At 35.1% G+C, this 57,671-nt stretch carries 47 protein-coding genes and 1 riboswitch (2 of these 48 cut by a window edge); of the genes, 22 read left to right on the top strand and 25 right to left on the bottom strand.

Translation table 11 applies throughout. The features are described 5' to 3' along the window. On the bottom strand, positions 1–563 hold the 5' portion of the coding sequence (locus F1003_RS08345) for a homocysteine S-methyltransferase family protein (RefSeq protein ID WP_155088860.1). Its footprint begins 451 nt before the window's first position; 563 of the gene's 1,014 nt are visible here — the first part of the coding sequence; it begins with the start codon at positions 561–563; the stop codon falls past the left edge of the window. Between the two features lie 103 nt (positions 564–666). Further along, positions 667–791, bottom strand: a riboswitch (SAM riboswitch). 135 nt (positions 792–926) lie between these two features. On the opposite strand from F1003_RS08345, the gene F1003_RS08340 reads away from it, so the two are divergent. The 3 genes from F1003_RS08340 to F1003_RS08330 all read left to right on the top strand — a co-directional run bounded on the left by F1003_RS08340 (position 927) and on the right by F1003_RS08330 (position 3,629). Beyond that, entirely contained in the window at positions 927–1,514 is a 588-nt protein-coding gene (locus tag F1003_RS08340) for a HupE/UreJ family protein (protein ID WP_155088858.1), read from the top strand. Positions 1,515–1,590: 76 nt separating this feature from the next. Next, on the top strand, positions 1,591–2,022 hold the full coding sequence (locus F1003_RS08335) for a deoxycytidylate deaminase (protein WP_155088857.1): 432 nt from the start codon (positions 1,591–1,593) through the stop codon (positions 2,020–2,022). Further along, entirely contained in the window at positions 2,022–3,629 is a 1,608-nt protein-coding gene (locus F1003_RS08330) for a S41 family peptidase (RefSeq protein ID WP_155088855.1), read from the top strand. The genes F1003_RS08335 and F1003_RS08330 overlap by 1 nt, the downstream gene beginning before the upstream one ends. Here F1003_RS08330 and F1003_RS08325 read toward each other — a convergent pair. From F1003_RS08325 to F1003_RS08315, 3 genes are read right to left on the bottom strand one after another with little or no spacing between them, the layout of a single operon-like run. Next, complete coding sequence (locus tag F1003_RS08325) at positions 3,619–4,230, bottom strand: FAD-dependent oxidoreductase (protein ID WP_155088853.1); 612 nt, start codon at positions 4,228–4,230, stop codon at positions 3,619–3,621. The two genes, F1003_RS08330 and F1003_RS08325, sit on opposite strands and share 11 nt — an antisense overlap. Next, a complete protein-coding gene (locus tag F1003_RS08320) occupies positions 4,227–4,430 on the bottom strand; it encodes a hypothetical protein (protein WP_155088852.1) in 204 nt (67 codons plus the stop codon). The genes F1003_RS08325 and F1003_RS08320 overlap by 4 nt, the downstream gene beginning before the upstream one ends. Before the next feature lie 10 nt (positions 4,431–4,440). After that, positions 4,441–5,022 (bottom strand): MarC family protein, encoded by a 582-nt coding sequence (locus F1003_RS08315; RefSeq protein ID WP_155088850.1) that lies wholly within the window; start codon positions 5,020–5,022, stop codon positions 4,441–4,443. 90 nt (positions 5,023–5,112) lie between these two features. On the opposite strand from F1003_RS08315, the gene F1003_RS08310 reads away from it, so the two are divergent. Further along, complete coding sequence (locus F1003_RS08310; RefSeq protein WP_155088848.1) at positions 5,113–5,685, top strand: DUF3109 family protein; 573 nt, start codon at positions 5,113–5,115, stop codon at positions 5,683–5,685. A 3-nt stretch (positions 5,686–5,688) separates the two neighbouring features. Here F1003_RS08310 and F1003_RS08305 read toward each other — a convergent pair whose 3' ends face one another. Beyond that, positions 5,689–7,617, bottom strand: a complete 1,929-nt coding sequence (locus F1003_RS08305; RefSeq protein ID WP_235898300.1) for a tetratricopeptide repeat-containing sensor histidine kinase — start codon at positions 7,615–7,617, stop codon at positions 5,689–5,691. An 18-nt stretch (positions 7,618–7,635) separates the two neighbouring features. Next, complete coding sequence (locus F1003_RS08300; protein WP_155088846.1) at positions 7,636–8,370, bottom strand: LytR/AlgR family response regulator transcription factor; 735 nt, start codon at positions 8,368–8,370, stop codon at positions 7,636–7,638. Between the two features lie 839 nt (positions 8,371–9,209). Between F1003_RS08300 and F1003_RS08295 the strand changes: the two genes are divergently transcribed. Continuing rightward, on the top strand, positions 9,210–10,499 hold the full coding sequence (locus F1003_RS08295) for a ribonucleotide-diphosphate reductase subunit beta (protein ID WP_155088844.1): 1,290 nt from the start codon (positions 9,210–9,212) through the stop codon (positions 10,497–10,499). A gap of 6 nt (positions 10,500–10,505) precedes the next feature. Next, positions 10,506–12,305, top strand: a complete 1,800-nt coding sequence (locus F1003_RS08290) for a ribonucleoside-diphosphate reductase subunit alpha (RefSeq protein WP_155088842.1) — start codon at positions 10,506–10,508, stop codon at positions 12,303–12,305. 181 nt (positions 12,306–12,486) lie between these two features. Here F1003_RS08290 and F1003_RS08285 read toward each other — a convergent pair whose 3' ends face one another. Next, entirely contained in the window at positions 12,487–13,209 is a 723-nt protein-coding gene (locus F1003_RS08285; RefSeq protein ID WP_155088840.1) for a DUF6503 family protein, read from the bottom strand. A gap of 90 nt (positions 13,210–13,299) precedes the next feature. Here F1003_RS08285 and F1003_RS08280 point away from each other — a divergent pair, with 90 nt between their 5' ends. Both F1003_RS08280 and F1003_RS08275 read left to right on the top strand, forming a co-directional pair. Next, positions 13,300–13,794 carry a hypothetical protein gene (locus F1003_RS08280; protein ID WP_155088839.1) on the top strand — a complete coding sequence of 165 codons (495 nt, stop codon included), beginning with the start codon at positions 13,300–13,302 and terminating at the stop codon, positions 13,792–13,794. A 17-nt stretch (positions 13,795–13,811) separates the two neighbouring features. After that, on the top strand, positions 13,812–14,570 hold the full coding sequence (locus tag F1003_RS08275) for a CPBP family intramembrane glutamic endopeptidase (RefSeq protein ID WP_155088837.1): 759 nt from the start codon (positions 13,812–13,814) through the stop codon (positions 14,568–14,570). Positions 14,571–14,651: 81 nt separating this feature from the next. On the opposite strand, the gene F1003_RS08270 is transcribed toward F1003_RS08275, so the two are convergent. Further along, the gene (locus tag F1003_RS08270; protein ID WP_155088836.1) at positions 14,652–15,503 is read right to left on the bottom strand and encodes an OmpA/MotB family protein; all 852 of its coding nucleotides are present in this window, start codon (positions 15,501–15,503) and stop codon (positions 14,652–14,654) included. A gap of 197 nt (positions 15,504–15,700) precedes the next feature. On the opposite strand from F1003_RS08270, the gene chrA reads away from it, so the two are divergent. Then, positions 15,701–16,828, top strand: a complete 1,128-nt coding sequence (chrA, locus tag F1003_RS08265; RefSeq protein ID WP_155088834.1) for a chromate efflux transporter — start codon at positions 15,701–15,703, stop codon at positions 16,826–16,828. A 54-nt stretch (positions 16,829–16,882) separates the two neighbouring features. Here chrA and F1003_RS08260 read toward each other — a convergent pair whose 3' ends face one another. Beyond that, positions 16,883–19,186: an inorganic phosphate transporter gene (locus tag F1003_RS08260; protein ID WP_155088832.1), complete on the bottom strand. Its 2,304-nt coding sequence runs from the start codon at positions 19,184–19,186 to the stop codon at positions 16,883–16,885. Between the two features lie 79 nt (positions 19,187–19,265). Continuing rightward, positions 19,266–20,471, bottom strand: a complete 1,206-nt coding sequence (locus F1003_RS08255; RefSeq protein WP_155088831.1) for a porin — start codon at positions 20,469–20,471, stop codon at positions 19,266–19,268. A gap of 401 nt (positions 20,472–20,872) precedes the next feature. Between F1003_RS08255 and F1003_RS08250 the strand changes: the two genes are divergently transcribed. Then, on the top strand, positions 20,873–21,232 hold the full coding sequence (locus F1003_RS08250) for a toxin-antitoxin system YwqK family antitoxin (RefSeq protein ID WP_155088829.1): 360 nt from the start codon (positions 20,873–20,875) through the stop codon (positions 21,230–21,232). 87 nt (positions 21,233–21,319) lie between these two features. Here F1003_RS08250 and F1003_RS08245 read toward each other — a convergent pair whose 3' ends face one another. After that, positions 21,320–24,154: a TonB-dependent receptor gene (locus F1003_RS08245; protein ID WP_155088827.1), complete on the bottom strand. Its 2,835-nt coding sequence runs from the start codon at positions 24,152–24,154 to the stop codon at positions 21,320–21,322. Between the two features lie 66 nt (positions 24,155–24,220). Next, on the bottom strand, positions 24,221–25,492 hold the full coding sequence (locus F1003_RS08240; protein WP_155088825.1) for a beta-helix domain-containing protein: 1,272 nt from the start codon (positions 25,490–25,492) through the stop codon (positions 24,221–24,223). Between the two features lie 250 nt (positions 25,493–25,742). Between F1003_RS08240 and F1003_RS08235 the strand changes: the two genes are divergently transcribed. Further along, a complete protein-coding gene (locus F1003_RS08235) occupies positions 25,743–27,083 on the top strand; it encodes a deoxyguanosinetriphosphate triphosphohydrolase (RefSeq protein WP_155088823.1) in 1,341 nt (446 codons plus the stop codon). An 85-nt stretch (positions 27,084–27,168) separates the two neighbouring features. Continuing rightward, complete coding sequence (locus F1003_RS08230; RefSeq protein WP_155088821.1) at positions 27,169–27,339, top strand: hypothetical protein; 171 nt, start codon at positions 27,169–27,171, stop codon at positions 27,337–27,339. Here the strand turns inward: F1003_RS08230 and F1003_RS08225 are convergent. Next, positions 27,313–29,088: a 1-deoxy-D-xylulose-5-phosphate synthase gene (locus tag F1003_RS08225; protein WP_162306948.1), complete on the bottom strand. Its 1,776-nt coding sequence runs from the start codon at positions 29,086–29,088 to the stop codon at positions 27,313–27,315. The two genes, F1003_RS08230 and F1003_RS08225, sit on opposite strands and share 27 nt — an antisense overlap. 242 nt (positions 29,089–29,330) lie before the next feature. Between F1003_RS08225 and F1003_RS08220 the strand changes: the two genes are divergently transcribed. Further along, positions 29,331–31,958 carry a T9SS-dependent M36 family metallopeptidase gene (locus F1003_RS08220; protein ID WP_155088817.1) on the top strand — a complete coding sequence of 876 codons (2,628 nt, stop codon included), beginning with the start codon at positions 29,331–29,333 and terminating at the stop codon, positions 31,956–31,958. 14 nt (positions 31,959–31,972) lie between these two features. Beyond that, positions 31,973–32,422 (top strand): nucleoside deaminase, encoded by a 450-nt coding sequence (locus F1003_RS08215; protein WP_155088816.1) that lies wholly within the window; start codon positions 31,973–31,975, stop codon positions 32,420–32,422. Between the two features lie 59 nt (positions 32,423–32,481). Here the strand turns inward: F1003_RS08215 and F1003_RS08210 are convergent, their stop codons facing one another. The 4 genes from F1003_RS08210 to aspS all read right to left on the bottom strand — a co-directional run bounded on the left by F1003_RS08210 (position 32,482) and on the right by aspS (position 36,689). Continuing rightward, positions 32,482–32,673 (bottom strand): cold-shock protein, encoded by a 192-nt coding sequence (locus tag F1003_RS08210; RefSeq protein ID WP_155088814.1) that lies wholly within the window; start codon positions 32,671–32,673, stop codon positions 32,482–32,484. Between the two features lie 179 nt (positions 32,674–32,852). Then, positions 32,853–33,098, bottom strand: a complete 246-nt coding sequence (locus F1003_RS08205) for a hypothetical protein (protein ID WP_155088812.1) — start codon at positions 33,096–33,098, stop codon at positions 32,853–32,855. A gap of 10 nt (positions 33,099–33,108) precedes the next feature. Continuing rightward, a complete protein-coding gene (locus F1003_RS08200) occupies positions 33,109–34,890 on the bottom strand; it encodes a chloride channel protein (protein ID WP_155088810.1) in 1,782 nt (593 codons plus the stop codon). A gap of 44 nt (positions 34,891–34,934) precedes the next feature. Continuing rightward, a complete protein-coding gene (gene aspS / locus F1003_RS08195) occupies positions 34,935–36,689 on the bottom strand; it encodes an aspartate--tRNA ligase (protein ID WP_155088808.1) in 1,755 nt (584 codons plus the stop codon). 206 nt (positions 36,690–36,895) lie between these two features. On the opposite strand from aspS, the gene F1003_RS08190 reads away from it, so the two are divergent. Both F1003_RS08190 and F1003_RS08185 read left to right on the top strand, forming a co-directional pair. Beyond that, entirely contained in the window at positions 36,896–39,856 is a 2,961-nt protein-coding gene (locus tag F1003_RS08190) for a SusC/RagA family TonB-linked outer membrane protein (RefSeq protein WP_155088806.1), read from the top strand. Positions 39,857–39,866: 10 nt separating this feature from the next. Then, positions 39,867–41,180 carry a RagB/SusD family nutrient uptake outer membrane protein gene (locus tag F1003_RS08185; RefSeq protein WP_235898299.1) on the top strand — a complete coding sequence of 438 codons (1,314 nt, stop codon included), beginning with the start codon at positions 39,867–39,869 and terminating at the stop codon, positions 41,178–41,180. Positions 41,181–41,241: 61 nt separating this feature from the next. Here F1003_RS08185 and F1003_RS08180 read toward each other — a convergent pair whose 3' ends face one another. Genes F1003_RS08180 through F1003_RS08165 form a run of 4 tightly spaced genes read right to left on the bottom strand, consistent with a single transcriptional unit; the run spans position 41,242 to position 47,922 of the window. Beyond that, a complete protein-coding gene (locus F1003_RS08180; protein WP_155088805.1) occupies positions 41,242–44,775 on the bottom strand; it encodes an efflux RND transporter permease subunit in 3,534 nt (1,177 codons plus the stop codon). Further along, complete coding sequence (locus tag F1003_RS08175; protein ID WP_155088804.1) at positions 44,765–45,955, bottom strand: efflux RND transporter periplasmic adaptor subunit; 1,191 nt, start codon at positions 45,953–45,955, stop codon at positions 44,765–44,767. The genes F1003_RS08180 and F1003_RS08175 overlap by 11 nt, the downstream gene beginning before the upstream one ends. Positions 45,956–45,967: 12 nt before the next feature. Further along, positions 45,968–47,311 carry a TolC family protein gene (locus tag F1003_RS08170; RefSeq protein WP_235898298.1) on the bottom strand — a complete coding sequence of 448 codons (1,344 nt, stop codon included), beginning with the start codon at positions 47,309–47,311 and terminating at the stop codon, positions 45,968–45,970. A 5-nt stretch (positions 47,312–47,316) separates the two neighbouring features. Then, positions 47,317–47,922: a TetR/AcrR family transcriptional regulator gene (locus tag F1003_RS08165; protein WP_155088802.1), complete on the bottom strand. Its 606-nt coding sequence runs from the start codon at positions 47,920–47,922 to the stop codon at positions 47,317–47,319. A 119-nt stretch (positions 47,923–48,041) separates the two neighbouring features. Between F1003_RS08165 and F1003_RS08160 the strand changes: the two genes are divergently transcribed. Beyond that, positions 48,042–49,016 carry a polyprenyl synthetase family protein gene (locus tag F1003_RS08160; RefSeq protein WP_155088800.1) on the top strand — a complete coding sequence of 325 codons (975 nt, stop codon included), beginning with the start codon at positions 48,042–48,044 and terminating at the stop codon, positions 49,014–49,016. After that, positions 49,016–49,372 (top strand): hypothetical protein, encoded by a 357-nt coding sequence (locus F1003_RS08155; protein WP_155088799.1) that lies wholly within the window; start codon positions 49,016–49,018, stop codon positions 49,370–49,372. The genes F1003_RS08160 and F1003_RS08155 overlap by 1 nt, the downstream gene beginning before the upstream one ends. A gap of 27 nt (positions 49,373–49,399) precedes the next feature. Here the strand turns inward: F1003_RS08155 and F1003_RS08150 are convergent, their stop codons facing one another. Both F1003_RS08150 and F1003_RS08145 read right to left on the bottom strand, forming a co-directional pair. Further along, the gene (locus tag F1003_RS08150; protein ID WP_155088797.1) at positions 49,400–49,810 is read right to left on the bottom strand and encodes a hypothetical protein; all 411 of its coding nucleotides are present in this window, start codon (positions 49,808–49,810) and stop codon (positions 49,400–49,402) included. 55 nt (positions 49,811–49,865) lie between these two features. Continuing rightward, positions 49,866–50,408 carry an alpha-ketoglutarate decarboxylase gene (locus tag F1003_RS08145; RefSeq protein WP_155088795.1) on the bottom strand — a complete coding sequence of 181 codons (543 nt, stop codon included), beginning with the start codon at positions 50,406–50,408 and terminating at the stop codon, positions 49,866–49,868. A gap of 113 nt (positions 50,409–50,521) precedes the next feature. Between F1003_RS08145 and F1003_RS08140 the strand changes: the two genes are divergently transcribed. Together F1003_RS08140 and odhB are read left to right on the top strand one after the other, a co-directional pair. Next, positions 50,522–53,287: a 2-oxoglutarate dehydrogenase E1 component gene (locus F1003_RS08140; protein ID WP_155088793.1), complete on the top strand. Its 2,766-nt coding sequence runs from the start codon at positions 50,522–50,524 to the stop codon at positions 53,285–53,287. Between the two features lie 33 nt (positions 53,288–53,320). Further along, on the top strand, positions 53,321–54,577 hold the full coding sequence (gene odhB / locus F1003_RS08135; RefSeq protein ID WP_155088792.1) for a 2-oxoglutarate dehydrogenase complex dihydrolipoyllysine-residue succinyltransferase: 1,257 nt from the start codon (positions 53,321–53,323) through the stop codon (positions 54,575–54,577). A 496-nt stretch (positions 54,578–55,073) separates the two neighbouring features. On the opposite strand, the gene F1003_RS08130 is transcribed toward odhB, so the two are convergent. Next, a complete protein-coding gene (locus tag F1003_RS08130) occupies positions 55,074–55,700 on the bottom strand; it encodes a response regulator (protein ID WP_155088790.1) in 627 nt (208 codons plus the stop codon). A 33-nt stretch (positions 55,701–55,733) separates the two neighbouring features. After that, entirely contained in the window at positions 55,734–56,201 is a 468-nt protein-coding gene (locus F1003_RS08125; protein WP_155088788.1) for a retropepsin-like aspartic protease, read from the bottom strand. A 60-nt stretch (positions 56,202–56,261) separates the two neighbouring features. Here F1003_RS08125 and F1003_RS08120 point away from each other — a divergent pair, with 60 nt between their 5' ends. Together F1003_RS08120 and F1003_RS08115 are read left to right on the top strand one after the other, a co-directional pair. Further along, positions 56,262–57,029 (top strand): TatD family hydrolase, encoded by a 768-nt coding sequence (locus F1003_RS08120; protein WP_155088786.1) that lies wholly within the window; start codon positions 56,262–56,264, stop codon positions 57,027–57,029. A gap of 3 nt (positions 57,030–57,032) precedes the next feature. After that, positions 57,033–57,671, top strand: the 5' portion of a protein-coding gene (locus F1003_RS08115; RefSeq protein WP_155088784.1) for an asparaginase. Its footprint extends 387 nt past the window's final position; only the first 639 of its 1,026 coding nucleotides appear in the window; it begins with the start codon at positions 57,033–57,035; its stop codon lies beyond the right edge, outside the window.

The following is a 57,671-nucleotide window of genomic DNA, read 5'->3' as shown; positions in this document are numbered from 1 at the left end:
TTAAGCGTATCAAAAATGGTTTCAACTAAAAGGATATCAACACCACCATCAATTAAGGCTTCAACTTGTTGTTTGTAGGCAATTCGTAATTCGTTAAAAGTAATCGCTCTGTACTCTGGTCGGTTAACGTCTGGTGATAAGCTTGCTGTTTTATTGGTTGGGCCGATACTACCTGCTACAAAACGTGGTTTTTCTGGGTTAGCTTTAGTGAATTTCTCTGCAACTTGTTTCGCAATTTTGGCGGATTCAAAATTGAGCTCGTACACCAAATCTTCCATATCGTAATCTGCCATAGCGATTGTTGTGCCTGAAAATGTATTGGTTTCAACGATGTCTGCACCAGCTTCAAAGTATTTAGCATGTACTTCTGCTATGGCTTTTGGTTGTGTTATGGATAACAAATCGTTGTTGCCTTTTAGTGGCGAAGGGTAATCCTTAAAACGTTCGCCTCTAAAATCTTTTTCAGAGAAATTATACTGCTGAAGCATGGTTCCCATGGCTCCATCGAGGATTAATATTCGTTTTAACAATTCGATTTCTACTTTACTATTGCGTTTGGTCATAGTTGTTTTTTTGGTAAAACCAAAAGTCAATTGCACCGTAAAGGTGTGCTTAATAGAAAAATGTTATAAGAAAATAGGGAATTACAGATGTGTAATTTCGTTTGGGTTATCTATCCGAATTTGCGAGAAATGATTCGCTATAAACAGTAGAATTTAGCACCTTCTTAATAAGTTTAAGGGTTGCTAAGGTTTCATAGGGTCTAATCCCTCCACCTTTCTTGATAACATCTCAGTAAGTTAATTGAACTTTGTGTACACAATATTCTGAAAGAAATTATCAATAAGCAAATTTTATTCACTTTATTTTAACTAGAGGATATTGCATTTTAATCGTAACTTTGGCTTATCCCAAATGAATTAATTATGTTAGAAAACTTCTGGTTTAATGTTAAAATAGGCATTAACCATATTTTAGATATTAATGGCTACGACCATGTGCTTTTTTTGATGGTATTAGCTGTGCCTTATGTGTTTAAGGACTGGAAACGTGTCTTGGTTTTGGTGACACTCTTTACAGTAGGCCATACAGTTTCTCTATTTCTAGGTGCCTATGATGTTGTTACCGTTAACAGCAAATTGGTAGAATTTTTAATACCGATAACCATTTTAATAGCGGCTATTTATAATGTGTTTACCGCAGGTAAAAAAGAACGAAACAATAAAATTAGTGTGCTTTTTATTACCACGCTTTTTTTCGGACTTATTCACGGATTAGGTTTTGCACGTGAAGCAAAGATGTTAGCCGATGGCTCTTTGGCATTTCTTATTGAGTTTGCCATTGGTATAGAGATAGCTCAAATCATTGTGGTTTTTATTATCTTATTTTTAGGGTTCTTGTTTCAAACTATCTTTAGATTTTCGCGTAGAGATTGGGTCATGGTCCTTTCTGCTATTGTTATTGGATTGGTGATTCCAATGATAATAGGTAGTGATTTGTTAAACGCTTCATAATTGATAAAACTTTAACGGCAAGTAAATTGTTTATACAATTCTAACCTTTTATATTCGTTACTTACATTAATGCTTAATGTCCAAGGAAAAACAATTACGTTACGATAAGGCCTATTTAAGAATTGCACAAGAGTGGGGAAAGCTGTCTCATTGTAAGCGCAAACAGGTTGGTGCGCTGATTGTAAAAGATAGAATGATTATTTCTGATGGCTATAATGGCACGCCAACAGGCTTTGAGAATTATTGCGAAGATGAGGAAGGCTATACCAAGTGGTATGTGCTACATGCTGAAGCCAATGCTATTTTAAAAGTAGCATCCTCAACACAATCTTGTAAAGGAGCAACATTATATATTACGTTATCACCATGCAAGGAATGTAGTAAGTTGATTCATCAGGCTGGCATAATTCGTGTAGTGTATCAAGAAGGTTATAAAGATGATTCTGGACTGCAATTTTTAAAAAAAGCAGGAATAGAATTAGAGCATATTGAAGATTTAAAAGCCTAATGGCAACAAAAAATAAATACATACCACTTATCATCGGTGTTGCAATAGCAACAGGTGTTGTCATTGGTGGTAAGTTGAATTTTACTGACACTTCTGATAATCTTTTTACTACCAATAGTAAAAAAGACAAGCTCAACCGATTAATAGATTACATAGATTATGAGTATGTAGATGAAGTTGATACGGATAGCATAGTGGATGTAACCGTTAACGGTATTTTAGATAATCTAGATCCACATTCTACCTACATTCCAAAAGAAGATTTACAGCGAATTACCGAAAACATGAAAGGTGATTTTGTCGGTATCGGGATTAACTACTATCCATATAGAGATACCATTGCAGTTGTAAAACCTACAGAAGGTGGCCCGAGTGAACGTGCCGGAATTTTAGGCGGTGACCGCATATTAATGGCAGATGGCGACACTATTTTCGGAAAGGATATTACGAGCGATTTTATTTCAAAAAAACTTAAAGGCGATAAAAACACAAAAGTTAACCTGACTGTTTACCGAAAGAGTGAAAATAAATTACTTGAGTTTGAAATAAGACGAAAAGATATTCCAATTAAAAGCATTGAAGCGGCTTACATGTTGACCGATGAATTAGGTTACATTAAAATGAACCGCTTTGCTGAATCTAGTTTTAAAGAATTTAAATCGGCTTTAGAAGAATTACAGGAGCAAGGTGCGACCAAATTAGCCCTAGATTTAAGGGATAATCCAGGAGGGTTTTTGGGAATTGCAGAACAAATTGCTGATGAATTTTTGGAGGACGATAAGCTTATTTTGTTCACCAGAGATAAAAAAGGAAAGGAAGAGCGTACTTATGCCACACGTAGAGGCGATTTTGAGGATGGTGAGATTTATATTTTGATAAATGAGAACTCAGCCTCGGCAAGTGAGGTTATAGCTGGTGCACTTCAGGATAATGACAAAGGTATTATTATAGGACGTCGATCTTATGGTAAAGGTTTGGTACAACGTGAAATGGCATTGGGTGATGGTAGTGCGGTACGTTTAACGGTTTCAAGATATTATACTCCAACAGGTCGATCAATACAGCGACCTTATACCAATGGAGACAATAGGTCCTATTACAATGATTATTACAAACGCCTTAGAACTGGTGAGCTGGCTGACGAGGAGAGTATTAGAGTAGATGATTCCTTAAAATTTACGACACCAAAGGGTAAGGTTGTTTATGGAGGCGGAGGTATTATACCAGATGTTTTTGTACCTGTTGACCGTTCGTTTGATAACGAAACCATAAACTATTTACGTAGAAGAGGGCATTTTGGATATTTCGTTTTTGAAGAATTGGATAAAGATAGAAATGCATACGACCACGTAACTAAATACGACTTTATCAATAATTTTGAAGTGAGTGACGATATTGTTGTTCGCTTTCAGGAATTTGTTAACCGAAGAGAAGGCACAAATATAACCTTTGTTGCTTATAACGACGAAATCAGACGATTGATTAAAGCTACACTAGCAAGGCAATTGTATGATGACAATGCTTTTGAAGAAATCCTTAATAAAGAAGATGTAATGGTACAGGAGGTGATACTCTTAAGTACAGAATACCCAAATTTTAAACAGTAATCTTATCATGCACTTTAGTGTGCTGCCCATCATTCCAAAGTGTTAGAATATCTGTAGCAACATGCGATCCGCTTCCACAAGCCATTGAAAATTGACTTCTCCAACCAGCCAAGGTACCAGTAACATAAAGGTTTTCTTCAATTAAATGATCAGTGTTTTTTAACCAGATTCTATTTTTTTCAGGTTTTGTTCTAGGATGAGGTTCAATATAATCTTCAAGGCCTTTTATGGTCATAAGATTTGTATAACCAACCGCAACAACAACAATTTTTGAATGATAAATGCCTTTATTGGTAATGACTTTAAATCCACCTGAAAGTTTCTCTATTTGCGTTACTTTCTCCTTTTCAATTTGGGATATATGAGGATATAGCTCTTTGAGCTGTTCCTTTCCGCTTTCTAAGATATCCTTACCCAAAGTGCCAGGTTGTAATCCTAACACATTCTTGAAAAGCGCATTTTGTAAGTGCGACGCTTTTTGATGGGCTATTATACCAATAGACTTATCTTTAGCAAAGGTCTTTTCTTTTGCCGAACCTAAAACCAATGCGCAAGACAAACCCGCTGCTCCACCTCCTATGATTAAAACATCAAAACTCATTTATGTTTCTTACTTAGGGTTTCAATTTTCTTAGAAATTCTAAGAATTTGAAGTAAAATTACAGCACATAATGAAGCTATAATAGTAAGAACAGCTGTGTAGCTTTCTCCTTCAAAAGGTGCCTCAAAATCTAGTTTTGTAGCATTAAAAATCATTAGGCCTAATGCAAGAATGGTTATTATCCAAGTAAATACTTTCATAGTTTAGTTTTTAAACTAATAATGCTTTAATATTTGCAGCAAAAAGTTTCACTGCTATTGCCAACAAAATTACACCAAAAACTTTTCTTATAATCTTAATACCGTTTGCACCTAATATTCTTTCAATTTTTGCCGACGTTTTCAATACAATATATATGAAAATGACGTTGCAAATTACGGCAACAATAATATTTTCAATTGCAAATTCTGCGCGTAAGGATAGTAAGGTTGTTAGACTTCCTGGGCCAGCGATTAAAGGAAATGCCAATGGAAAAACCGAAGCTGTCAATGCATTATGCTCTTCGTCTTTGTATAATGTAATGCCCAAAACCATTTCTAGGGCTATAAAAAAGATAACAAAGGCACCAGCTACGGCAAAAGAATTAACATCAATACCAATGAGGTTTAGTAAACTCTTTCCAACAAACAGAAAAATAATCATTATCACACCAGCGATAAGTGACGCCTTTTCACTCTGAATATGACCAACTTTTTTACGTAAATCGATGATAATTGGAACGTTTCCGATAATATCAATTACCGCGAAAAGTACCATAAACGCTGTAAAAATCTCTTTAAAATTTAACTCCATGACATTTAATTCTAAAATTCGCCGCAAAGGTGCGACTTAATTACTGATTTTCAATATTAAATTACAGTAAACTTTAACTATTTTTGCGGCATGTTTCAGCTAGGAAAAACAATCGTTTCAGAAGATATAATACAGAAGGACTTTGTCTGTAATCTTTCTGCTTGCAAAGGTGCTTGTTGTGTTGATGGAGATGCAGGTGCACCTCTTGAGGAAGCAGAAGTCAAAATCTTAGAAGATATTTATCCAAAAGTAAAACCATTCCTAAGAAAAGAAGGCATAGAAGTTATTGAAGCGCAAGGCACTTCCGTAAAAACAGATTATGGAGAGCTGGAAACACCATTGATTAATGGAGCAGAATGTGCTTATGTGATTTTCGATGAAAAAAATACGGCCCTTTGCGCTATTGAAGAAGCATACAATCAAGGCGAGGTTGATTGGAAAAAACCTGTGTCTTGCCATTTATATCCTATACGTGTAAAAGACTACTCTGAATTCTCTGGAGTTAACTACGAAAAATGGGAAATCTGCGATGACGCCTGTTCATTGGGAAAAGAACTTCAAGTACCGGTTTATAAGTTTGTAAAAGAAGCGCTAATTAGAAAGTTTGGCGAAGATTGGTATGCTGAACTGGAGAAGGTTGCTGAGAAAAACTTTGGGAAGTAATTTTTACACAGGGATATTTAGCGTCACTCGAGTACCTGAAGGGGTGTTACTTTCGTACAGGTCATCAATATCTAGAGTATAAGAATTTTGAAAGGCTTTGGAGAAATTGGCCAAGCGTGCTTTTGTAATATCTATACCCACTGATTTTCGTTTTAGTTTTTTATTGTCCTTAATTCTCTTTGAAGCGATTCTGCCAATCCCATTATCAATGATTTCAACAGTGATATAATCTGAAGAATTTTTAAACACGTTCAAATCTATTTTTTTGTTATCAGGTTTAGACGATAAGCCATGCCATAGCGCATTTTCTAAGAAGGGCTGAAGGATTAATGATGGCACCTTAGTGACTTCAGTATTTATGGATTCATCAACGCTTATGTTAAAATCTATCTCATTGTCAAACCTTATGTTTTCTATATTCATGTAAAGCTTCATGGTTTCTAATTCGTCATGCAACGTCGTTTCTTTTTCTTTTGAAGCGATTAAGATTTTACGAATTAATTTGGAAAACTTATTGAGGTAATACACCGCATTTTCCTTTTCATTATTAATGATATAGAGTTTTATGGAGTTCAGGGAATTAAAGATAAAGTGAGGATTCATTTGGCTTCTCAACATATCTTGTTCTAAGGTTAGGATTTGTTTGTCTTGCTCCAAACTTCTATTTCTGTTAATGATGAATAAGGCAATTCCAAAAATGGTTAAAGCTAACATAGAATACCAAAAAATACTTTTGTTACGTTCCAGACGTAGCCGCATAGCTTCTTTTTCTGATGCTAAGGCTTTAATTTGATTGTTCTTGTTTTGGTTCTCATATTCAATGACGATATCATTAACATATTGAAGGTTTTTTTCTGTAAGAATAGTGTTTTCAATATCTACCGCATTTTGATAATACTCTAAAGCAGTTTTATAATTCCCTTTTAACTTATTGACTTCAGAAAGTAATTTACTAGAGGATGCAATAGACGATTTTAAATTGTAAGTACTAGCGACTTCAAGGCCTTTTTTTAAGGTGTTTTCTGCCTGGGAAATTTGATTAAGGGCAATTTCTAGCTGGCCGAGATTAATATAAGAGGATGCAATATAGAACTGATCCTTTAGTGCCAATGATTTTTTTAGAGCATCCTTGATAATAGGTTCTGCCTTTTCATAATTTTCTTTCTTAAGATAAATACCTCCAATACTATTAAAACATATCATACGACCAACTTCAGAATTAATAGCTTCGTTGTAATACAAGGATTTTTCGTAGTTAGCTAATGCAATGTCTAAATTCCCTTTAGCCTCTTCTGCGTAACCAATATTGTGATAGTTAATCGCCAAGCCTAATTTATTATTGGCTTTTTCCTCAATTTCAAGTGATTTTTTAAACTGCATTATGGCTATGTCGTACTGCTGCAACGCCAAATAAATGTTTCCAATACTATTTTGTGAAACGGCGATATTATAGTTTACGGTTGGTGATGGGTCTTTTACTTCGTAAGCAATTTTTAAAGCTTCGGTGTGATAATCTAGTGCAGGTTTAATAATATCCATACGTCTGTAAGCGACACCTATCATGTTAAGGTTTACAATGCGTAATTCATTGTTTTTTGCTTTATCTGCAAAAGATTCTCCCTGTTCGTGAAGCTCGATGGCTTTATCATAGTTAGAAATATTTCTGTTGATTACTCCAAGTGCATTGAGTGCATAGCTGGCACCTTCATGATAGGCGTTTAGCTTAGCAGTTTCTAAAACACGCTTCATTTTTATACTATCCCTTTCAAAAGGTTTTAATATAGAATCAATGCCAGTGTAAGTTGCAGGTTTTGTTTTACTAAGATGATCTAGCGCAGCTTCAAAATCTAAATCTTGGGCATTGCTTATTAAAGAACCCATCGCAAATACTGCGACAAAAAATAAAATTTTATATGTAATGTTATTTTTCAAAGATATTAAGCTATTCTATTAAAGTTTTTCAAGGAAATCAGATTTACGCTGCCTAGCAACAGGGATTTTATGGTTGCTATCCATAATCACGTAGCCTTCATTTTTTATAAAGGCTTTTATCTTATTTAGGTTAATGATGAATGAATTATGAATTCTAAAAAAATAGTGCTCAGGTAAAATGGCATCTACTTCTTTTAGCTTTTTAGTGACTACTATCTTTTTTTGATCTTGTAGAAAAAGCGTACTATAATTACCGTCAGATTCTACATAGATAATATCATCAACATCTAAAAATAAAAGCTTGCCATCTGTATTTATCGTAATACGTTTTTTATCGAATTTCGAATTAAAATTAGAAAGCATGTTTTCTAACTTGGTTGCATTCAAAAACCGATCACTATGCTTTTTTATTTTATCTATGGTTTCTCTTAAATCGTCAGAATCTATAGGTTTTAAGAGGTAATCAATAGCTTCGTGCTTTAGTGCTTTTATTGCATATTCATCATAAGCCGTTGTAATTACAACCGCAAAATTTATTTGTTCTAACTGTTCTAAAAACTGAAAACCACCAATGGTTGGCATCTGTACATCCAGGAACAAACAATCTGGTGTATGTGATGCTAAATATTTTAAAGCCTCTTCTGGGTTTGTAAATGACTGTGTTACCTCAATTTCTTTTTTGAAGTTGCCCAATTCCCAAATTAAGCTTTGAATGGCCTTAGGCTCGTCATCAATGATTACAGCTTTTAACATAATTGAGATTCTAAGTTATAAATATATACATATATTAAATGATGTCGTTTTTTTATGTATATCATGTAGAGATTTATGTATAGTGTGTTTAAAATAGGAATGTTAAATTTCAAATATCCACCTATACACTTTTTTTTACCAGTTATACATTGCTATTAAAATATGTACAAGTTTATTTTGATATTTGAGTAATGAAACTGACCAAGTTATGAGTGAATGGGGGTTTGCTCTTAATAAAAAGGTTAAACGCTATTAATCATATAAAGTCAGGATTTGTTTTTAATTCTGCCTTTTTATTTCAGTGTTAATTTGTTACAAGCAATTTAGGGATTGCTTTTTCATTACTTAGTTAGTTATTAGGGAGAAAAAGAGCGTTTATTAAAACGCTCTTTTTCGTTATCTACATACCATATACAAATTATAAAACTATCAGTAAACACGCCTACTAGCCATTGTTTTTATATGATTAATCCTACATGTAAATGAATGACCACGTATTTATAAATAATTGAAAATCAATTATTTATATAATAATTTCACAAAACATTAGGTTTTATAGGCGATACCGCAGTTTGTTAAAAACTTGTTGACAATGTTTATGATTATGCCTTTTAATTTTAACGACAATTGTCAATATTTGTTCAGGGCAAAGTAAAAAATAGATTTTAATAGCGGTTTTTAAGTCAACTTTAAAAATCTCTGTTTTTGAAAGTTTCGAGCCCTTTTTTATTCCTCGAATAGGAAAATTTTTAACTCAATTTACGGCATTTGCTAATTGAATTCGGAGTATTCGCACTTTTACTCCCTAGGACTGTTAGCTTCAAAAATTAACAAAAACCATGGAAACCAAACAACTAGAAATCACAGAAATTATTAAAAGGGATTACGAAACAACTCCATTTGTTTTAAATAAAATTTCTAACGCTGTCGAAAAAGCTATGATGTCTGTTGGCAATGGTACCAAGGAAGATGCAAAAGGAATAGCGGCAAAAGTTTTTGAGGCTTTATTGGAGCGAAGAGCAGATGACCAAAACTATGTCCCAACTGTTGAGGAGGTACAAGATCTCGTAGAGGTTAAATTAATGGACAGTCAGTTTTTGGATGTTGCAAAGGCGTACATCCTTTACAGAGATGAGCAAGCCAGAAACAGAAAGACCAATATTTTTGAAAAGCGTATCAATTTAAAGCCTTATGAGTATCCGGCACTTAATGAATACGTGGATGCAATTAGACACTCATACTGGATACACTCAGAGTTTAATTTTACGAGTGATATACAGGATTTTAAAACAAGGCTTACTGTTGTAGAGCAGAATGCTATAAAAAATACCATGCTTGCCATTTCGCAAATCGAAGTTGCGGTAAAAACATTTTGGGGAGATATTTACCAAAAGATGCCAAAACCAGAGATTGGGTCTGTAGGAGCAACGTTTGCAGAAAGTGAAGTGCGTCATCATGATGCGTATTCTCATTTACTAGAAATTCTTGGACTTAATAATGAATTTAAGCGACTAAAGAAAAATCCTGTAATAATGCGACGTGTGCATTATCTGGAAACGGCTTTAAAAAATGCAAAAAGTGAAGATAGCAAAGAGTATGCGGAATCTATTTTACTGTTCTCTCTATTTATAGAGCACGTATCGTTGTTTTCACAATTTCTAATCATAATGGCTTTTAACAAGCACAAGAATATGCTTAAGGGTATCTCTAATGTTGTGGAAGCAACATCTAAAGAAGAACAAATTCATGGAGATTTTGGTATTGATGTCATTAGAATTATAAAAGACGAAAACCCAACTTGGTTTGGCGAAGAGCACAATACCATAGTTAAGGTAATGTGTGAAGAAGCTTTTGAATCTGAAAGTAGAATCATCGATTGGATTTTTGAAGCAGGTGAATTGGATTTCCTTCCAAAGAATGTGATCAACGAATTTATTAAGCAAAGATTTAATAATTCCCTCGAAAGTATTGGCATCGATAAAGTATTCGATATCGATGAAAGCTTACTAGAGCAAACCGAATGGTTTGACGATGAAATCATTGGTACTAAACACGGTGATTTCTTTGTAAAACGCTCTATCAACTATAGCAAAAGAACTAAAAGTATAACCAGCGACGACTTATTTTAATTAACCATGAACGACAACACTAAACTAAAAATTGACAACAACGTAGAGAATCCTCAAGCTACTAAAACCTTACCTCACGAAGAACTACTAAAAGCCAGAAAAGAAGCCATTAAGGAGGCTAAATCTGAGCCGGAAATAAAATGGTTAACAGACCATAGTCGCAAATTTTTGTCATCGGGTTACCTTACAGAAGGTACAACACCAGAAGCAAGAATAAGAGAAATAGCAGATAACGCAGAGCGCATCTTAAAGATTGATGGCTTTGCAGATAAGTTCTATGGCTATATGGCAGAAGGTTTTTACTCTCTGGCATCACCTGTATGGTCTAACTTTGGTAAAAAACGTGGTTTACCAATAAGTTGTTTTGGTTCGCATATTTCTGATGATATGGGAGATATTCTTTATACGCAGTCAGAAGTAGGCATGATGTCTAAACTAGGAGGTGGTACTTCGGGTTATTTCGGTAAACTTCGCCATAGAGGTGCACCAGTAAAAAACAACGGTGAATCATCAGGAGCTGTACACATTATGCAACTGTTTGAAAAAATGGTTGACGTTGTGAGCCAAGGCTCAGTAAGACGTGGTCGTTTTTCCCCATATCTACCAATTGAACATAATGATATACACGAATTTTTAGAAATCGGTACAGAAGGTAATCCAATACAAGAGTTAACACATGGAGTTACTGTTGGTAATGAGTGGATGCAAGAAATGATTGATGGTGATACTGAAAAAAGAGCCATTTGGGCAAAAGTATTACAACGAAGAGGAGAAATAGGGTATCCTTATATCTTCTTTAGGGATAATGCTAATAACACTGCACCTGAATGTTATCAAGAAAATAAACACGAAATCTACGCAAGTAACTTGTGCTCTGAGATTATGTTACCAACCAATGACAGATGGTCTTTTGTTTGCGTACTGTCTTCAATAAACTTGTTGCATTACGATAAGTGGAAGAACACAGATGCTGTAGAAACGATGATCTATTTCTTGGATGCCGTGTTAGAAGAATTTGTAACCAAGCTCGAAGTGTACAGAGATTCTCCAGATCGTGACGACCAACAGACTTTCATGTTTATGGAGAAAGCTTACAACTTTGCTAAAGAAAACAGAGCATTGGGAATGGGAGCTTTAGGTTGGCACTCATTATTACAATCTAAGATGTTACCGTTTGATAGCGCTGAAGCATTTAACCTTAACAGTGAAATCTTTAAGACCATTAAAGAGAAGTCGGTTAAAGCTTCTGAAGAATTGGCAGAGTTATTTGGTGAGCCAGAAGTATTAAAAGGCTACGGAAGACGTAATGCTACATTAAATGCTGTAGCGCCAACAACATCGTCTGCATTTATCTTAGGACAAGTATCACAAGGTATAGAGCCAATTTGGTCTAATAGCTATGTTAAGGATATTGCTAAAATTAAAACAACGATTAAGAATCCGTTCTTAAAAGCACTTTTAAAAGAAAAAGGAATGGATACGCCAGAAATTTGGAAAAGTATCCGTGACTACGATGGCTCGGTACAACATTTAGAAGGCTTATCGGATCTTGAAAAAGATGTATTTAAGACCTATTCTGAAATTGACCAAATGACCATCATTTATCAAGCGGCAAACAGACAGAACCATATCGACCAAGGACAATCGTTGAATATTATGGTGCATCCAGATATGCCTGTAAAGGACATTAACAAAATCTATGTTACAGCATGGCAATTAGGAGTAAAATCCTTGTACTACCAACACAGTATGAACGCAGCACAGAAATTTAAGCAAAAGAAGGAATGTGCTAGTTGTGAAGGGTAAAATCCTTTAAAAAGCCTCAAATTATAATGATAAGAAGCATCTCTGAAAAGAGGTGCTTTTTTTAATTTAACTAAAATATAATTAGTTGTCATGCTGAACTTGTTTCAGCATCTTGAATATCATATTTTAGATTCTGAAACAAGTTCAGAATGACAAAAGACATAAAAAGAGATAATAACCTCTATTTGTCAACCAAAGTATCAGTCCCCAAATACTTATCATCCTTATTATAATACCAAGCCCTTACTTTTGGCATTTTAATGCCATTAACAATAGCTTCTTCCGACAGTAAAATATATTCACCAGTGTCAGGTTGTTCTTTGCCATTCTCATCCGTTTTAAAAAACTGATAGACTTCCATGGCATAAGTTTTTGGGTTAAAATAAAAATACCAAACATCACTACCTACAGCTTCATCATAAGTCACTTTTAAAACCAGATAGTCTTTACCTTTAAAGGTTTTCTTTTCAACGTTTTGGCTGAGGTTGGTGCCAGGATCATTGAGCTTCATGGGTAAACCATAGAGATAGGTGTAATAGTTTTTATAGAGGTTGGCTCTGTCACAAGACATATTTTTGCCTTTAGCCTCTATGCTGTCCAAAACCGTACCGTTATAAACCATTGAGCACGTGTCTTTATTGATGGTATATTGAGTGGTTACAGTATCTCTTGTTGCTGTGACGTTAAAATATTCAGCAGGTAAATCAATCTTTATTTTACTGGTACGCTTAGATGCATTTGGTGTACTCATCACCACTGTAAACTCCTCATTAAAAGTTTCCCAGTTGTTATTTGGGTCGTGATAGGCAATGGTGTTTTCCAATACCTGTTCTGCAGATAGGTCTTGAGCATTTACGCCAATTGAAGCACAGAAAAGAAGCGCAACGAAGATTTTTCTTATCATATCGATAATTTGTTTGATGTTTACTAAAGTACTGGCTTTTTTTCTATATTGGATGCTTCAACCAAAAAACACGCTCCAAATATGGAAGATATGACCATACTTGAAGTTAGCGAATCGAGCTGCTCTATTTGCAAAACTCCAATGCAGACCGAAAATATTTATTGCCCAGAATGCGGCTTCCCAGAAAATGGTACGGATAGCGATGTGGCAAAATTCCATGCGAGAAATGCCATGAAGAAAAACCAGCACATGGATGCGGGTAAAAAAATAAGATCGGCAAGAAATGTGCTTTACGTTATGGCAGGAATTATTATTCTATTTGGCGTTGTCAGTTTTTTTAATGATCAGGATATAGCACTATTAATTAGCAATGTTATCGTTGGTATTATTTATTTGGCCTTAGGCTCTTGGACATCGAAGAAACCTCTTGTAGCAATATTATTAGGGCTTTTACTTTACTTAACAACAATTATTATCTCAGCAATTTTTGAGCCTTCAACACTTTTTAGAGGTCTTATTTTTAAGATATTCATTATTGCTTATCTAGGAGCGGGAGTATATTCTGCCTCGTCAATAAAAAAATAAAGGAATAGGGTTTTAGTATGGATAAAAGTTGCTCTAGCTGTAAAACAGTATTTCTTGAAGACGTAAAGTTCTGTACCAATTGTGGTCAATCACTTCTCAAATCAAAAGTTGGGACAAGAACCACCTCCCTTAATATTATTTTAGCATTCTATGTCATCTTCTTACTCTTTGCTGTAGCTGCGTATTTTCTATATGAACAATATCCATTTAGTCTAAAAGTCGAAATAATAATAGAGAGCATCTTTGCGCTATTGGTTTTAGGATTTTCGGCATTAGACTACAGAGCTATTTTAAAGCTATACAAACTGCCCAAAATTGATTGGAAAATAGTCACATTCTCTGTTGTCTTTCCAATTTTTTCGGCATTCACAGTGTACTTCACCGTAGAATATGCGAACACACATTTGTTTGAATCGTTTGAAGATAATTACTATGGCGGTTACACCTATTTAGATCATCCTTTGTTTTGGGCTATACTATTTACAGCTATACTACCACCAATTTTTGAAGAATTGGCATTTAGAGGTTTTTTGTTTAATCAATTACAAAAATTAGTAAGCGAAAAAGTAACCATCATAGCAACTGCATTCATTTTTGCTTTGGTCCATTTTTCGTTTATATCCCTAATCTGGATTTTACCTTTTGGTTTAATCTTGGGATATATAAGAAGTAAGTACAATACATTGTGGTATGGGATTGTCATCCACTTCATCCACAATTTTATCATAATAATGATAGATTATTATACCTACAATTCTACATTACTAGAGCTGTAAACAAATCGTATAAAAACGAAAAGCACCCAATGCCGAACTGTACGGGAGGGTGCTTTATTATAAGTTAATAAAACCTATATCTTAATTTGCTTCCATTAAAGCAAAAAACTTGTCAATATTTGGCATTAAGATAATGCGAGTTCTTCTGTTTTTAGAACGATTTTCTCTCGAGTCATTCTCAACTAAAGGTTGGTAGCTACTGCGACCTGATGCAATCATCTTTTCAGGTGCTACGCCATATTTGTTTTGTAATTTTCTAACTACAGATGTTGCTCTCAATACACTCAAATCCCAGTTATCTGCGATTTTTTCAGTATTAATGGTTCTAGAGTCTGTATGTCCTTCTACCATAACATCAATACTTTCTTCAGAATTGATAACATCTGCTAATTTCTGAAGGATATTATTGGCTTTATTGCTAATTCTGTAGCTACCTGTGTTAAACAACATCTTATCAGAAATTGAAATCATAACCACAGTTTCATTAATATTTACTGCAATGTCTTCGTCTTCATTTAAGTCTGATGTATCCATAGTCTTTGAAAGATTGTACTGAACCGCTAAGTTCATGGAATCTTTTAAAGTTTTAGCTTCAGCTAATTTTGCAGGATCAACATTTTCTAATGTCGCCATCATTTTACGCTTACTCTCATTAGACATTACTGTTCCGTCTGCGTTAACATCTAATTTAATATCGTTTTCTATTTTAAGACCTTCAACATCTTCATTTAAGGTGTTGATTTTTTCATTGTATCTATCAACACGCGCTTGAATTTTAGCAAACTTGTCTTCTAGGTCTTCTTTTTCTACTCTTGTTTTGGCCAGTTCACTTTTAATCTCACCATTCTCTTGCTCTAATGCCATATATTTCTTTTTTGAAACACAAGAACTCAAAAGAATCGTTGTTAATAAAAGAATTGAAATTTTTTTCATGTTTATGTTTTAAATTAGTTTGTTACAAAATGATATACGTTAAAAATAATACGATGGATGTTTTGTTTGTGATTTATTTAAAGTATTGTTTAACTCAAATGGTTAAAAGCTTTAATGATTTTAAGGCTTTTATCCACTTTATTATTTTAAGTTAAAGTAGATTTACAATTTTATGTACAACCGAATAATACATTAAAATGAATTCTAAATTAAAGGAAGTTGCATTAGTGTTTTTTAAACTTGGATGTTTTGCATTTGGTGGACCAGCTGCTCATATTGCCATGATGGAAGATGAAATCATTGAAAAGCGCAAATGGATGACACGAGATTATTTTCTTGATTTAATAGGCACGACCAACTTAATTCCAGGACCAAACTCAACTGAGATGACCATGCATTGTGGTTATGAAAGAGCAGGTAAAGTAGGATTGTTTGTTGCCGGCATAGCCTTTATTTTTCCTGCTACTGTTATTACAGCATTGTTGGCATATTTGTATGTAAAATATGGTCAACTCCCAGAAGTAGAACCTTTCATTTATGGTATAAAGCCAGCAGTATTAGCAATTATTGCAGGTGCCATTTTAAAATTAGGTAAGAAAGCCATAAAAAGCACTGAACTTATTATAATTGGTGTGTTGGTTTTAGTCGTGAGCCTACTTGGTGTAAATGAAGTTGTCGCATTATTGGCGGCAGGCGTTTTGGGCATGCTGTACTTTTATATAAAATCAAAAACAGTTTCTAACCTAAATTCTATTTCTCCGTTGATTTTATTTCTAGGGTTTAATACAACGATAGCAAAAGTTACTACCTTAAAACTGTTTTTAATATTTCTTAAAGTAGGCGCCATTCTATATGGTAGTGGCTATGTGCTTTTTGCATATTTAGATGCAGAATTGGTTACACGTGGCTTAATGACAAGAGCAGAATTAATAGATGCAATTGCTATAGGGCAATTTACACCAGGGCCAGTACTATCTACGTCAACGTTTATTGGTTATCAGCTTTCAGGGTTTACAGGTGCATTGGTAGCCACAGCAGGTATATTTTTACCTTCCTTCCTTTTTGTTCTCATACTAAACCCTTTTATACCAAGAATGCAAAAATCAAGGATTCTAAGATATTTTTTGGATTCTGTAAATGTAGCTGCAGTAGCCGTAATGTTAGCCGTGCTCATCATTATGGCCAAAGATACTTTAGTAGAATGGCAAGGTATTATTATTGCTTTAATTGCTACTTTCTTAACCTTTAAAACGAAGGTCAGTACTATATGGACGATTGTAATTGGAGCAGTCTTGGGATTCGTTTTGTTATCAATTACAACATAAAAAAGCCAGCATTTATTAATGCTGGCTTATAAAAATTATAGGTATAATAAACTGTTATTCTTTAGAAGACCCGTTGTCTTCAACAATTTCATCTACAACATTAATAGTTGCAGGCTCAATTGAGCTATCAAAAGAATCGTAATACTCTTCTAATAGATTTATAGTAGCATTAAGTAAGTCTTTTGTTTCTAGTAACAGTCCAAAATAAAGTGTTGTATTTTTTGGGCTAGATTCTTCAGTACGCGTACGCGCTACTTGCTTTACTATTTTATCAGTTACTAAATCTAGAACTTCTCTTTTGCGATTAATGATCATTTCTATTTGCTCAAACGAACGCGAATCAAATGCAGCTTTTGTATCACTGAACATCATTTCCATAGCTTCATCAACCTCTTTAAGCTCTTTTATTTGGCTAAATTTAAGCTTTTTATGATTATTGTTAACGTGCTTGTGACTTACTTTAGAAATATACTCAAGCGATTGCGTCATGTCTTCCAAGTAACCTAAGATGTTGATGTAAAAACTACTTGCTTGTATACTTGTTTCGTCTAGATTTTTAATAAAGTAGAAAATATTATCACGAAGATTATCTACCTCTTTAGACAATTTGTCAATCTGTTTTTTATTCTTCTTTAATAAACCTAAATCTTGCTTAGCTAAACCGTTCACAGCATTGGTGTAGATCTTGTTTCCGCGTTTTACAACATTAGAAATGTTTCCTGCACTCTCATGAATAACTCCTTGAACAGATCTACTGCCTGTTTGTTTTAGGCTGTCTTCCTCAACGATCTCGTTAGAACTTTCTTTATGGGCTTTATAGTTTCTGTATAATAAAACCACAGTAATTAATAATAGAATTGGAATCATTACCGATGGGTTCCAATTAATTAAGAACACTACAGTTCCTGCTGCTACGAATGCACCAATAGCGGTACCAAACCATCCACCAATAACGTTTAATACACCAGCAACACGATATACAGCACTTTCTCTTCCCCAAGCTCTGTCAGCTAAAGATGTACCCATAGCCACCATAAATGTTACATAAGTGGTAGATAAAGGTAATTTCATAGATGTGGCAATAGCAATCAACACACCGGCGACCATTAAGTTAACCGAAGCTCTAATCATATCAAATGCAGGAGCATCAATGCTTTGGTCCTTTGTGATTAATACATTTGGTTTCTCAAAGCTTCTGCCAATGCTTATTCTAAAAGCTTTAGGCATCACAGCACTATAGTAATTAGACAATTGTGTTGTGAATTTAACGACAGATCTAGACAGTGCATTTGGTTCAAACTTCTCGTGAGTTTCACCTTGGCGTGATAAACTAATTTCGGTCTCTGCTACGGTTTTCGCTTTTTTAGAGAACCATAACGTTAATACCATGATGGCACCAGCAATAAATAGTAATAAAGGCTCAGCAGGTACCTTTTTCTCTAAAACAGCCATAGACATAGAGACATCCATTCCACCAGCAACCCAAGCTTCATAAGAGTGGTATGCCGCCATAGGGACACCAATAAAATTAACTAAATCGTTACCAGAAAAGGCTAGAGCCAAACCAAAAGTACCTATTGCAATTACAACCAGTAAAACGGTCTTCTTGGTCAGTTTTTCAAATATGAAAGAAAATAGTGTCCAAAAGGCGAAGCTTCCAAGAATAATATAAACTTCATTACCTTCTACAATACCTTTTAAGTCACTATAATATGGAGTTCCTTTGAGTCCTTTTAAGAAAATGAAATACGTTATAGCGGTTAAGGCTACACCACCAAAAATCATCCCAAAACTCTTTACTTTTTTCTCATAATTAAAAGTGAAAATAAGTCGTGATACCCATTGTACCAATGCACCAACAGAAAATGCAATAACAACTGATAGCAATATACCAGAGATTATTTCTAAGGCTTTAGAGGTATTAATATAATTGGTTAAATCCGCTAAAGTTTCAGTCTCTGACTGATTTATTTTTAATAGTGACATTACAACTGCTGCTCCTAATAAATTAAAAACTATAGAAACTGTTGTTGAGGTAGGAAGTCCAAGCGTATTGAAAAAATCCAATAACAATATATCAGTAATCATTACAGCCATAAAAATGAGCATAATCTCCCCAAACTCAAATTGTGCTGGAACAAAAATCCCTTTTCTGGCTACTTCCATCATACCACTAGAGAACACCGCTCCGATGAAAATACCTAAACTTGCTACAATCATTATAGTTCGTAGGGAAATGGCCTTAGAACCAATAGCAGAGTTTAGGAAATTAATGGCATCATTACTCACGCCAACTATAATATCGAATACAGCTAGTGTAGTTATGGCAATTAGCATTAATAAATAAATATTATCCATAATTTTTAGTTAAAATAAGTTTGCAAATATCTTTATAGAATTTAAGTACAACGTTACCTAAATGTTATTTTTATATTGATTAAAAGTGAATATCAAATCCAAGTCTAAATCTAATGCCATCTTCGTTACCATCTACTGTTGTATAACTTATATCAGATTGAACTTTTAATTTATGACCAACCAAATATTTTGAGGCTCCTAACGTATATTGTTTCGTTGGTAGTGCATTGGTTACTTCTTCAAAATCTAAAGTCGTAAATCTTGCTGCTACTTCATAGTTACTCTTAAATAAATATCCGGCTTGTAAATTTAAGGCATTTCCTGTTAAGACGATATCGCCTGTGGGAGTAACGCCATCTGCTTCAGTTGCGATTTCATCGTCTGCTGTTCGTTTTGCATATTCACCCATAAATGAGAAGCCATTGTACTTAAACATGGCATCAGCAAAAATTGTGGTTTGGTCAGTTTCGTAAATAGTACCATCGGTTCTTATCATATAATCACCAGCAAATCCTCTTTCCCTAACGGCATCTTGATTGAAGTTATAGGTAAAACCAACCATTAATTTTGGTTTTTCTTCGCGCTTTAAATCAGATTGGCTGTAATCACCTTTAGATTTAAAAGTTCCAAATGGCAAGAACTCTAAACGACCGGTATATTGTAAACCACCTTCATTACCTTCAGTGACATTACGTCCTTCACCTTGTGAAACTGAAAGCTTTTCACGTATTAAAAAATCACCTCCCAAATTTGTTTTGTGTCGTAATTGAATACCCAAGTCACGGTCAATATTAAACCTACTATTTAATAGAGAACGATCTACCAATTGAAGATTCCCAGAAGAAACAACACGCTCTACGTTACCAGGAAGTTTTGTTTGTCCTGCCCACAATTCCCAATTGCCAGCAAAATTCCACATAATAACGGCATCCAAGATGTAACGAGGTGTATTTCTGTTAAATTGATTAGCACCAGAGATATCTCTATTGGATAAGCCTAGCTCTATTTTGTATTTAAGTTTTGGACTGTATGCGAAACCATCAAATTTTAGTCTTGCACGACGAACTATAAAATTGTGTTCTGGGCTGCCATATTGACTCCCATTATAATCCCAAGCAGAAATAGTTCTAACTTGAAATCGAGGGGCAAATTTTACGCTAAACGAACTGTCTTTTGCAACAAAATTAATTAAGCCTTTACCAAAGGAAGTGTCGCTGATTTCTTGTGCAGTGGTTATGTTTAGAGCGAATAATAGAATTGCTCCTAAAGTGATTTTAAATTTCATTATAGTTATTAGTTTTTGTCGCTGCAAATAACCAACTCTAATGTTAAGTAAATGTTTCCTAATTATTAATTTAATCACATATTTTTGACAAAAAAAGGCTGCTTAAATTAATAAACAGCCTCATTAGAATTCATAATTTTAGTCGACAAAAACTAATAAAAGTTATGAAATACTAAAAATGTTGTATAACAACTCTACAAATATGAGAACCAAAAATGACTCAATTGTAAAGCTAATATTATTTAATTATTAAGAACATAACCTTAAGACAATATTTATATAAATAATTGAATATCAATTATTTAAAACCCTAATGTTAATTTAATGTTATGTAAATGTTGATTTATTGTAAAAAACTAGTTATTTTTGAGTAACGTTTAATTAACATAGCCCAAAGTAACATGAAAAAGATAGTAATAATACTCGTGATGTTGTGCGTAGGTTTTACGTACGCTCAAGATAAAAAGGAACCTAAATTAGAAAAGAAAGGTGATGTTACCTTGATTACCTATTATCACGATAATGGTGAAATTAGTCAGAAAGGAATGTTTAATGCTGAAGGTAATGTGCATGGTGAATGGAAGATGTATGATGTAACTGGAAAGAAAATTGCTCTCGGGTCTTATGACAATGGGAAGAAAGTTGGGAAATGGTTCTTTTGGCAAGATGATTCTTTAAAGGAGGTCGATTATATTGACTCAAGAATTGTCAATGTTAACCAATGGGATAACAAAACAAAAGTTGCTATCAACAATAAATAAGTATAAAACCACACTAACAAAAAAGGCTTTCTAATACAGAAAGCCTTTTTTGTTTTTATAACTCAATTAGTAACCGTTATCTGATCTTTAGAACTTAAAAGTGTAACCTAATGATATTTCAGTACCAGGCTCTCTTAAAGTAAAGGTTTGATCTTGTGCGCCGAAAGATTCGAATTCGCTTAACCTGTTACTATTTAGTATGTTTGAAACTTTTAAATCTACAGAAGAATTTTTTGATTCTCCAAAAGACTTATTGATGGTGAAGTTTAAACTGTGAAATGGTTTGGTATATACATCTGGTGTTTGGTTGATACCAACAACTTCTAATGTTTTTCCTTGTACATTATAAAAAAGACCAGTTTGCAAACCTATATCGGAGTAGTTATAGTCCAGACCAACATTGATTAAATATGGTGCTTGACCTTGTAAATCTCTTTCTCTATCTATAGTTTCCCCATCCCTTGCACCTGCTTGTCTTCCATCAAATTCCTCTTGTGACATTGTCAGTTGAGATTTAATTAATGAGAAGTTAGCAGTTAACTTTAAGTTGTCTAAAGCTTCAGTGATGAACCCTAAGCGTTGGCGCATTTCTAATTCTGCACCATAGACAACAGCATTACCTAAATTATCTACTGTTAACTGTGTAGATGCACCAAGAAAAAATCGCTGCTCAATTGGGTCTGTAAAATCCTTATAAAAACCACTTACTGCAAACATTTGTCCATTGTCACCAAAATGCTCGTATCTTACATCAAAGTTATTGACATACGTTGGTTGTAAATCCAAATCACCTATGAATAAACGATTGGTAATAGGATCAAATATATTGGCCTCAGAAGCTTCTTTAAATGATGGTCTTGCCGTCGTTCTTGAGTATGAAGCTCTTAAATTAGTGTCGTCATTTAACGTGTAAATTAAATTTGCTGAAGGAAATAAATCAAACTCATCTAAAATAGGCGTTCTATTGAAGAAAATTGAATTGTCTGGCGTCCCTGTATAAAATGAATTAAAAAGCTCAGCTCTTAGACCCAATACAGTTTTTAATTTTTCACTTAAATTAAATTCAGCAGAAAAATAAGTTGCTGCAATATGTTGCTCTCCCTCATAGGCATCAATTGGGTTAAACGTATCAATTGAGACAAGGTAAGTTCCGGCATCGCTTGTTGGATTCCAGATATTATCAGAGTCTAATAAATTGTCAACATCTCCATTGGCAATAAAAGCTTGGTCGCCTCTAATATTAAAAGTATAATCATCAATGCTAAAATCCCTAAACTTATAAGTAAAAGCACCACCAAATTTTAGTTTTGCAGGTCTTCCGAACATTTCAACAGTTTTATCCAAATCAACTTTACCTGCCCAAGACTCTTCAAGCAAATTTCTCCATAGTTGGATTGGCAAAGTAGAAGCTGAAGGCGATAAAAATGAATCTCCATTATCGGCCTGTTGTAAAGGCGTAATACGATGTCCTTTATCCATAACCTTAGAAAATGTTGGTGACAGTTTCCACTCAAGATTAAATGCATTTTCATCCTCATTACTGTTCAACCTATGCTTACCAGTTAATAATAGGTTTGTAATAGAGCGTTCAGTATAGGTTATAGAATTTTTGGTCAATGGTTCTAATGCGCCACCTGTACCATCTTGTGATATAATCTGGTCAAAAAAGCCCGCAGTGGATTCTCCATTTTGAATATGCAATAGATTAACCTTAAATTTAGACTTATCTGTTTTGTACGCTAAGCCTAGCATACCATTCATTATAACATTATTGATACCTTCAGAGCCTTGAGAATCTAGAGCAGCAATGAGTTCGTTTTGGGAACGATCTTGTGGGTTTCTAATAAAAGCTCCATCCACTCTGTTTTCGTAAAACGTCGTTTCATTTTTGTAAGAAAACGAAGCTAAGTAACCTAACTTATCCTCTCCAACATCGTATTGATTGCCTAGAGTGAAACCCAAATCAAAATTCATTCCACTAATCTGTTGCTTTGCAGCAAGTTCTTTTTGAAATCTATCCGTAAGTGTTGTTAAGAGCAATCTGTTCTCTGAAGTACTTGGAATAGGTTGATATCTATGTATCGGTAAGTCCCTTGTGCCATCATCAAAACCTAAAAAATCAGTATCACTTCCATCTGACGTTAAATAATTGTCATTAAAGTGCATATCTGGATTGTAACCAGAGCCTAATGATAAAGAGTATTCAGCTCTACTAGGAAAATCTTTTGTAACGATATCTACAATTCCACCAGTAAAATCAGCAGGATATTCAGCGGATGCCGATTTTAATACAATAACATTATCTAAAATATTGGTAGGGAATAAATCCATTTGTATTGTATTTCTGTCGGGATCTAAACCAGGAATATCAATACCATTTAATATAGACTTTGTGTATCTGTCGCCAAGACCACGTACAAAAACATATTTCCCATCTTGTATAGAAACACCAGGAACACTTTTTACAGCACTAGCCACATTACTTGCGCCAGAACTCTTAATGGCCTGAGCAGATAACCCATCTAACACTACAACGGATTTTTTCTGAATATTAAGAACGGCGTTTTCTGTATTACGTTTTGTGGATGTAGTAATTACAACGGTGTCCAAAGAATTAGTTTCCAAAACCACATCTAAGGTTACGTCCTCGCCTTCTTTTATAACTACATCAGTTATTTCCTTTGTAACATAACCCACAAATGAAAATACGATAGTATAAGTTCCTTCTTCTATTTCTAGCTCATATTTTCCATCAAAATCTGCACTGGCACCTTTGCTTGTGCCTTTTACCACAATATTTGCAAATGCCAAAGGCTCGTTAAACTCACCATCTATGACCGTACCAGTTAATTTTCCTTGTGAAAAAACAAGGGAAGTAATTAGAAAGAAAACAAAAGGTAGAACTTTCTGAATATTTTTCATATATAATTTGATATAACCCATCATCTACCTGGTAAATGATGGGTTTAAGTATTTAAATGTGATTTTTTAAAAGCCTAATTCGCCAGCTATATTTGCGTATGTCCAGCTTAGGTTTGAAGTTAAAGCTCCGACTGTTTGAGCGCCTTCGGTAACTGCTGTTGCTGTAGAGCCAAAGCCAGTCACCATTACATTTTCAGCTTTGTTAACAAAAATATCATTAACATCAGCGACACCTGTTGGTAACACTATTTCCCATGCTCCAAATGTTAGATCTCCGTTGTTGTAATTTGTAGCAACTCCGTCGTTGTCTAACTCAACATCAGATGAATCTTTAAAGCCATACGCGTAAATATTTTCTGTATGCCCTTGTGCATTACTTCTAAAATCAGCATACTCTCCATTAGATGTAACTGAGTTACCAATTAAAGTAACGTTGGTTAAAGTAAATGAACCAGATGCTGTACCTTCAGGACCATCAATTTCTAAAGCGTGGTCAGAAATATCACCTAAAACAACAACTGCATTGTCAATAGTCCCTGAATAGGCTTGATCAATATCTAAAGCATCATCACCTTGAGCCCATACTAATAAGTTTGATGCATTAACAGTACCTCCAAAGAATTCAATACCATCATCTACATTTGCAACAACTTCAATATTATCTATAGTTGTCCCAGCACCAACACCACCAAGTGTTAATCCATTAATTTCGTTGCCCTCACCAATTAAAGCTCCACCATGACGAATAGAAATATATCTTAAACTTCCTGAGCTATCATCCGGATCAGAACCACCATAAAGACCAAATGAATCATCAGCAGGTATACCTTCAATTTGAGCTTCTATAATATCTCCAGAAAAAGAACAAGGAGCATTTCCTAATATGATTAAGCCTCCCCAAAGACCTCTGTCGTCTTGGTCTAAGTTTGTACCAGCAGTTTCCCCACAAGTAATATTATCACTAGTAGAAGTGAATATGATTGGTTGGTCTGCAGTACCTTCAGCATTTAAAGTACCATCCCTTGCAACTATTAAAGCAGAAGCTAAAGAACCTGTTCCAGCAGAGCCTTTTATTATAGTACCCGGATTTATCGTTAGAGTAACACCTGCACTTACTACAACTTTTTGGTTTAACTGATAAATGTTATCAGATGTCCATGTAGTGCTTTCTGTAATTGCACCTGTAACGGGAACAATTGGGCAATCCTCACCATTGTTTCCGTTTCCGTTATTGATTATTGTAGTTTCTTCGATAATAATAGGCGTATCATCATCCTTAAAACAACCAGTAAGTACTAGTGTAGAAGCTACTATCGCGATTAAAAGTAATTTTTTCATTGAGTTTAAATTTTAATAAACAATTTTTGGTTTTTTATTGTGATGCAAAGAAAGAGGGATAAGATGGTTTGCAGGTTAATCAAAAATTAAAGATTTGTAATTAAATGGTTAGTTTAGTGTTAGCTCTGTATTAAGGGAAATGATGTTAAAGAAACAATTTGGTAACATTGAGATCTACTAAATCTAACTAAGCTTTTTACAATCAATTCTCTGGCAATTTATCTATCTTGCATATTTTAATTTTGAGCTTATGAACTGGGAGCAATTACTATCCTTAAAACGTTTTGGTGACACAAATAAAAGGCTGAGAAAAGAACAAGATGAGACACGCTTGGGCTTTGAGGTGGACTATGACCGTATTATATTTTCATCTGAATTTAGAGGGTTACAGGATAAAACACAGGTTGTTCCATTATCTAAGACAGATTTTGTACATACAAGATTAACCCATAGCTTAGAAGTAAGTGTTGTAGGAAGATCCCTTGGACGTAGAGTGGGTAAACTTCTATTGGAAAAGCATCCACATCTTCAAAATATCCATGGTTACAGAATGAACGATTTTGGTGCTATAGTCGCTGCTGCTGCTTTAGCACATGATATTGGTAATCCTCCGTTTGGGCACTCTGGTGAAAAAGCCATTGGATCTTATTTTAAAAATGGTGATGGAGCTCAATTTAAAGATAGCTTAACGGATAAAGAATATCAAGACCTTTGTGATTTTGAAGGTAATGCCAACGGTTTTAAAATCTTAACCGAAAGTAGAGCAGGACGAGCAGGTGGATTGCGATTAAGCTACGCCACATTGGGAGCGTTTATAAAATACCCAAAAGAATCATTGCCAAAGAAACCAAGCCATCATATAGTAGATAAAAAATATGGTTTTTTTCAGAGTGATAAGGATATGTTTAAAGACGTAGCTTCTGAGTTGGGTCTTATAAAAAGAAGTGACAATCACCTCAATTACAATAGACATCCATTAGCTTATTTGGTTGAAGCTGCAGATGACATTTGCTACACGATTATTGATTTTGAAGATGGTATTAATCTTGGATTGATTGAAGAGGATTATGCGCTGGAATATTTAATTAAACTAGTAAAAGGTAAAATAATAACCGAGAATTATAATGCTTTAAAAACTACAGAAGATCGTGTGAGTTATTTAAGGGCTTTGGCTATAAATACATTAATTGATGAAGCAGTGTCAATTTTTATGAAAAATGAAGAAGCCATTTTAAATGGTCAATTTGAAACAGCACTTTTAGACGTTAGTCAATATAAAGCTCAGATTAAGGATATAATTGACCTGAGTGTAAAAAATGTATATCGCTCTAAAGAGGTCATCAACAAGGAAATTGCTGGTTATGAAATTCTGAATCAATTATTGAACGCTTATGGTAAGTTGGCTTTCAATTATTATGAAGGCAGATTATCTAATTATGACAAACTACTGTTAAACCTTCTTCCAGAAACTGTTAAACTTGGAGAGGAATCCCTTTATGATAATCTTTTAAATACCTGTTTGTACGTCTCAAAACTGTCTGACACAAATGCCATGTTATTGCATCAAAAATTGAAGGGCAATATTTTATAGATTGCATTTCATCGAATAAATTTGTTTTTTGACGATATATTGTGTTTATTTACTTCTTAATCAGCCCTCACCAAATTACCTACTTATGAGAAATAATATACTTGGAGGCTTGGTCATTTTCATGGTTGTATTGACTTGCCTATTGATGTTAGATGATATTTCTAATACTCAAGAAGAACCTGTTTCAGAAGAGACTGCTCATATAGAGCAGAGTGCAGAGCAAACAGATTTAGCTGTTATTGAGGAAGAAGAGTAACTCTGTAACCTTTTTCTTTACAGACTCAATATCCAATTCTTGAATTTCAAATAATTGGGTTACAGAGCCATGCTCAACAAATTTATCTTCTACGCCTAATACAGTTATTGGTAGTTTATAACTATTAGCGTTTGCAAATGTCAAAACTGAACTGCCAAATCCACCGACTATAGTACCATCTTCAATAGTTACTATCGATTCATAATGTTCAAAAATTTCATGTAATAAGTCTTCATCCAAAGGTTTAACAAATTGCATATCGTAATGTGACACATCTAAATCAATTGTAGCCTCTTCTACAACTTTTGCCATTGTTCCTATTGAGAGTATTGCAAGTTTCTTCCCTTTTTTTAGGCAAACCCCTTTCCCTATTTCTATGGTTTCAAAAGGTTTTCTCCACTCCAAAAGGTGGCCTCTTCCTCTGGGATATCTTATGGCTAATGGAAAATCGATACCTAACTGAGCCGTGTACATAATATTTCTTAAAGCAATAGCGTCTCTGGGTGCAAAAATCACCAGATTTGGAATACAGTTTAAATAAGCCAAATCAAAAACTCCGTGATGTGTCGCTCCATCTTCTCCAACCAAACCAGCTCTATCCAAACAAAAAATAACAGGAAGTTTCTGCAAGGCCACATCATGGATTACCTGGTCGTATGCACGTTGCAAAAACGTTGAATAGATATTACAAAACGGAATGATACCTTGAGTGGCCATACCTGCAGCTAAGGTCACGGCGTGCTGCTCTGCAATACCAACGTCCAAAGCGCGCTCAGGGACTTTATCCATCATATATTTTAATGAACTCCCAGTTGGCATGGCTGGTGTAATACCTATGATGTTTTTGTTTTTTAAAGCAAGTTCAACTATCGTTTCACCAAACACATCTTGATACTTTGGTGGCTGTTCATTGGTGTTGGATTTAGGATGAATCTCACCAGTTTTGGCATTGAATTTACCAGGTGCATGGTATTTTACCTGATCTAATTCAGCTTGTTTTAAACCTTTGCCTTTCGTAGTAATAACATGCAAAAATTTTGGTCCTTTTACGGATTTTAAACGCTCTAATTCAGAAAGTAGAAGAGGTAAATCGTGTCCATCAATTGGGCCAGAGTAATCAAAGTTTAAAGCTTCAAAAATATTGTCTTGTTTTTCGGTGCCTTTTTTAACGTTGGTTAAATATTGTTTTAAAGCTCCAACACTTGGATCAATACCAATGGCATTATCATTTAAAATAACTAACAGGTTGGCATCGGTGACGCCAGCATGATTAAGGCCTTCAAAAGCCATTCCGCTTGCTATTGATGCATCTCCAATAACAGCGATATGATGTTTGTCATCGCCTTTAATTTGCGAAGCAATTGACATACCTAGAGCTGCAGAAATCGAGGTTGAAGAATGACCAACTCCAAAAGCATCATACGCACTCTCGCTGCGTTTAGGAAATCCACTAATACCGTTGAGTTGTCGGTTGGTATCAAAAATTTCTTTTCTACCAGTGAGTATTTTGTGCACATAGGCTTGATGGCCTACGTCCCAAATCAACACATCCTCTGGTGTTTTAAAGACATAATGCAAAGCAATGGTTAACTCAACAACTCCTAAACTCGCACCCAAATGGCCTTCTTTAGTAGCTACGATATTGATGATAAAGTCACGTAATTCTTGAGCAAGTTGAGGTAGAGCATCTCGTTTAAGTTGACGTAAATCTTTAGGTAGGGTGATATGTTCTAAAAGTGATTCTTGCACCAAACAAAAATACGAGATTTTATTAGCTAAATAATTTTAAAGTTTACCTGATTAGAATGTTATAGTGTAAAAATAGTTTTTAGAAAAATGCAATAATATCTCATATGATTAGCAAAATATGAAGTCACTAAAACAATTTTTTTATATATCCTTAATGATTCCTTACTTTTGGCGAAATAAAAATAATTCTGTATGGTAAGAGAAATTTCTCCGACTTACAGTCTAACCATTACATATTTGCTATGAAAAAAAATTACCTATCCCTGGTACTATTATGCTTAATAGTATCTGTTTCCTTTGTGTTTGGTCAAAGTAACGAGCCTAGTTCTAATTATGAAGCTTTAATTAATGACTATCTAAAAAATAACCAATCAAAATTTGGTTTGCAAAGTGAAGATTATGCTGACCTTGTTATTAATAACGAATATTTTTCTGTAGGTACGGAAATAACACACGTATATATAAACCAGGCTTATCAAAATATTAGAATTTCTAATGCAATTTCTGGTGTCGCGATTAAAAATGGTGAAGTATTTTATTTTTCTAATAGATTTTTTAAGGATATTTCAAACAAGATTAATACAAGCACAGCATCACAAACACCAGCTTCTGCAATAGAAGGTTTAGCTAATCATTTTCAGTTAGGAACTCCGCAGAATCTTGTTCAATTATCTAAAGATGGCAATGCGTATACATTTTCTAATGGAAACATTTCTACAAGAGATATCTCTGCCGAGTTGGTATACGTTAATGTTGAAGATCAGTTAAAACTAGCTTGGGATGTCATCATTTATGCAAATGATAATACGCATTGGTATAGTGCAAGAATCGATGCGACAACAAATGAAATAATTGAAGTTGACAATCTTGTACTGAGCTGTAATTTTGAAAGACCGCATACACACGAGAAGATGTCAGAATCTATTGATTTTTTCAATAAGGTTAATGTGCCTTCACCATCAATTTTAGTGGATGGCTCAAGATATAACGTTTTTGCACTTCCGGCAGAAAGCCCAAATCATGGACCTAGGCAAGTTGTTACAGATCCGGCAAGTATATTGGCGTCTCCTTTTGGATGGCATGATGATGATGGAGTTTTAGGTGCAGATCACACAATTACCAGAGGTAATAATGTTTGGGCGCAAGAAGATAGAGACGGGCTACCTTTTACTGTAGGTTTTTCTCCTGATGGTACCAGCGCATTAAACTTTGATTTTCCGTTAGATATTAATCAACCGCCAGCAGGCTATGAAGATGTATCTATTACCAATTTGTTCTATACAAATAACATGATGCATGATATTTGGTATCACTATGGTTTTGACGAAGCAGCCGGGAATTTTCAAGAAACAAATTATACAACTTTAGGTGCCAGTGGAGATTATGTTAATGCAGATGCCCAAGATGGTAGCGGACAAAACAATGCCACTTTTGGAACTCCACCAGATGGTCAAAATCCAAATATGACCATGTTTTTGTGGACTCCAGCTGGCCCACTTAACGAACCTTTAACTATAAATAATGGTACTGTAGCAGGTGATTATAATGGGAGTGAAGCTACTTTTGGTGATGCTTTATCTACAACTCCGATAACATCAAATTTAACGTTGGCAATAGATGGAACACCAGATGCTAACGATGCTTGTGAAACACTTATTAATACTGGTGCTTTAAATGGAAGTATCGCTGTAATACGCAGAGGAACTTGTGAATTTGGGTTTAAGGTACGTGCCGTTGAAAATGCAGGAGCAATTGCAGCAATAATTGTAAATAATGAAGCTGGAGCAACTATAACGATGGGTCCTGGAGCTGTTGGAAATCAAGTTACTATTCCTTCAATTATGGTTAATCAAAGCGATGGGGAAGCTATTATTTCTGCTTTAATTGGAGGGCAAACTTTATCAGCGACATTGGTTAATAACGGTCCTTTTGATATTGATGGTGATTTTGATAATGGAATTGTAGCACATGAGTATGGGCATGGAATCTCTACCAGATTAACTGGCGGACCAGCTGCAGCGGGATGCCTTTTTAATGAAGAACAAATGGGAGAAGGATGGTCTGACTGGTTTGGACTTATGGTTACAATGTACCCTACAGATACTGAAGACGACGCTAGAGGAATAGGGACTTTTGCTGTAAGCCAACCAACAACAGGTGGAGGTATTAGACCAGCGCGCTATAGTCCAGATTTTGCAGTAAATAATTTTACGTACGGAGACACTAATAACCCTGGTTTATCAGTACCACATGGTGTAGGTTTTGTATGGGCAACTGTACTTTGGGACTTAACGTGGGCTTATGTAGACAAATATGGCTTTGATCCAGATTTGTATAATGGAAATGGCGGAAACAATAAAGTGATGCAACTTGTATTGGATGGTTTAAAACTTCAACCTTGTGAACCTGGCTTTATAGATGGTAGAGATGCGTTACTTGCGGCTGATACAGCGATGGGTGGTGCAGATCAATGTATGATATGGGAAGTTTTTGCCAGACGTGGACTTGGATTTAATGCCTCTCAAGGGCTGTCAACTTCAAGGTCAGATCAGGTAGAAGACTTTAGTATGCCACCAAATTCAGATGCTTCTTTAGCAAATTGTACAAGTCTTAGTGTAGAAGAGTTTTCTGCAAACACCTTACAAGTATATCCTAATCCAACAAATGATAAAATTTCAATTTCTACAAAAACCGGTTTAGGTAATGTTACAATAAAGCTTACCGATTTAAATGGAAGAGCGGTGTTAACTATAAAGAAAGAGCTTTTTGACACGGTTTCAATAAGCACAGGGAATCTTCAAGATGGTATATATATACTGTCAATTACTGGAGAGAACTTTAATTTTGTAGAAAAAATTGTGAAAAACTAACATTAGACTTTATAATGATTCGCCCTTTTGATGACACTTACTTTATGCGAAAAGCACTTCAAGAAGCTAAGGTCGCCTATGAAAAGGGCGAAATTCCTGTTGGAGCAATCATTGTTGTAGAAGATAGGATTATTGCCAGAACACATAATCTTACAGAGTTGCTAAATGATGTAACAGCACATGCCGAAATGCAAGCTATAACATCAGCAGCAAATTTTTTAGGTGGAAAATATCTTAATAAATGCACACTATATGTCACCTTAGAGCCATGTCAAATGTGTGCAGGTGCATTATATTGGAGCCAGATTTCTAAAATAGTTTATGCAGCTTCAGATGCCGAACGAGGATATAAGACACTTGGAACCAAATTGCATCCAAAGACTAAGGTTGTAAGCGGAATTCTGGCGGAAGAGGCGTCAGAATTATTAAGGAGATTTTTTATAGAGAAGCGTAATTTAAATTAAGCATAAAAAAAAACGCCCAACCAAAGGTTGAGCGTTGAAACTTGTAAGATATATACTTATTATAGTACCTGTACGTTTGCAGCTACCATTCCTTTTCTTCCTTCTTCTTCTGTGTACTCTACTTGATCACCTTCGCGTAACTCTACACCGTTAAGGTTTGATACGTGTACAAAGATGTCTTTTCCTGTTTCTTCGTTGGTAATGAATCCAAATCCTTTTGAATCATTGAAAAATTTAACTGTTCCAGTCATTATAAAATAAATAAAAATTAAAGTGCAAAGATATAATATAAATTAATGCTAGTGTTAATAAATCATTTTATTTTAATTATTTGAAACTTAATAAGTTAAAAATCACATATGCCAAAGTGTTGCCAGCGCTTACTGTTAAAGGACTAAGCGAAACCGTTCAAAAATTCTTAGAGCGATTTTTAAATCTTCTTTTCTCTCTGGTTTTCTCGCATTTTATCCAAATTTTCCTTGGTGAGCATATAATCTTTTGCGTTTTTGCCTTTCCATCTGTAGTAAGAAAACAACGGAAATACTATTAAAAACAACCCAATAACGCCAAAACCGATTAATTTTTGGGAATAGTCTACATCTAAAATAAAGCCACAAATAATACTTGTAATCGAGGAGATAAAGGCAATGAGTGTTATGATGTGAATGGGTTTCATATAAAAATACTTAGGATGTAAAGTTAATTAATTCGTGTCGATAAGCTGTTAGCAACTTAGATTTTGAAACAAAACCATAATACTTATTATCTTTAATAACAGGAAGATTCCAAGCTTGTGAATCCTGAAACTTCCGCATCACATCTTGCATAGAATCTTGTTCATATATAATATACTCTGGTGCTTGGTGCATAAAGGTTTCAACAGTTGTAGATTGATAAAGTGATTGGTCAAACATCACGGTTCTTATATCATCTAACAATATAATACCCACAAAGCCACCATTAGAATCCGTCACCGGAAACAAATTTCTGCTAGATTTTGACACACCGTTTTTCAACATTTCGCCTAAAGTCATTTCAGGATGCAGTTGAATAAAATCTTGTTCAATGACCGAATCGAGCTTCATTAAAATGAGTACATTTTTGTCCTTGTCTTGTGTTAATAAAGCCCCTTTCTCAATAAGTTCTTTCGTGTAAATGGTATGATCCAAACCATTTTTATTGATGATGAAAGACATGGACGCAGTTATCATCAAAGGCACAAACAATTCGTAACCACCAGTGATTTCAGCAATCAGGAAAATAGCAGTCAATGGAGCATGAAGCACTCCAGCAATTAAACCAGCCATACCAATTAACGTAAAGTTGGCTTCGGAAACAGTGAAACCTAACCCGCAATTATTAATCACTTTAGCAACTACATTACCCAGTGCACTTCCCATAACTAATGTTGGGATTATAATTCCACCTGTACCACCAGCAGCAAAAGTGGTGGTCATGGCAATGGCTTTAAAAATTGTAATTCCGAAGAGCAGTCCAATAACGATCCAAATATTGTCTAAGTGCTCATCAAAAGGTGTATTGCCCAAAGCTTCAATATCGTTGCCTAACATTAAATTATTTATAAACCCAAAACCTTCACCATAAAGTGGTGGAATAAAGAATAGCATGGTGCCAATAGCTAATCCTCCAATAATTAACTTATGTTTTGCAGACTTCAGCCTATTAAAAATTGAAGTAATGCCAAAATAGATTTTAGAAAAATAAACGGAAGCGATTCCGGTTCCAATACCAAGAATAATGTAAAATAGGGTGTCTTTAATCAGGAACTTTTCAGACACATTAAAATCAAAAAGCACGCTGTCTCCCAAAAAGAAGTATGAGGTTATCACAGAGGAAACAGAGGCTATTAAAAGTGGTAATAACGACGCAAAAGTTAGGTCTAAGCTAAACACTTCAATAGCAAAAATTATAGCTGCTATTGGCGATTTAAAAATGGACGCTATGGCTCCAGCTGCAGCACAACCAATTAACAGGCTTCTGGTTTTTCTGTTGATATGTAGAAATTGCCCTAAGTTAGAGCTTATCGCAGATGCAGACAATATCGCAGGACCTAACAAACCAACGGAACCACCAAAACCTGCGGTTAGTGGTGCGGTAATCAGTGGGAAATAGATGTTCTTTTTTTCAAGTATGCCATCTCTTTTAGACAGAGAATATAATATGGACGGAATGGCGTGGCCACTCGGTTTTTTAGAGACATACTTTACAAAAAGATAGACCAAGAAAAGTCCGATAATGGGTAAAATAAAATAGATGCTATTTTGCGATAGAATAATACCTTTTTCAAAAATCGCTTCAATAGTAAACGTTATATTCTTAATGGTTACAGAAACAATACCAGAGAGCAAACCTATAACCAAACTCAATAGAAAAATAAAATTCTTCTCTGAGATATACTTATATCTTAGAATAAGCAATCGCTTAAGGAATTTGGATTTAGTTGGCATAGTTAAATCTAACAAAAAATCCTGCATAAAGCAGGATTTGATATCTAAGATTTTAAATTAAGCTTTAAACTTAATTCTTCAAGTTGTTCATCATCTATTGGTGCAGGTGCATCAATCATAACATCTCTGCCAGAATTGTTTTTTGGGAAGGCAATAAAATCTCGTATCGTTTCCTGTCCGCCTAAAATGGCAACCAATCTATCCAATCCAAATGCAATCCCTCCGTGTGGTGGTGCACCATATTCAAAAGCATCCATTAAAAATCCGAACTGAGCTCTAGCTTCATCTTCAGAAAAACCAAGGTGTTTTAACATAATGGCTTGTGTAGCTTTATCGTGAATACGAATTGAGCCTCCGCCTATTTCGTTTCCATTCAATACTAAATCGTAGGCATTGGCTTTAACGTTTCCCGGATTGGTGTCCAATAACTCCAACTGTCCTGGTTTTGGGGAGGTAAATGGATGGTGCATCGCATGGTAACGCTCGGTATCTTCATCCCATTCCAATAACGGGAAATCCATAACCCAAAGTGGAGCAAATTCATCAGGTTTACGTAACCCTAAACGTTCTGCCAATTCCATTCGTAATGCGCTCAATTGCGCTCTTGTTTTGTTGGTTTCTCCAGATAGGACCAGAATTAAATCACCGGCTTTTGCGCCAGTTTTTTCTGCCCATTTTGCCAAGTCGTCTTGGTCGTAAAATTTATCGACTGAAGATTTATAAGTGCCATCGTCATTGCAACGACAATAAACCATACCTAGAGCTCCCACTTGTGGACGCTTTACCCAATCAATGAGTTTATCGATCTCTTTTCTTGTGTAACTATTTCCACCAGGTACAGCAATACCCACAACAAGTTCAGCAGAATTAAATACGTTGAAATCTTTATGTTGAGCAACTTCATTGAGTTCTCCAAACTCCATACCAAAACGAATGTCAGGTTTATCGTTACCATATAAGCGCATTGCATCATCGTAGAGCATTCTCGGGAATTTCTCTACTTCAACACCATTGATTTCTTTTAATAAATGACGCGTTAGTCCCTCAAAGGTGTTTAAGATATCTTCTTGCTCCACAAAGGCCATTTCACAGTCAATCTGCGTAAATTCCGGTTGTCTATCTGCTCGTAAATCCTCATCCCTAAAACACTTTACGATTTGGAAATACTTATCCATACCACCAACCATAAGCAATTGCTTGAAGGTTTGAGGTGATTGTGGTAAAGCGTAAAATTGACCTTCATTCATACGAGAAGGCACCACAAAATCACGCGCTCCTTCTGGCGTAGATTTAATTAAGTAAGGTGTTTCTACTTCTATAAAACCATCACTAGACAAATAGTTTCTTACTGCCTGAGTAACCTTATGTCTAAAGATTAAACTTTCCTTTACAGGATTACGACGAATATCCAAATAACGATATTTCATACGCAAATCATCACCACCATCTGTGGTATCCTCAATAGTAAATGGCGGCACCAGAGAAGAATTTAAAATAGTTAATTCTGAAACTAACACTTCAATATTTCCTGTTGGAATATTTGGGTTTTTAGAAGCACGCTCTTGCACTTTCCCAGTAACCTGAATCACAAATTCACGACCAAGTTTTTGAGCTTTTTCCATCAAGTCTTTTGAAGTCTGTTCTTCATCAAAATAAAGTTGGGTAATACCATAACGGTCTCGTAAATCCACATAGACCATAAAACCCTTATCTCTAACTCCCTGTACCCAACCTGCGAGGGTAACTTCTGTATTGTTATGTGTGGCTCTAAGTTCACCACAATTATGACTTCTAAACATATTGAAAAATTAAATAATTCACCTTTGAATAAAGCTATGGCGAATAAGGTGCAAATTTAATATAATATGTGAACTTTATTTAACAACTGACTTTGAAAAGTTTAAGTAAGTTATTTTGAGGATTATTCAAGATTTTGCTTAAAAAACTGTTAAAAATTAAATATAATTCAGATATTTGGTACTAAACAATAACTAATTCTAAACAAATGAAAGAAAAATCGATTTTATTAAAATGGCTTTTGTTTTCGTTTTTCTTGTTCCCTGCGATGTTGTTTGCGCAACAAGTTACAGGAAAAATGACAGACAAGGCTAGTGGTATTCCAATTGCAGGAGGATCTGTACTTGTTAAAAACACAACAAACGGAACCTCAACGGATTTTGATGGTAATTATACCTTAAACGTGGATAGTTTCCCCGTTACGATTGTATATTCTTATTTAGGCTATACAACTCAAGAGATTGTTGTTAATTCGGCATCCGTTGTTAACGTTGTAATGGAGGAGTCGGCTACATCTTTAGACGAAATTGTAGTTACAGGTTTGGCATCATCCACTAAACGATCTAATGCGGCTAACGCAGTTGCCTCAGTTTCTGCAGATGAATTAACCGGTGTAACAGTACAATCTGGATTAGATGGTGCACTCTCAGGTAAATTTACAGGTGCTGAGATTAAGGCCAATTCTGGTGCTCCAGGTGGTGGTATTTCTATGCGCTTAAGAGGTGTAACTTCTATCTTTGGAGACCAACAGCCATTATTTATTGTAGATGGTGTTTATGTAGATAACCAATCCATAGGTTTGGGAAATAATATTGTAAGTGAAGCAGCTGGTGGTGGTAACACGTCCACTAACCAAGATGACGCTTCTAACCGTATTGCTGATATCGATCCAGAAGATATCGAAAGTGTAGAAATTTTAAAAGGTGCATCTGCGGCCGCAATCTATGGCTCTAGAGCAGCAGGAGGTGTGGTTCTTATTACTACTAAAAGAGGAAGACAAGGGAAACCGCAAGTGTCTTTTTCTCAAGTAACCGGTTTTAGAAGTCCAACACAATTATTAGGATTGAGAGATTACACCCAAGAACAAATTACGGCGTTAGGTGGTCCAGATAATCCTGTTTTAAGAGATTATGAAGCCGAATTGTTTGACCATACAAGAGTATCTTCTACAACCAGATTTTCAACTTCTGGTGCTAATGATAAGACAGATTATTTCTTTGGTGCTACTCACAGAAATGAACCTGGTTTAGTTGATAATACAGGGTACAAAAAGAGCTCTATAAGACTTAATATTGGTCAGCGTTTTAATGATTGGTTAGATTTATATGTTACAACCAATTACATCAATTCAGAATCTGATAGAGGTTTCTTTAACAATGGAAATGCTAACAGAACAGTTGGTTATGCATTGGCATTTACTTACCCTTGGGAGGATTTATCTCCAGTTGATGGAGTGTTTCCTCAAGGAGGTGCAGGATCTAACGTTTTAGAAACAGTGGCAATAACCACTAATAGAGAAGAGGTTAATCGTTTTATTGGTAGTGCAAAAACTAATATAAAACTTCTTACCACAGATTCTAATAGGTTAAAGCTGGTATTTGAAGGTGGTTTTGATCAGTACACACTAAGAACCACAAGTATTTTCCCAAGCGCTTTAACTTATTTTAGAGATCCTTCATCTTTAGGAGGAGTCGCTATATCAGGTACAACCGTGAACACTAATTTTAACCTATCCGCATTTTTAGTTCACAACTTATATTTAGATAATGGATTGGAGTTCACAACTCAAGTTGGTAGCTTCTTACAAGATTTTGATAGAAATACTGTAACTACTATTGGTACCGGATTAAATGGATCTCAAACAAGTTTGAGCCAAGCATCTAATATTTCCACTAATCAATTGATAATCCCTCAAAGGGATAAAGGATTCTTTGTACAAGAAGAAATCAATTATCAAGATCAGATTATTGCTACATTAGGTATTAGAGGGGATAAATCTACTAATAATGGTAATGCAAATCAGTTTTATTATTATCCAAAAGCTAACCTGGCAGTTAACCTGAGTAAGTTTGATTTTTGGGATTTTGAAACGATTAATTATTTTAAACCAAGAATTGCTTACGGTGAAGCTGGACGTTTTTCTACGTTCAACCAAAGGTTTGCTACAATGAATGCACAATTCATTGATGGTCAATCGGGTTTAAGCCCTGCTAATTTAAGAGGAAACTCAAATATAGGACCTGAGAGACAGTCTGAGTTGGAGTTTGGATTTGATCTAGGAGTATTAGATAATAAGTTTTTATTAGAGGTTTCATTCTATAACAAACAAGTCAAAGATTTATTATTAAACTCTCAAGTGCCAACGTCATCTGGTTTTACTCAAGCACCAGTAAATGCAGGTACCTTACAGAACAAAGGGGTTGAGTTAGGATTAAATGTTAATGTATTAGAAAAAGAGGATTTGTCTTGGAACGCTAACTTTAAGTGGTGGAAGAACAAGTCTGAAATTACGGAATTAGATATCCCTTCATTTACAACAGGTGGTTTTGCAGCTTCGTTAGGTACATTTCTAATTCAAGAAGGCAAAAGTGCCACTCAAATTGTTGGAACATACGATCCTGATGCTTATACTGCAGAAGAGATTGCTAGACGAGATCCAGAAGGTGACGGTTTCTTCGTTTATGGTAATGCAGAACCTGATTTTCAAATGTCATGGTATAATGAAATCAATTACAAGAATTTTGATTTTACGTTCTTATGGCATTGGAAAAAGGGAGGGGATAATATAAATTTATCAACCTTATTATATGATTTGGCTGGTACAACTTGGGATTATAATGACACTGGTCTTGATCCTTCAGGTCAGCTTAATAATGGAGACTATAGAGCAAGTCAGGCCTTTGTTAATCCAGATCCATATATTGAAGATGCAGGTTATATAAGACTAAGAGAAATAGGTGTATTCTATACTTTACCAGAAGGTCTCATTAAATATGCAACAAAAATAAAAGTAGGTCTTTCAGGTAGAAACCTCATTAATATTTTTGATTACAACAGTTATGATCCTGAAGTTTCTAACTTTGGTAATAATGTATTAGCAAACAACATTGAGGTAACACCATACCCACAGTCAAAGTTTGTCAACTTTCACTTAAATGTTAACTTCTAAAAAAAAAATTATGAAAAAAATAGCAATAAAATTTGTCTTTATGTTTGCCGTGATACTCTTTTCGGGTTGCGAGCTTGAAGATATAGAAAATCCTAACGCACCTACTGTTGGCAGTTTTGAAGAAGGCGCTACAGCAGAAGATGTTAGGTTATTGGCAGTTGGATTAGAGGCTGTCATGCGAAATGATCTGGCATTCCACTATGATACAGTAAGTATTTTAGGAAGAGAATATTATGACTTAACAGGAGTAGATCCTCGTTATACGGGTGAATTGTTAAAAGGACCCTTAGACAATAATGGCTTTTTAACCACTAGAGCATATGCTGCTTGGTATAAGGTGGTAAAGTCTGCCAATATACTTATTGAAGCAGTAGAAAATTCCGCAGCTGGTTTTACAGATGAGGAAAAGAACAGCTACTATGGATATGCCAAAACATTAAAAGCTTATGCTTTACTTATGGTGGCTAATAGGCAGTTTGACAATGGCATACGCTTAGATGTTGCTGACCCAGATAATCTTGGGCCAAATGTTGGCTATTCTGAAGCGCTTACAGGTATAATGGAGTTGCTGAATGAAGCTAACGCAGATTTAGCGAGCGCTTCTGCAGATTTTGATTTTGACCTTAGCTCAGGCTTTGATGGTTTTGATACTACGGCTTCTTTTGCGGAGTTTAATAGAGCCATAGCATCAAGAACTGCGCTTCACCAAGGTAATAATGGTTTAGCCTTATCATTGCTGGGAGATTCTTTCTTCGATATCAATGGTGACTTATACAACGGCGTAGCACATGTTTTTGGTCTTACAGGTAATGATATACTAAATACTCAGTTTCATGTGCCGTTACAGTCGGGACAAGAGTTTATGGTACACCCAACTTGGATAGCTGATGCGGAAGCAGGAGATACTCGCGTAGATGAAAAAGCTATTTTATTACCAGGAGGAACTATGTTTGATGGGCTTTCTGCTGACTATCAAATAGCAGTATACGATAGCCAGGTTGATCCAGTTTATTTAATAAGAAACGAGGAGTTGATTCTAATCTATGCTGAGGTTAATATTGGAACCAATGATGCAGAAGCTATAGCAGCTATCAATAGAGTTAGAAATGCAGCTGGGTTGCCAGATTATGCAGGTCCTGTTGATGCGACAAGTCTTTTAGATGAAGTTTTACGTCAAAGACGTTATTCTTTATTGGCTGAAGGTCATAGATGGATTGACTTGAGGAGGTTAGATAGGTTAAACCCTGCAAATATTCCTCTAGACAGATCTGGAGACAATATTATAAATGCGTTCCCAACGCCATTTACTGAAAATCTAAATTAATTTTAGAGTAGTCTATTTTAAAAAGCCTCAACTTAAATAGTTGAGGCTTTTTTTATGACTTTTATTTGTCTAATGCAATCTTTCTATTTTCTGTCAGATCATCATCGAACGTCTCTGTTTCAGCAGCGACATCTGAACTGAATTTTCGTCTTGCCCACATTTTTAACTTCATACTTAGGAAGAATAAAATTGGGACAACAATTAACGTTAGGAACGTTGCAATGAGTAGTCCGTAAATAACTGTCCATGCCAATGGTCCCCAAAAGACAACGTTGTCACCTCCCATATAAATATTTGGGTTAAACTCTGAGAATAAGGTGAAGAAATTAATGTTTAATCCAATCGCTAACGGAATCAATCCTAAAATTGTAGTAATAGCAGTTAGCAATACTGGTCTTAGACGTGCTTTTCCTGCTCTTACAATGCAATCAAAGAGGTCATCAGTTGATAGGTATTCATCGTCTTCTAAATCTAGTTCGTTTTTCTTTCTATCTATAAGTAATTGCGCGTAATCCAAGAGCACAACACCATTGTTAACTACGATTCCTGCAAGAGAAATAATACCTACCATGGTCATCATAATTACAAAAGCACTGCCTGTAATTACGATACCACCAAATACACCAATCAAGCTCAATAATATGGCTAACATGATTATCGTAGGCTTAGAGATGGAATTAAATTGAAATATCAAGATAAAGAATATTAAGCCCAATCCTGTAAAGAAAGCTCCCATTAAGAATGCCATTTGTTTATTCTGTTCTTCAATCTGTCCTGTATAATCAATCTTGATATCAGATGGTAATCCTTCAAAACTTCTCATTTCATTTTGAATTTGGGTTACAATCGCACCTGCATCTGTATAGCCTGGAGCCAACGCTGAATAGACAGTTACAACACGCTTAGTATCCTTATGCTTAATAGCACTAAATCCTGAATTGTTTTTCTGACTTGCGACCGCAGATAATGGAATTTCCTTTATCTGACCTGTGTTATCCCTAAAGATGATATTTTGGTTGAATAGAGCGCTCGTGTTATACCTAAGGTCTTCATCAAATCGAACATAAATATCAAAATCATCGCCATCTTCCTTGTAAATTCCAGCTTTTGATCCAAATATGGAATTACGCAACTGGTCACCAATTTGTTTAGCAGAAACACCCAATTCACCGGCTTTTTCACGGTCGATTTCAACTTGCATCGTTGGTTTATCTTTGTTGACATCAATTTTAAGTTCATCGATTCCAGCAATATTTCTTGAATTGATGAAATTTCGCATCTGCTCAGCAGTAGCAATAAGCTCGTTATAATCCTTGCCTTCTAACTCAATATTAATAGGCGCTCCAGCAGGTGGTCCGTTTGCATCTTTTTCAACTGAGATTAAAACCCCAGGATATATTCCCACGAGAGCTTCCTGTACCTTTTGTCTCAATAACTCACTGTCTTCACCTCTACGGAATTTATATTCGCGCATGGATGCTGTAATTTTTGCTTTGTGAGGCATTTCTGCTGCGGAACCACCATCAGTTTGTGGATTCCCAGCACCTTCTCCAACTTGTGATACAGCACTTTCTACTAAAAAGTTTCTGCCATCATCTATATACTGATTTTGGTTGATGACATCGTAAACACGTTCTTCAATCTGTTTTGTGATGGCATTGGTTTTCTCAATTGCAGTACCTTCAGGATATTCTATATAAACAATGATTTGGTTAGGTTTGTTATCAGGGAAAAACTCAATTTTTGTTCGTTGCTGGTCGACAGAGACTCCAAATGACATAAAAGCGACAATTAACAATAAAAATGTTCCACCAGTTAGTAAGTAAGGACGCTTTTTAGAAAGTGCTCTAGTTAGCATTTTCTCGTACCAGTTCTCTAGTTTTACCAAAGACTTATTCTGAAAATTGTTAGCCCATTTTCTGATGAAAAAACGGTATGCCCAAAGCATAATCGCTGTAAAAATCATTAGAGAACCCAATCCACGATATGGACCACCAAAAATGAGAATAAGCAAACCAATACCTGCAACAATAGCAGTGGTTCTTATAATTTGATTCAGAGGCATTTCTTTATCTTCAATCTTCATGAATCGAGATACTAAAACCGAATTAAAGAAAATAGCAACGAATAGCGAAGATCCTAATACTACCGATAGTGTAATCGGTAAAATCTTCATAAACTCTCCCATTATACCTGGCCAAAATGCTAATGGCACAAAGGCGGCAACAGTTGTCATAGTTGAAATAATGATAGGAAATGCAATTTCTCCAATACCTTTTTTGGCAGCATCAATTCTTTTCATGCCCTCATCTTCCATCAATCGATACACATTTTCAACGACTACAATTCCATTATCAACCAGCATTCCCAGACCCATAATCAATCCGAAAAGCACCATGGTATTTAAACTATAGCCGATAATGTTCAATAGCATCAGTGACATGAACATGGACATTGGGATAGCGAAACCAACAAAAAGTGCGTTTTTAAATCCAAGGAAGAACATTAAAACGGTAACGACGAGGATAACACCAAATATGATGTTATTTACTAAATCGTCAACCTGTCCAATAGTTACGGAAGATTGATCGTTGGTTATGGAAACTTCCAAATCCTGTGGAAATACATTGTCAATGGCATCTTGAACAATAACTTGAATTTGCTCTGCAGCAGCAACCATATTTTTACCGGCTCGTTTTTTAACGTCGAGCATAACAACTGGCTTACCAGACTTTCTCGCAAAGGTGGTTTTGTCTTCCTCATGAAAAGACACTTCGGCAACGTCTTTCAAATAAATAGCATTACCATTTTCAGATTTTACTACGAAATTTTCAAGTTCTGATGGCTCTTCAATTTCGCCAATAACCCTTATGGTTCTTCTTTGTCCGCTAGCTTTAATGTTACCAGCAGATTGTGTTAAATTTCCTTGACTGATGGCACCTAAAATGTCATTGAAATTGACCTTCGCAGCCATCATTTTATAGATATCTACTTCAACTTCAACTTCTTTGTCTTGAGCTCCACGAATGTCTGCTTTCTTTATCTCAGATAGGTCTTCTATTTCATCTTGAAGATATTCTGCGTAGTCCTTTAGTTTTTCAACTGGATAATCTCCCGAAACATTAATATTTAGGATAGGCATTTCTTCAGAGAGGCTCAATTCAAATACATCTGGTTCTACTTTTGCACCATTGAAGGTTGGCCAGTCTTCACCAGAAGTTTCAGAATCAATTTCATCTTTTACTTTTTGCTTGGCTTGCTCTACAGTTATGTTTTCATCAAATTCTACAATAACGATAGAATAATCTTCTTGTGATGTTGAAGTGATTTCAACCACATTACTTACCGTTTTGAGTTGGTCTTCCAAAGGGTCTGTAACGAGCTTTTCGATATCCTCAGCAGTATTTCCTGGGTAAACCGTGCTGACATAAATCTTGGTTTCGTTAACCTCTGGGAAATTTTCCCTTGGCATACTAAAGAATGCTGAAATTCCCAGAAAGAAGAACACAGCAATAAGTACATACATCGTGGTTTTATTATTAATTGCCCACGAGGAAAGACCAAATTCTTTTTCTGTGTTTTTTTTAGTTTTCATCTTCGATTCCATTATAAGTTATCACTTCTACAGATTGTCCGTCGCGTACACTACGGGCTCCTTCACTAATAATTTCTGCACCTTCCTCAAGTCCGCTCAATATTTCTATGACATCACCTTGCTGGCGACCAGTTTCAACAATGACACGTTTAGCTTTGCCAATGCCATCAGAGCCTTTATTGTTAACGACATACACATACTGTTCGCCTTCAGCATTTTCTGAAATCACACTTTGAGGAATTAATAGTGCGTTTTCATTGGTGTAATCATTGATTTTTAAACGTGCGGTAAGGTTTGGTTTTACTGTATTGTTTTTGTTTGGAATCGGAATTTCCGCAGTAAAAGTTCTATTTGCAGGATTTATAAAATCGCTCACTTGGCGAACCTCAGTGTCTATAGTTTTTCCTAGTATTGGCAAATCTACTTTCACACTTTTTCCCACAGTGACGTCAGCTACGTAGCGCTCTGGTACTTCGGTCTCTATGAACATATTGTCTAGATTGACAATACGCATTAATGGTGTCTGCCCAGCAGCGACCACACTTCCTTGTTCTGTAATAACATCATCAATGGTGCCAGAAAATGGTGCTCTAACCGTTGTTTTTGCTATTTGTCTATTTAATTGGTTGACGGCTTCTTGTTGTGATTCGTATGCAGATTTAGCCTGTAAATATTGAATTTCACTTCCTATATTTTGATCCCAAAGACGTTTCTGACGTTCAAAAGTGGTCCTAGCCAATTCTGCCTGAATCTGTAGTTGAGCTACTTGCTGGCTTAAACCACCATCATCTACTTTTGCCAAAAGTTGACCCTTTCTAACTTTTTGACCTTCTCTGACGTAAACATTAGTCAAAATACCATTGTATTCGGGTGTTATGGTTAAAAGATCTTTCGTAGTTACGTTTCCTTGAAGTTCTAAAACGTGATTGAAGACTTCTGGATTGGCTTTAAACGTGGTTATTAATGGTACATTCTTGGTCGTGTCCATCGTTTTTATTTTGGCATCCAAAAGTTTTATTTGGTCATTGAGTGCTTGTTGCTCGTTTACAAGAGCCCCTCTTTTTTCACGAAGTGTTTTAAGGTCTCCGTTTTCAAGAACACTTTCTACAGAATTCTTTTTGTCGCCTGAGCAGGAAACAATTATAAGAGATACTAGGACTAATTGATATATATGTTTCATTATAATTGAATTTTAATTGTTGATTGGTGTGTTTAATATGGTTTCTAACTCTGCTTTTGCATTAATAACATCTAACATGGTTTGAAGCAGTTCTTGCTGAGCAGTATATAATTGTGTCTGTGCTTGTCTGAGTTCAAAGCTTGAGCCAATACCTTCAAAAAATTTGGTCTGATTTTTTTGCTCTATACGTTCTGCAAGAGCTAAGTTTTGTTTTTTGTTATCATAGTCTTCTATAGCAAATTTGTAGTTGCTTTTAGCCGTTTCAATTTGAAGGTATAGACGTTGCTCGGTTTCCGTTAGGTCGTCTTTAGACTTTTCTAAGTTAATCTTAGCGCGTTGGGTTGCTGCAATTCGTTTTCCCGAGCTGAAAATAGGAATGTTGAGATTAAGACCAAAACTTGAAAAACCAGCCCAATTCTGGTCATTATCAAAAAAGGTGAATTCATTGCTAAAACCAAGATATCCACCATTTAAATAGGCACTTAGCTGAGGTAGTGCTTTGGATTTTTCTAATTTTAATAGTAGTTCTTTTGATTTTCTGTCATTTGCCGCAATACGATAGTCTATGGTTGAAGTAACATCAAGCTCTTGACTTAGGATCTCTAAAGAAATATTTTCTAAAGTGAGGTTTTCAAGTGTATCTGTAAGCGTGGTATTGGTGTTATAATCAATACCTAAGGTTATGTTGAATAATTGATAAGCAATGCTTTTTAAACGATTGGCATTATTCAGGTTGCTTTTAAGGTTAGACAATGTGATTTGTAACTGCTCTACACTTTCTTGCTCTTCTAAACCATTTTCATAGATTTTGGTGGTTTCGTTTAAGTTTTTTTGAAGCACAGCCACATTACTTTCTAGAATTTTTACACTTTCCTCAGATAATAAAACGTTTCCATAAGCATTGATTACTGCCTCCCGTACCTCAAGGTCAGTTTTAGTTTTGGCATTTTCAGAAATTTCCAAAAACACTTTTGCAGATTGAAGACCGACTAAATAAGACCCATCAAACAATAATTGATTTAAGGTAGCCGTTGCGTTAACGTTTTGCTTAGTGCCAAAAATAACTTCTGCAAACTCACCAGGTTGCCCTCCAAAAAATTCTGCTGGAACTAACGAGACTTGCTGCTTTAAATTATTTTGATAGTTAATATTTGCGTCTAGTTGTGGTAAACCTGTGGCAGTTGTTTCCCATTTTTGTTGTTTTGCTGCTTCAATATCTCTAGCCGCATTCTTTGCCTGTCTATTATTTTCTAATGCGTAGTCTATGGCTTCTTGCAAGGTAAAACTTGTAGGTGTGTCTTGGGAAAAGACAACACTGAAGCACATTAGAAAAAGAAGGGTTGAAAGTTTTTTCATTGATGTTATGATTGATTTTTTGATATAAATTGGTTAAGAATTTTAACCCCTTTTGTTGTACAAATACCTCGTAAATGGTATTCTAAATAATATTCCATTAAGGTGTTCATTGAAAATGTTTTAAGCGGAAACAATTCTTGGTCTTTTAAAGTCACCATACCATTAAAGTAGATTCTAGATATAAAATCAATATTTATAGTGTCTCTATATAAACCTTGTTCTAGTCCGCGCTTTAAATTATCAGTAACACATTCTTGCATCACTTCAAATTGCTTGGATTTTAGCGCAGCAAAAATTTTAGGGTAATATTTTTGAAGCTGATATTGCGGAGAGGATTTTTCATTCTTTAAATGTTCCATCACAAACTGCTTAATGTCAAAAATTTCTTCAATGGGATTTTTTTCTAACGCACAAATACAGTCTATACCATAAGATATGGTTTCGAACATGTGCAATGTTGTTGCTTCAACAAGCTTTGTTTTATTAGGAAAATGGACATATATAGTTTTTTTTGAAATACCCATTTCACTGGCTATATCATCCATTGTCACACTCTTAAAACCGAAGTTTAAGAAGAGTTCTTGTGATTTGTCTATTATTTTTTCTCTCATAATCAGGCGCAAAAGTACGATAGGAAACTTTAAAAACAAAAATAGTTTCCATAGTTTTAATAATTATTTAACATTGGTATCATTAGTTTAAAATATGTTGAAAGCATTATTTTTGTTCCATGCAACATATAGAACAGTATCAGAAGTCTTTCATAACTTATATGGAAGGTTTTACCACAGATAAAGAGCCAAATAACCTATACCAGCCTATTAACTATATCTTAAAATTAGGCGGCAAAAGGCTAAGACCAGTTTTAACCTTAATGACTGCAGAAGTTTTTGGTAGTAATATTAATGAAGCTATGGATGCGGCACTTTCTGTTGAGGTCTTCCATAATTTTTCATTGGTACACGATGATATTATGGACGATGCACCTTTGCGAAGAGGAAAAGAAACCGTTCATGAAAAATGGGACTTAAACACAGGTATTCTGTCTGGTGATGCGATGTTGATTTTGGCCTATCAGCTGTTTGAGAATTATGAACCAAAAACATTCCAGGCTTTAGCAAAATTATTCAGTAAAACAGCATTGGAAGTTTGTGAAGGCCAACAATACGATATTGATTTTGAAACCCGAAATGATGTCGCCATACCAGAATATCTGAAAATGATTGAGTATAAAACAGCTGTTTTGGTAGGAGCTGCTATGAAAATGGGTGCAATTGTGGCCGAAGCTTCAAATGAAAATCAGGATGCCATATATGATTTTGGGCGTTATTTAGGCATCGCCTTTCAACTGCAAGATGATTATTTAGATGCTTTTGGTAATCCTGAAACGTTTGGGAAACAAGTTGGTGGCGATATTTTAGAAAATAAAAAAACATACCTCTATCTAAAAACATTAGAGCTTGGCACTGAAACGGAGAAAGTGAACCTAATAGAATTTATGAATAGTGATACCCTTTCTAACGACGCCAAAGTGAAGCAGGTTAAAACGGTATTTAAAACTTCTGGTGCAGCCGAAGCTACGCAACTTGCCGTAAAAGGTTATACAAACAAAGCTTTTGAAATCTTAAAAACATTGAACATATCAGAAGACAAAAAGCAACTGCTTAGAGCGTTTGGCGAGCAACTAATGAACAGAAATGTGTAATGACCTTACCATCAAGTTTTGAAGATTTAATCGCTGAGGCTAATTCGCTCAACCTCTATAGAAAGTTAATAATACAGTTAAATAAAGATTTATTATTGGCCAATGTGGATTTGGAATTTGATGAAGAAACTTTACCTACGAGTTTAAAGTTGGTCTTGCAAGAAACGGTATTTCACCTCATTCAAAATAAATTCTCAGATTATCTCAACTTGCTTTATCAAGTCGATGTTTCAGAAAAAAAGATTCGTTCCCTAAATGGTGAAGATTTAGTAAAACTTTCTGAAGATGTTACGTTTTTAATTCTTCAACGTGAGTGGCAAAAGGTCTGGTATAGAAAAAATAGCAGCCCATCCTAACCTTCCTTGAGGGAAGGAATGCTTGCTCTAAAAGGGAGGTTTCCCCCATTCACAACCATTACAATTATAGAGGCTATCTGGAATGGGTTTGTCTAAATACATTTCATAATATTTTGGTTTATCTACACTGTATTTAACTAAGAATTTTTTACCAAAATATTCTTCTTCTGCAATACTATTATTAATTGTTGTAGCTAATTCGTTAGTTATATTGTAGAAACCTTTTTTTTCTTTTCCATCAATTGAAAATAAGAAAGTAAAGCTAGGTGATGATTTTGATCCCCAGCCAAAATCTGTAATTTCTCCTATTGTATATGCTACATTTTCACTGTCTAAGTGTTTAACTCTATCTTTATAGCCAAAAAACATATATAAAGCCGCTAATACCATTACGGCAATTAATAGAATTGTAGATTTATTCTTCTTTACGATATTCATTATAAGACAACTTTAAATAAAAAAAACCTCCCTCTGGGAAGGTTAGGATGGGCCTCTAAAACCAAAATCGTACAAAAGGCATCCAAGCTTGGTTCTGTATGCTTTTGTCTTCGTCATAAAGCACATCATACCTAATACCAAATGTAATATTACCGCTTCGGTAACCAGCACCTAAAAACAGCGCAGGATACCAATAACTATCATCTGCATTTGCTACAAATTGCTCGTCAAAATCCCTATTTACATATAATTGCTCAAACTCAGTTGAGATTTGAAGTTCTCTATAAGGATTGAATAGTCCTATAACACTACCGCCAATGACGGTAGAATTAAAAACATCGCGTTGCGAACTATATTGAAAATTAAGTCCAATTCCTGTAGAAACATACGTGTTGTGTCTATACAGAGCTGCAGGCGCTAAGGCTCCGCTAAAAAAGCCATCACCAAAGTTAAGTCCAATACCTCCGCCAAATTGCACGTTTTTCCAAAAGCTATCATCATCAACGGTGCTTTGGGCATTTAAGGAAAACACAAAAAAGCCCATTAGAAGACTATTAATAATTAATTTTTTGGCAATGATTTTTCTGAATTTTATCATCTCAATAATTCTTAAATCTAAATTGTTATAAATATAATAAAACCGTTACTATATCTAGTAAAAGTTGTATTTTTGAAGAAATTTTGTAGAAACGACAACGTCTCGTAAATATAATGGATAAGTATTCCTTTCTCAACGCAGCACATACAGCATATTTTGCTGATTTGTATGACCAATACCTAAAAAATCCCGATTCTGTAGAACCTAGTTGGCGTGCCTTTTTTCAGGGGTATGATTTTGGTTCTGAAAATTACGGAATGGAAGGTGAAATTGTAGAGGGTGTCTCCACGCAAATTCCGGAGCAACTTCAAAAAGAATTTCAGGTTGTAAAACTTATTGATGGTTATAGAAGTAGAGGGCACTTGTTTACTAAAACAAATCCTGTTAGGGCAAGACGTAAGTATGCACCAACTCTGGAAATTGAAAATTTTGGCTTATCTAAGTCCGATTTGCAAACTGTGTTTTCAGCCGGTGAGATTATTGGCTTGGAAACTGCTTCGCTCCAGAATATTATAGATCATTTAGAACGAATTTACTGTGACTCTATTGGTGTGGAGTATATGTACATTAGAAAGCCAGAAGAAATCGAGTGGATTCAGAAGAAGCTCAATGTTAATGATAACCACAGCAATTTTACTCCTGACGAGAAAAAGTACATTCTAAAAAAATTAAATCAAGCAGTAACATTTGAATCGTTTCTCCATACAAAATATGTTGGACAAAAGCGTTTTTCACTTGAAGGGAATGAATCTTTGATTCCTGCAGTAGATGCTATAATTGAAAAGGCAGCCGATGAAGGTGTGAAAGAGTTTGTTATGGGTATGGCACATCGTGGCCGACTAAGCACGCTTACCAATATTTTCGGAAAATCGGCAAAAGATATATTCAGTGAGTTTGATGGAAAGGATTATGAAGAAGAAATTTTTGATGGTGATGTAAAATACCATTTAGGATGGACAAGTAACCGCGAAACCTATAACAATAAAAAAATCAATTTAAATATTGCTCCCAACCCATCACATTTAGAAACCGTTGGTGCCGTAGTACAAGGTATAACTAGAGCAAAGCAAGATAAAGAAGATATAACTGATGCTTCCCAAGTACTGCCGATAGTTGTGCATGGTGATGCAGCAATTGCTGGCCAAGGATTGGTTTACGAAGTGGTGCAAATGGCCAAATTAGATGGTTATAAAACCAATGGTACTATACATATTGTGGTCAATAACCAAATAGGGTTTACCACAAATTATCTTGATGGTCGCTCAAGTACCTACTGTACAGATGTTGGCAAGGTGACTTTATCTCCTGTGCTTCACGTTAATTCAGATGATGCCGAAGCAGTTGTGCATGCAGCACTTTTTGCATTACATTTTAGAATGAAGTTTAAGCGCGATGTCTTTATTGATTTATTAGGGTACAGAAAATATGGACATAATGAAGGAGATGAACCTAAATTTACACAACCACTTCTATATAAAGCTATAGCCAAGCATAAAAACCCTAAGGATATTTACGCAGCAAAGCTCATAGCTGAAGGTGTTGTAGACGAGGGTTATGTGAAGCATATAGAAGCTAGGTATAAGGCTAAGCTTGAAGAAAATCTCGAAGACTCACGTAAAGAAGATAAAACCGAAATTACTGCTTTTATGCAAGAAGAGTGGAAAGGTTTTGTTCGAGTTGATGAAGATGAAATGATGAAAACTGTAGACACTACGGTTTCAAAAAAGCTTCTAACAGATGTCACAAAAGTGATTTCTAATTTACCCAAGGATAAAAAATTCATTAGAAAGATTCAGCGTTTAGTGGAATCTCGACAAACCATGTTTGACGAAGATCGATTGGATTGGGCAATGGCAGAGCATTTGGCCTACGGCTCACTTTTGGCTGAAGGTTTTGATGTTAGGATATCAGGTCAGGATGTAGAACGTGGTACGTTCTCACATCGCCATGCAGTCGTTAAGGTGGAAGACAGTGAGGAGGAAATAATCTTACACAAGAATATTTCCGAAGACCAAGGGCAATTCAATATTTATAACTCGTTGTTGTCAGAATATGGAGTTGTAGGTTTTGACTATGGTTATGCCATGGCTAGCCCAAATACGCTGACCATATGGGAAGCGCAATTTGGTGATTTTAGTAATGGTGCTCAAATAATGATAGACCAGTATTTATCTTCGGGAGAGGATAAATGGAAAACATCAAATGGATTGGTTTTGTTGTTACCGCACGGTTATGAAGGGCAAGGAGCAGAACATTCTTCCGCACGTATGGAACGTTATTTACAACTATGCGCCAAAGACAATATGTTTGTAGCGGATTGTACTACTCCAGCAAATATGTTTCATTTACTACGTAGGCAGATGAAGGCCAATTACAGAAAACCTCTAGTGGTGTTTACGCCTAAAAGTTTGTTACGTCATCCTAAGGTGGTTTCTACTGTAGATGAGTTTGCAAAAGGTAGCTTCCAAACATTGATTGATGATGAAAATGTTAAGGCTGATAAAATAAAGACTCTAGTTTTTATGACTGGTAAGTTTTATTACGATTTACTTGAGAGAAGAGAAGAACTTAATAGAGAAGACGATGTAGCTCTGGTAAGAATTGAACAATTGTTTCCACTTCCAAGTAAAGCAATAGAAAATACCCTAAAAAAGTATAAAAATGCTGATGATATAGTTTGGGCACAAGAAGAACCACGAAATATGGGTGCTTACAGTCATATCCTAATGCATATTGATGGTGCCAAAAATTGGAGGGTAGCGAGCAGGAGACCATACGGAGCACCAGCAGCAGGTAGTTCTTTACGTTCAAAAATAAGACATCAACAAGTTATAGATTATGTTTTTGACAAGAGCAAAAACAATCAAAGAAAAAATTAAAATAACTCAAATTAGAGCTTAAAATAACAAAGCATGATTTTAGAAATGAAAGTGCCTTCGCCAGGCGAATCGATTACAGAAGTAGAAATAGCGGAATGGTTAGTAGAAGATGGTGATTATGTGGAAAAGGACCAAGCCATTGCTGAGGTAGATAGTGATAAAGCAACTTTAGAACTTCCAGCTGAGGCAAGTGGAACAATTACCCTAAAGGCTGAAGAAGGTGACGCTGTTGAGGTCGGAGCAGTAGTTTGTTTAATCGACACTAGTGCAAAACCTGAAGCTGATTCTACGACCACCTACAAAGGAGGCGACGAAGGTGGTAACGATGAAAATGTTGCAGAAGAATTAAAAAAGGAGCAAGAGCAAACACCAGATACAGGTGAAAAAGCACCTAATCCTGCTAACAAAACATATGCATCTGGCACTCCAAGTCCAGCAGCTAAAAAAATCCTAGACGAAAAAGGGATAGAGGCTAGTTCAGTTCCTGGCACTGGTAAAGATGGTCGAATTACTAAGGATGATGCTGTAAAAGCTACTCCTTCTATGGGAACACCATCTGGTGGAAGTAGAGGGTCGTCGCGCAGTAAAATGTCAATGCTACGTCGTAAAGTTGCAGAGCGTTTGGTGGAAGCTAAAAACACTACCGCAATGTTAACCACGTTTAACGAGGTTGATATGACACCAATTTTTGATTTACGTAAACAATACAAAGAAGACTTTAAAGCTAAGCATGGTGTAAGTCTAGGGTTTATGAGCTTCTTTACTATAGCTGTAGTTAGAGCATTAAAAATGTATCCTGCCGTTAATTCTATGATTGATGGTAAGGAAATGATTTCTTACGATTTTTGTGACATTAGTATTGCCGTTTCAGGTCCAAAAGGATTAATGGTGCCAGTGATTAGAAACGCAGAAAATTTAACCTTTAGAGGAGTAGAATCTGAAGTAAAGCGTTTAGCTATACGTGCACGCGATGGACAAATAACAGTTGATGAGATGACAGGTGGTACATTTACCATTTCTAATGGTGGTGTATTTGGTAGTATGTTATCAACTCCAATAATCAACCCACCTCAAAGTGGAATTTTAGGAATGCACAATATTGTAGAACGACCAGTTGCTGTTGATGGTAAGGTTGAAATTAGGCCAATTATGTACGTGGCTCTATCCTATGATCATAGAATAATAGATGGAAAAGAATCTGTTGGTTTCTTAGTTGCAGTTAAGGAAGCTTTAGAAAATCCAACGGAATTGTTGATGGATAATGATCCTAAAAAGGCTTTAGAGATGTAGAGCTAAAAAAAAATAGAAAAAAACAAAAAGCGCAATTTTATTAAAATTGCGCTTTTTTACTCCTAACTAACAAGAGTAACTAACTAAAATTAACTAAAAAAATTAACAGCTATATTGGCTGAGATTACTATAATAGAGCTTATGATAAGAAGTATCATAAATATTCTATCCCTTTTTGCGGTATTATCTTTCATTGTTTGCATAAGACTACATTTTAATAAAAAAGCTCTGCGCAATAAGCGTGCCCAGAGCTTTTGAAAATTTAACCTGAGGCATTGATTAATAGCGATGTAAAATTGCAAATAATAATAAAGCCATACTATACGTAACCTTACGTATTTTTTAATTTTTTTCCAAGAAAAAGGCCCTGAGTCGAAACCCAAGGCCAAAATAATCCCCTAAGAACTAATTAATAGCTCGTTATTAACCCTTAATTAATAACAATGTAAATTTCAGAAATAAAACCATGTAATAATATACGTAACCTTACGTATTTTTAAGATAAATGTTGTTGGTTCTCTTTTGCCCAAATAAGAAGACTATTTGGTGTTTTTTCAATTTCTAATTTCCTGATAGTGTTGCTCTTGTGTTTTTCAACAGTTCTTGGAGATATAAATAATTCTTCAGCAATTTCCCTTGCGGTCTTGTTTTCGGTTATTAGTTTTAAGATTTTTAGCTCTGTTTTTGTTAGGGAGTTTAACTTTTCTGGAGCACTATCAACTTCTATATACGCTAAAAGCTCTGGACTAAAATAAGGTTTGTTCTTAATAACGGAAGCTATACAGTTTTCTATTTCGTCTAAAGCAAACTCTTTTAACACATAACCATAGATTCCTAGTGACTTAGCTTCCTTGTATATCTTCTCGTCTTTTTCAAAAGTAATGAGTACTATCTTGGTAGGGAGTTTGCTTTTTTTACATTTTTCAGCAATTTGTAATCCTGTATAAAAAGGCATTTTAATATCTAAAATGGCAATATCAGGATTGTGTGCCTTTATTAAGGAGAGTGCTTCTTTACCATTTTTGGCACTTGCTAAAACGTTAAATTCCTTTTCAAATAAGTACTCTTCCAACCCTTTTAAAACCAAAGGGTGGTCATCTGCAATTATGATGGTTGGGTTCATTTTGCTATTAATTCAACTAGAGAGTTCAATATACTAAGAATCTTTAGGCAATGAAATTTCTTTCAATTTTAAATACAAATACTTTTTTTGGTAGTCTATAATCGCCTTTCCTTTTTTTAGTATGTCTGCACCAATAATCCCATCAACCGGATCCGCATTATGATTTATGAGTCCGTTGTTAACATGTGACAGGTTAAATAAAATCAATGCGACCCGATTTTTTTTCCACTTCCCTATTTTTAAATGGTTTGATTTAGAAATCTGCGTCAACATATCAGATGCACCAGCACCAACCGCTTTTATTTCAGAATCCTTAACCTTAAGATTAAAACGTTCAATAGCTTCAAACCCAACACAACTACTAGATGCGCCAGTGTCTAAAATAAACCGACCTTTAATACCATTAATAGTGGCCTTAATTTCAAAATGATTGGTTTTGGTGAGTTTCAACTTAATTTTTGAATAACCTTTATTAATAAGGAAGTCTTTTAGGGTTTCCATTTTTCAGAATTTATGTAAATATAACAAACGAATAATTTGCTAAACAATTACTTTTGCAAAATGATAATTACAGATACGCATACCCATTTATATAGTGAAGCTTTTGATGAGGATAGAAGCGAAATGATAACCCGAGCTATTGATGCCAATATTAAACGTTTTTTTATTCCTGCCATAGATTCAACCTATACAGAATCTATGCTTCAACTCGAAAAAGATTTTCCTGAAAATATCTTCTTAATGATGGGTTTACACCCAACACATGTAAAAGATAACTTTAAAGAAGAATTGGCTCATGTTGAAGAGATGCTTGCCAGGCGAAAATTCTATGCAGTTGGAGAAATCGGTATTGACTTGTATTGGGATAAAACAACCTTAGGTATACAGATTGAGGCTTTTAAACATCAAATTAATTTGGCGAAGAAATATCAACTTCCTATCGTCATACACTGTAGAGAATCCTTTGATGAAATTTTTGAAGTTTTGGAAGAGGAAAAGTCTGAGGATTTATTCGGTATCTTTCATTGTTTTACTGGGACCTTAGAGCAAGCTCACAAAGCCATATCCTATAACATGAAATTGGGAATAGGTGGAGTGGTAACATTTAAGAACGGAAAAATAGATCAGTTTATAAATCAAATTGATCTAAAGCATATCGTATTGGAAACTGATTCTCCTTATTTAGCACCAAAACCCTATCGAGGAAAACGAAACGAAAGTTTCTATATATATAAGGTATTAGAAAAATTATCCGAACTTTACGGCTTAAGCAAAGAAGAAGTTGCAAGAATAACAACTGAAAATTCTAAAAACGTATTTGGTATTTAATATATGCAAAAACCAAAAATTCTTTTAATATATACTGGCGGAACAATCGGAATGATTAAGGATGCCGATACGGGAGCGTTAAAGGCATTCGATTTTAATAGTATTCTTACCAGAATACCAGAACTTCGCTTATTGGATTGCGAGATTGAGACAGTTTCCTTTAAAGAACCCATAGATTCATCGAATATGAATCCGAAGTATTGGGCTGACATAGCAGAAATCATAAAATCCAATTATAAAACTTTTGATGGGTTTGTTGTGCTACATGGTAGTGATACCATGAGTTATTCTGCTTCGGCATTGAGCTTTATGCTAGAAAATTTGTCAAAACCAGTAATTTTTACTGGGTCGCAATTGCCTATTGGTGATTTAAGAACGGATGCAAAGGAAAATTTAATTACTTCCATACAAATAGCATCTTTGCAAGAAAATAGTTTGCCAGTAATACAAGAAGTTGGTCTGTATTTTGAATACAAATTATATAGAGGAAACAGAACAACCAAAATCAATGCTGAGCATTTTGAAGCTTTTGAGTCCCTTAACTATCCGCATTTAGCAGAATCTGGCGTACATATAAATGTCAATAAAGACTATTTATGGAAGTCAAAACCTCAAAATAATCTTGTAGTACGCACAAAAATG

The organism is Winogradskyella ouciana, assembly GCF_009709615.1.
GTDB classification, from domain to species: domain Bacteria; phylum Bacteroidota; class Bacteroidia; order Flavobacteriales; family Flavobacteriaceae; genus Winogradskyella; species Winogradskyella ouciana.
This window is presented reverse-complemented; position numbering and strand designations above follow the sequence as displayed.

What these genes read in the sequence shown, in the direction of transcription:
- F1003_RS08145 (WP_155088795.1), bottom strand. Translation starts at nt 50,408, where the DNA reads ATGATAAAATTCAGAAAAATCATTGCCAAAAAATTAATTATTAATAGT.
- F1003_RS08235 (WP_155088823.1), top strand. Translation starts at nt 25,743, where the DNA reads ATGAACTGGGAGCAATTACTATCCTTAAAACGTTTTGGTGACACAAAT.
- F1003_RS08335 (WP_155088857.1), top strand. Translation starts at nt 1,591, where the DNA reads ATGTCCAAGGAAAAACAATTACGTTACGATAAGGCCTATTTAAGAATT.
- F1003_RS08245 (WP_155088827.1), bottom strand. Translation starts at nt 24,154, where the DNA reads ATGAAAAATATTCAGAAAGTTCTACCTTTTGTTTTCTTTCTAATTACT.
- F1003_RS08280 (WP_155088839.1), top strand. Translation starts at nt 13,300, where the DNA reads ATGACCATACTTGAAGTTAGCGAATCGAGCTGCTCTATTTGCAAAACT.
- F1003_RS08150 (WP_155088797.1), bottom strand. Translation starts at nt 49,810, where the DNA reads ATGAATATCGTAAAGAAGAATAAATCTACAATTCTATTAATTGCCGTA.
- F1003_RS08325 (WP_155088853.1), bottom strand. Translation starts at nt 4,230, where the DNA reads ATGAGTTTTGATGTTTTAATCATAGGAGGTGGAGCAGCGGGTTTGTCT.
- F1003_RS08215 (WP_155088816.1), top strand. Translation starts at nt 31,973, where the DNA reads ATGATTCGCCCTTTTGATGACACTTACTTTATGCGAAAAGCACTTCAA.
- F1003_RS08185 (WP_235898299.1), top strand. Translation starts at nt 39,867, where the DNA reads ATGAAAAAAATAGCAATAAAATTTGTCTTTATGTTTGCCGTGATACTC.
- F1003_RS08340 (WP_155088858.1), top strand. Translation starts at nt 927, where the DNA reads ATGTTAGAAAACTTCTGGTTTAATGTTAAAATAGGCATTAACCATATT.
- F1003_RS08260 (WP_155088832.1), bottom strand. Translation starts at nt 19,186, where the DNA reads ATGGATAATATTTATTTATTAATGCTAATTGCCATAACTACACTAGCT.
- F1003_RS08250 (WP_155088829.1), top strand. Translation starts at nt 20,873, where the DNA reads ATGAAAAAGATAGTAATAATACTCGTGATGTTGTGCGTAGGTTTTACG.
- F1003_RS08220 (WP_155088817.1), top strand. Translation starts at nt 29,331, where the DNA reads ATGAAAAAAAATTACCTATCCCTGGTACTATTATGCTTAATAGTATCT.
- aspS (WP_155088808.1), bottom strand. Translation starts at nt 36,689, where the DNA reads ATGTTTAGAAGTCATAATTGTGGTGAACTTAGAGCCACACATAACAAT.
- F1003_RS08120 (WP_155088786.1), top strand. Translation starts at nt 56,262, where the DNA reads ATGATAATTACAGATACGCATACCCATTTATATAGTGAAGCTTTTGAT.
- F1003_RS08190 (WP_155088806.1), top strand. Translation starts at nt 36,896, where the DNA reads ATGAAAGAAAAATCGATTTTATTAAAATGGCTTTTGTTTTCGTTTTTC.
- F1003_RS08275 (WP_155088837.1), top strand. Translation starts at nt 13,812, where the DNA reads ATGGATAAAAGTTGCTCTAGCTGTAAAACAGTATTTCTTGAAGACGTA.
- F1003_RS08180 (WP_155088805.1), bottom strand. Translation starts at nt 44,775, where the DNA reads ATGAAAACTAAAAAAAACACAGAAAAAGAATTTGGTCTTTCCTCGTGG.
- F1003_RS08255 (WP_155088831.1), bottom strand. Translation starts at nt 20,471, where the DNA reads ATGAAATTTAAAATCACTTTAGGAGCAATTCTATTATTCGCTCTAAAC.
- F1003_RS08170 (WP_235898298.1), bottom strand. Translation starts at nt 47,311, where the DNA reads ATGAAAAAACTTTCAACCCTTCTTTTTCTAATGTGCTTCAGTGTTGTC.
- F1003_RS08295 (WP_155088844.1), top strand. Translation starts at nt 9,210, where the DNA reads ATGGAAACCAAACAACTAGAAATCACAGAAATTATTAAAAGGGATTAC.
- F1003_RS08140 (WP_155088793.1), top strand. Translation starts at nt 50,522, where the DNA reads ATGGATAAGTATTCCTTTCTCAACGCAGCACATACAGCATATTTTGCT.
- F1003_RS08210 (WP_155088814.1), bottom strand. Translation starts at nt 32,673, where the DNA reads ATGACTGGAACAGTTAAATTTTTCAATGATTCAAAAGGATTTGGATTC.
- F1003_RS08320 (WP_155088852.1), bottom strand. Translation starts at nt 4,430, where the DNA reads ATGAAAGTATTTACTTGGATAATAACCATTCTTGCATTAGGCCTAATG.
- F1003_RS08200 (WP_155088810.1), bottom strand. Translation starts at nt 34,890, where the DNA reads ATGCCAACTAAATCCAAATTCCTTAAGCGATTGCTTATTCTAAGATAT.
- F1003_RS08160 (WP_155088800.1), top strand. Translation starts at nt 48,042, where the DNA reads ATGCAACATATAGAACAGTATCAGAAGTCTTTCATAACTTATATGGAA.
- F1003_RS08155 (WP_155088799.1), top strand. Translation starts at nt 49,016, where the DNA reads ATGACCTTACCATCAAGTTTTGAAGATTTAATCGCTGAGGCTAATTCG.
- F1003_RS08240 (WP_155088825.1), bottom strand. Translation starts at nt 25,492, where the DNA reads ATGAAAAAATTACTTTTAATCGCGATAGTAGCTTCTACACTAGTACTT.
- F1003_RS08285 (WP_155088840.1), bottom strand. Translation starts at nt 13,209, where the DNA reads ATGATAAGAAAAATCTTCGTTGCGCTTCTTTTCTGTGCTTCAATTGGC.
- F1003_RS08125 (WP_155088788.1), bottom strand. Translation starts at nt 56,201, where the DNA reads ATGGAAACCCTAAAAGACTTCCTTATTAATAAAGGTTATTCAAAAATT.
- F1003_RS08300 (WP_155088846.1), bottom strand. Translation starts at nt 8,370, where the DNA reads ATGTTAAAAGCTGTAATCATTGATGACGAGCCTAAGGCCATTCAAAGC.
- F1003_RS08175 (WP_155088804.1), bottom strand. Translation starts at nt 45,955, where the DNA reads ATGAAACATATATATCAATTAGTCCTAGTATCTCTTATAATTGTTTCC.
- odhB (WP_155088792.1), top strand. Translation starts at nt 53,321, where the DNA reads ATGATTTTAGAAATGAAAGTGCCTTCGCCAGGCGAATCGATTACAGAA.
- F1003_RS08270 (WP_155088836.1), bottom strand. Translation starts at nt 15,503, where the DNA reads ATGAAAAAAATTTCAATTCTTTTATTAACAACGATTCTTTTGAGTTCT.
- F1003_RS08130 (WP_155088790.1), bottom strand. Translation starts at nt 55,700, where the DNA reads ATGAACCCAACCATCATAATTGCAGATGACCACCCTTTGGTTTTAAAA.
- F1003_RS08310 (WP_155088848.1), top strand. Translation starts at nt 5,113, where the DNA reads ATGTTTCAGCTAGGAAAAACAATCGTTTCAGAAGATATAATACAGAAG.
- F1003_RS08230 (WP_155088821.1), top strand. Translation starts at nt 27,169, where the DNA reads ATGAGAAATAATATACTTGGAGGCTTGGTCATTTTCATGGTTGTATTG.
- F1003_RS08165 (WP_155088802.1), bottom strand. Translation starts at nt 47,922, where the DNA reads ATGAGAGAAAAAATAATAGACAAATCACAAGAACTCTTCTTAAACTTC.
- F1003_RS08290 (WP_155088842.1), top strand. Translation starts at nt 10,506, where the DNA reads ATGAACGACAACACTAAACTAAAAATTGACAACAACGTAGAGAATCCT.
- F1003_RS08315 (WP_155088850.1), bottom strand. Translation starts at nt 5,022, where the DNA reads ATGGAGTTAAATTTTAAAGAGATTTTTACAGCGTTTATGGTACTTTTC.
- F1003_RS08205 (WP_155088812.1), bottom strand. Translation starts at nt 33,098, where the DNA reads ATGAAACCCATTCACATCATAACACTCATTGCCTTTATCTCCTCGATT.
- F1003_RS08330 (WP_155088855.1), top strand. Translation starts at nt 2,022, where the DNA reads ATGGCAACAAAAAATAAATACATACCACTTATCATCGGTGTTGCAATA.
- chrA (WP_155088834.1), top strand. Translation starts at nt 15,701, where the DNA reads ATGAATTCTAAATTAAAGGAAGTTGCATTAGTGTTTTTTAAACTTGGA.